This window comes from Flavobacterium solisilvae (genome assembly GCF_012911605.1).
GTDB classification, from domain to species: domain Bacteria; phylum Bacteroidota; class Bacteroidia; order Flavobacteriales; family Flavobacteriaceae; genus Flavobacterium; species Flavobacterium solisilvae.
This window is the reverse complement of sequence record NZ_JAAMPT010000207.1, coordinates 57,672-115,342: the sequence shown is the minus strand read 5'-3', so window position 1 is coordinate 115,342 and position 57,671 is coordinate 57,672. Positions and strand designations below refer to the sequence as shown.

Annotated in this window: 56 protein-coding genes and 1 tRNA gene (2 of these 57 cut by a window edge); 20 read left to right on the top strand and 37 right to left on the bottom strand. The window is 33.4% G+C overall.

What is annotated here, in order from left to right; all coding sequences use genetic code 11:
- The 3 genes from dnaE to G6042_RS09310 all read right to left on the bottom strand — a co-directional run.
- Positions 1–629 carry the 5' portion of a DNA polymerase III subunit alpha gene (gene dnaE / locus G6042_RS09320; RefSeq protein WP_169524166.1) on the bottom strand. Its footprint begins 3,898 nt before the window's first position, so only the first 629 of its 4,527 coding nucleotides appear in the window; the start codon lies at positions 627–629; its stop codon lies beyond the left edge, outside the window.
- 291 nt (positions 630–920) lie between these two features.
- Complete coding sequence (locus G6042_RS09315; RefSeq protein ID WP_169524165.1) at positions 921–1,286, bottom strand: RNA recognition motif domain-containing protein; 366 nt, start codon at positions 1,284–1,286, stop codon at positions 921–923.
- A gap of 128 nt (positions 1,287–1,414) precedes the next feature.
- Positions 1,415–2,128 (bottom strand): DUF6252 family protein, encoded by a 714-nt coding sequence (locus G6042_RS09310; RefSeq protein WP_169524164.1) that lies wholly within the window; start codon positions 2,126–2,128, stop codon positions 1,415–1,417.
- Between the two features lie 199 nt (positions 2,129–2,327).
- Here G6042_RS09310 and G6042_RS09305 point away from each other — a divergent pair, with 199 nt between their 5' ends.
- The 7 genes from G6042_RS09305 to G6042_RS09275 all read left to right on the top strand — a co-directional run bounded on the left by G6042_RS09305 (position 2,328) and on the right by G6042_RS09275 (position 8,245).
- The gene (locus tag G6042_RS09305) at positions 2,328–2,909 is read left to right on the top strand and encodes a 30S ribosomal protein S16 (protein WP_169524163.1); all 582 of its coding nucleotides are present in this window, start codon (positions 2,328–2,330) and stop codon (positions 2,907–2,909) included.
- A gap of 14 nt (positions 2,910–2,923) precedes the next feature.
- Positions 2,924–3,448 carry a ribosome maturation factor RimM gene (gene rimM, locus G6042_RS09300; RefSeq protein ID WP_169524162.1) on the top strand — a complete coding sequence of 175 codons (525 nt, stop codon included), beginning with the start codon at positions 2,924–2,926 and terminating at the stop codon, positions 3,446–3,448.
- Positions 3,449–3,545: 97 nt separating this feature from the next.
- Positions 3,546–4,259, top strand: a complete 714-nt coding sequence (locus tag G6042_RS09295; RefSeq protein WP_169524161.1) for a tRNA1(Val) (adenine(37)-N6)-methyltransferase — start codon at positions 3,546–3,548, stop codon at positions 4,257–4,259.
- Between the two features lie 97 nt (positions 4,260–4,356).
- Positions 4,357–5,085 carry a hypothetical protein gene (locus tag G6042_RS09290; protein ID WP_169524160.1) on the top strand — a complete coding sequence of 243 codons (729 nt, stop codon included), beginning with the start codon at positions 4,357–4,359 and terminating at the stop codon, positions 5,083–5,085.
- Between the two features lie 219 nt (positions 5,086–5,304).
- Complete coding sequence (locus G6042_RS09285; protein WP_169524159.1) at positions 5,305–6,483, top strand: acyl-CoA dehydrogenase family protein; 1,179 nt, start codon at positions 5,305–5,307, stop codon at positions 6,481–6,483.
- A 259-nt stretch (positions 6,484–6,742) separates the two neighbouring features.
- Positions 6,743–7,525, top strand: a complete 783-nt coding sequence (locus tag G6042_RS09280) for a DUF3050 domain-containing protein (protein WP_169524158.1) — start codon at positions 6,743–6,745, stop codon at positions 7,523–7,525.
- Positions 7,526–7,528: 3 nt separating this feature from the next.
- Positions 7,529–8,245 (top strand): SGNH/GDSL hydrolase family protein, encoded by a 717-nt coding sequence (locus tag G6042_RS09275; RefSeq protein WP_169524157.1) that lies wholly within the window; start codon positions 7,529–7,531, stop codon positions 8,243–8,245.
- 3 nt (positions 8,246–8,248) lie between these two features.
- Here the strand turns inward: G6042_RS09275 and G6042_RS09270 are convergent, their stop codons facing one another.
- From G6042_RS09270 to G6042_RS09175, 20 genes are all read right to left on the bottom strand, one after another.
- Positions 8,249–9,262 carry a hypothetical protein gene (locus G6042_RS09270; protein ID WP_211161668.1) on the bottom strand — a complete coding sequence of 338 codons (1,014 nt, stop codon included), beginning with the start codon at positions 9,260–9,262 and terminating at the stop codon, positions 8,249–8,251.
- Positions 9,263–9,265: 3 nt separating this feature from the next.
- Positions 9,266–10,873, bottom strand: a complete 1,608-nt coding sequence (locus G6042_RS09265) for an NAD(P)/FAD-dependent oxidoreductase (RefSeq protein WP_211161667.1) — start codon at positions 10,871–10,873, stop codon at positions 9,266–9,268.
- Entirely contained in the window at positions 10,851–12,368 is a 1,518-nt protein-coding gene (locus G6042_RS09260) for a polyamine aminopropyltransferase (RefSeq protein WP_169524156.1), read from the bottom strand. Before G6042_RS09260 ends, G6042_RS09265 begins: the two co-directional genes overlap by 23 nt.
- Entirely contained in the window at positions 12,361–12,570 is a 210-nt protein-coding gene (locus G6042_RS09255; protein ID WP_211161666.1) for a DUF350 domain-containing protein, read from the bottom strand. Before G6042_RS09255 ends, G6042_RS09260 begins: the two co-directional genes overlap by 8 nt.
- A 15-nt stretch (positions 12,571–12,585) precedes the next feature.
- On the bottom strand, positions 12,586–12,768 hold the full coding sequence (locus G6042_RS09250; protein ID WP_169523976.1) for a hypothetical protein: 183 nt from the start codon (positions 12,766–12,768) through the stop codon (positions 12,586–12,588).
- Positions 12,769–12,777: 9 nt separating this feature from the next.
- Positions 12,778–13,983 carry a DUF4178 domain-containing protein gene (locus tag G6042_RS09245; protein WP_169524155.1) on the bottom strand — a complete coding sequence of 402 codons (1,206 nt, stop codon included), beginning with the start codon at positions 13,981–13,983 and terminating at the stop codon, positions 12,778–12,780.
- 8 nt (positions 13,984–13,991) lie between these two features.
- Positions 13,992–14,354 (bottom strand): S-adenosylmethionine decarboxylase family protein, encoded by a 363-nt coding sequence (locus G6042_RS09240; protein WP_169524153.1) that lies wholly within the window; start codon positions 14,352–14,354, stop codon positions 13,992–13,994.
- Positions 14,355–14,451: 97 nt separating this feature from the next.
- A complete protein-coding gene (locus G6042_RS09235; RefSeq protein WP_169524151.1) occupies positions 14,452–14,784 on the bottom strand; it encodes a 2Fe-2S iron-sulfur cluster-binding family protein in 333 nt (110 codons plus the stop codon).
- A gap of 27 nt (positions 14,785–14,811) precedes the next feature.
- The gene (locus tag G6042_RS09230) at positions 14,812–15,270 is read right to left on the bottom strand and encodes a hypothetical protein (RefSeq protein WP_169524150.1); all 459 of its coding nucleotides are present in this window, start codon (positions 15,268–15,270) and stop codon (positions 14,812–14,814) included.
- A complete protein-coding gene (locus G6042_RS09225) occupies positions 15,251–15,460 on the bottom strand; it encodes a hypothetical protein (RefSeq protein WP_169524149.1) in 210 nt (69 codons plus the stop codon). Before G6042_RS09225 ends, G6042_RS09230 begins: the two co-directional genes overlap by 20 nt.
- 17 nt (positions 15,461–15,477) lie before the next feature.
- On the bottom strand, positions 15,478–16,536 hold the full coding sequence (locus G6042_RS09220) for an NAD(P)/FAD-dependent oxidoreductase (RefSeq protein WP_169524148.1): 1,059 nt from the start codon (positions 16,534–16,536) through the stop codon (positions 15,478–15,480).
- 253 nt (positions 16,537–16,789) lie between these two features.
- Positions 16,790–17,029, bottom strand: a complete 240-nt coding sequence (locus tag G6042_RS09215) for a NifU family protein (RefSeq protein WP_169524147.1) — start codon at positions 17,027–17,029, stop codon at positions 16,790–16,792.
- 68 nt (positions 17,030–17,097) lie between these two features.
- Positions 17,098–18,228: an Mrp/NBP35 family ATP-binding protein gene (locus tag G6042_RS09210; RefSeq protein ID WP_169524146.1), complete on the bottom strand. Its 1,131-nt coding sequence runs from the start codon at positions 18,226–18,228 to the stop codon at positions 17,098–17,100.
- Between the two features lie 148 nt (positions 18,229–18,376).
- Complete coding sequence (locus G6042_RS09205) at positions 18,377–19,675, bottom strand: TolC family protein (RefSeq protein WP_169524145.1); 1,299 nt, start codon at positions 19,673–19,675, stop codon at positions 18,377–18,379.
- Positions 19,676–19,756: 81 nt separating this feature from the next.
- Positions 19,757–22,189 carry an ABC transporter permease gene (locus tag G6042_RS09200; protein ID WP_169524143.1) on the bottom strand — a complete coding sequence of 811 codons (2,433 nt, stop codon included), beginning with the start codon at positions 22,187–22,189 and terminating at the stop codon, positions 19,757–19,759.
- A 33-nt stretch (positions 22,190–22,222) separates the two neighbouring features.
- Positions 22,223–23,008 carry a head GIN domain-containing protein gene (locus G6042_RS09195; protein ID WP_169524141.1) on the bottom strand — a complete coding sequence of 262 codons (786 nt, stop codon included), beginning with the start codon at positions 23,006–23,008 and terminating at the stop codon, positions 22,223–22,225.
- 26 nt (positions 23,009–23,034) lie between these two features.
- Positions 23,035–23,736 (bottom strand): ABC transporter ATP-binding protein, encoded by a 702-nt coding sequence (locus G6042_RS09190; protein ID WP_169524139.1) that lies wholly within the window; start codon positions 23,734–23,736, stop codon positions 23,035–23,037.
- A gap of 23 nt (positions 23,737–23,759) precedes the next feature.
- Positions 23,760–25,205 (bottom strand): S41 family peptidase, encoded by a 1,446-nt coding sequence (locus G6042_RS09185; RefSeq protein WP_169524137.1) that lies wholly within the window; start codon positions 25,203–25,205, stop codon positions 23,760–23,762.
- A 2-nt stretch (positions 25,206–25,207) separates the two neighbouring features.
- Positions 25,208–25,624 (bottom strand): hypothetical protein, encoded by a 417-nt coding sequence (locus tag G6042_RS09180; RefSeq protein WP_169524135.1) that lies wholly within the window; start codon positions 25,622–25,624, stop codon positions 25,208–25,210.
- 1 nt (position 25,625) lies between these two features.
- Positions 25,626–26,864, bottom strand: a complete 1,239-nt coding sequence (locus tag G6042_RS09175) for an efflux RND transporter periplasmic adaptor subunit (RefSeq protein ID WP_169524133.1) — start codon at positions 26,862–26,864, stop codon at positions 25,626–25,628.
- Positions 26,865–27,005: 141 nt separating this feature from the next.
- Here G6042_RS09175 and G6042_RS09170 point away from each other — a divergent pair, with 141 nt between their 5' ends.
- Together G6042_RS09170 and G6042_RS09165 are read left to right on the top strand one after the other, a co-directional pair.
- Positions 27,006–28,352, top strand: a complete 1,347-nt coding sequence (locus tag G6042_RS09170; RefSeq protein ID WP_169524131.1) for a sigma-54-dependent transcriptional regulator — start codon at positions 27,006–27,008, stop codon at positions 28,350–28,352.
- A gap of 181 nt (positions 28,353–28,533) precedes the next feature.
- Positions 28,534–29,685 (top strand): sensor histidine kinase, encoded by a 1,152-nt coding sequence (locus G6042_RS09165; protein ID WP_317168074.1) that lies wholly within the window; start codon positions 28,534–28,536, stop codon positions 29,683–29,685.
- Between the two features lie 46 nt (positions 29,686–29,731).
- Here the strand turns inward: G6042_RS09165 and dnaG are convergent, their stop codons facing one another.
- The 6 genes from dnaG to rlmN form a co-directional block, all read right to left on the bottom strand.
- Complete coding sequence (gene dnaG, locus G6042_RS09160) at positions 29,732–31,723, bottom strand: DNA primase (RefSeq protein ID WP_169524127.1); 1,992 nt, start codon at positions 31,721–31,723, stop codon at positions 29,732–29,734.
- 213 nt (positions 31,724–31,936) lie between these two features.
- Positions 31,937–33,073 carry an ATP synthase subunit B family protein gene (locus G6042_RS09155; RefSeq protein WP_169524125.1) on the bottom strand — a complete coding sequence of 379 codons (1,137 nt, stop codon included), beginning with the start codon at positions 33,071–33,073 and terminating at the stop codon, positions 31,937–31,939.
- A 120-nt stretch (positions 33,074–33,193) separates the two neighbouring features.
- Complete coding sequence (locus G6042_RS09150; protein WP_169524123.1) at positions 33,194–33,898, bottom strand: hypothetical protein; 705 nt, start codon at positions 33,896–33,898, stop codon at positions 33,194–33,196.
- On the bottom strand, positions 33,885–34,445 hold the full coding sequence (locus G6042_RS09145) for an RNA polymerase sigma factor (protein ID WP_169524121.1): 561 nt from the start codon (positions 34,443–34,445) through the stop codon (positions 33,885–33,887). The genes G6042_RS09150 and G6042_RS09145 overlap by 14 nt, the downstream gene beginning before the upstream one ends.
- Positions 34,446–34,893: 448 nt before the next feature.
- Positions 34,894–35,874: a polyprenyl synthetase family protein gene (locus tag G6042_RS09140; RefSeq protein ID WP_169524119.1), complete on the bottom strand. Its 981-nt coding sequence runs from the start codon at positions 35,872–35,874 to the stop codon at positions 34,894–34,896.
- Between the two features lie 194 nt (positions 35,875–36,068).
- A complete protein-coding gene (gene rlmN / locus G6042_RS09135; protein WP_169524117.1) occupies positions 36,069–37,109 on the bottom strand; it encodes a 23S rRNA (adenine(2503)-C(2))-methyltransferase RlmN in 1,041 nt (346 codons plus the stop codon).
- A 78-nt stretch (positions 37,110–37,187) separates the two neighbouring features.
- Here rlmN and G6042_RS09130 point away from each other — a divergent pair, with 78 nt between their 5' ends.
- Positions 37,188–37,829 (top strand): O-methyltransferase, encoded by a 642-nt coding sequence (locus G6042_RS09130; RefSeq protein ID WP_169524115.1) that lies wholly within the window; start codon positions 37,188–37,190, stop codon positions 37,827–37,829.
- Positions 37,830–37,956: 127 nt separating this feature from the next.
- Here G6042_RS09130 and G6042_RS09125 read toward each other — a convergent pair whose 3' ends face one another.
- From G6042_RS09125 to G6042_RS09105, 5 genes are all read right to left on the bottom strand, one after another.
- A complete protein-coding gene (locus G6042_RS09125) occupies positions 37,957–38,523 on the bottom strand; it encodes a phosphatase PAP2 family protein (RefSeq protein WP_169524113.1) in 567 nt (188 codons plus the stop codon).
- Entirely contained in the window at positions 38,523–38,846 is a 324-nt protein-coding gene (locus tag G6042_RS09120; protein ID WP_169524111.1) for a Sec-independent protein translocase subunit TatA/TatB, read from the bottom strand. The genes G6042_RS09125 and G6042_RS09120 overlap by 1 nt, the downstream gene beginning before the upstream one ends.
- Positions 38,847–38,889: 43 nt before the next feature.
- Entirely contained in the window at positions 38,890–41,136 is a 2,247-nt protein-coding gene (locus tag G6042_RS09115; protein ID WP_169524110.1) for a M1 family metallopeptidase, read from the bottom strand.
- A 63-nt stretch (positions 41,137–41,199) separates the two neighbouring features.
- Entirely contained in the window at positions 41,200–41,697 is a 498-nt protein-coding gene (locus G6042_RS09110; protein WP_235933254.1) for a DUF6702 family protein, read from the bottom strand.
- Positions 41,678–42,454 (bottom strand): hypothetical protein, encoded by a 777-nt coding sequence (locus G6042_RS09105; protein WP_169524106.1) that lies wholly within the window; start codon positions 42,452–42,454, stop codon positions 41,678–41,680. Before G6042_RS09105 ends, G6042_RS09110 begins: the two co-directional genes overlap by 20 nt.
- A gap of 95 nt (positions 42,455–42,549) precedes the next feature.
- Between G6042_RS09105 and pepE the strand changes: the two genes are divergently transcribed.
- Together pepE and G6042_RS09095 are read left to right on the top strand one after the other, a co-directional pair.
- Complete coding sequence (gene pepE / locus G6042_RS09100) at positions 42,550–43,248, top strand: dipeptidase PepE (RefSeq protein WP_169524104.1); 699 nt, start codon at positions 42,550–42,552, stop codon at positions 43,246–43,248.
- A gap of 47 nt (positions 43,249–43,295) precedes the next feature.
- Positions 43,296–43,883 (top strand): TlpA family protein disulfide reductase, encoded by a 588-nt coding sequence (locus tag G6042_RS09095; protein ID WP_169524102.1) that lies wholly within the window; start codon positions 43,296–43,298, stop codon positions 43,881–43,883.
- A 100-nt stretch (positions 43,884–43,983) separates the two neighbouring features.
- Here G6042_RS09095 and G6042_RS09090 read toward each other — a convergent pair.
- Positions 43,984–44,059, bottom strand: a tRNA-Gly gene (locus G6042_RS09090).
- Positions 44,060–44,228: 169 nt separating this feature from the next.
- Between G6042_RS09090 and G6042_RS09085 the strand changes: the two genes are divergently transcribed.
- On the top strand, positions 44,229–44,666 hold the full coding sequence (locus G6042_RS09085; protein WP_169524100.1) for a GNAT family N-acetyltransferase: 438 nt from the start codon (positions 44,229–44,231) through the stop codon (positions 44,664–44,666).
- Position 44,667: 1 nt separating this feature from the next.
- Positions 44,668–46,251, top strand: a complete 1,584-nt coding sequence (locus G6042_RS09080; protein ID WP_169524098.1) for a L,D-transpeptidase family protein — start codon at positions 44,668–44,670, stop codon at positions 46,249–46,251.
- A gap of 44 nt (positions 46,252–46,295) precedes the next feature.
- Here G6042_RS09080 and G6042_RS09075 read toward each other — a convergent pair whose 3' ends face one another.
- Positions 46,296–46,988, bottom strand: a complete 693-nt coding sequence (locus tag G6042_RS09075; RefSeq protein ID WP_169524097.1) for a murein L,D-transpeptidase catalytic domain family protein — start codon at positions 46,986–46,988, stop codon at positions 46,296–46,298.
- Between the two features lie 192 nt (positions 46,989–47,180).
- Here G6042_RS09075 and G6042_RS09070 point away from each other — a divergent pair, with 192 nt between their 5' ends.
- Positions 47,181–49,610 (top strand): DUF5916 domain-containing protein, encoded by a 2,430-nt coding sequence (locus G6042_RS09070; RefSeq protein WP_169524095.1) that lies wholly within the window; start codon positions 47,181–47,183, stop codon positions 49,608–49,610.
- Between the two features lie 91 nt (positions 49,611–49,701).
- The gene (gene gpmI, locus G6042_RS09065; protein WP_169524093.1) at positions 49,702–51,219 is read left to right on the top strand and encodes a 2,3-bisphosphoglycerate-independent phosphoglycerate mutase; all 1,518 of its coding nucleotides are present in this window, start codon (positions 49,702–49,704) and stop codon (positions 51,217–51,219) included.
- A gap of 138 nt (positions 51,220–51,357) precedes the next feature.
- Here the strand turns inward: gpmI and G6042_RS09060 are convergent, their stop codons facing one another.
- Positions 51,358–52,629 (bottom strand): acetyl-CoA hydrolase/transferase family protein, encoded by a 1,272-nt coding sequence (locus G6042_RS09060; RefSeq protein ID WP_169524092.1) that lies wholly within the window; start codon positions 52,627–52,629, stop codon positions 51,358–51,360.
- A 144-nt stretch (positions 52,630–52,773) separates the two neighbouring features.
- On the opposite strand from G6042_RS09060, the gene G6042_RS09055 reads away from it, so the two are divergent.
- The 4 genes from G6042_RS09055 to G6042_RS09040 form a co-directional block, all read left to right on the top strand.
- Positions 52,774–53,448 carry a TetR/AcrR family transcriptional regulator gene (locus tag G6042_RS09055; protein WP_169524090.1) on the top strand — a complete coding sequence of 225 codons (675 nt, stop codon included), beginning with the start codon at positions 52,774–52,776 and terminating at the stop codon, positions 53,446–53,448.
- Positions 53,445–55,115, top strand: a complete 1,671-nt coding sequence (locus G6042_RS09050; RefSeq protein ID WP_169524088.1) for a peptidase domain-containing ABC transporter — start codon at positions 53,445–53,447, stop codon at positions 55,113–55,115. Before G6042_RS09055 ends, G6042_RS09050 begins: the two co-directional genes overlap by 4 nt.
- 5 nt (positions 55,116–55,120) lie before the next feature.
- A complete protein-coding gene (locus G6042_RS09045) occupies positions 55,121–56,467 on the top strand; it encodes an HlyD family secretion protein (protein ID WP_169524086.1) in 1,347 nt (448 codons plus the stop codon).
- 140 nt (positions 56,468–56,607) lie between these two features.
- Positions 56,608–57,671: the 5' portion of a TolC family protein gene (locus G6042_RS09040; protein ID WP_169524084.1), read on the top strand. 322 nt of this gene lie beyond the right edge of the window; 1,064 of the gene's 1,386 nt are visible here — the first part of the coding sequence; the start codon lies at positions 56,608–56,610; the stop codon falls past the right edge of the window.

Here is a 57,671-nt window from a genome sequence, read left to right as displayed (position 1 = left end):
TTTAATTGAAAATCTTCAAAATATTCGGGTTCAACATCAAGTTCTTCTTTGGAAAAAACTTCGGTACGAATTAATTCTAAGAAACAACGTGTTGTAGCTTCAACGTCGGCAGTTGCATTGTGAGCTTCTGCAAAAGGTTCGTTGAAAAGATATTGATGTAACTCGGTTAGTGTTGGTAATTTATATTTTCCGCCACGTCCACCAGGCAATTTTAAAAGCGATGCTGTAACTTCTGTACACGTGTCGAGAATTGGTATTTTGGACATTTGCGAATCGATTCCCATTCGGTAGAATTCGCAACCCATGATGTTAACGTCGAAACCTACGTTTTGTCCAACAATGTATTTGGCTTTTGATAAAGCTATGTTGAATTTCTCCAACATTTCTTTGAGTTGGATTCCGTTTTGTTGTGCTAATTCGGTTGAAATTCCGTGAATTCTTTCGGCATCGTAAGGAATATTAAACCCTTCAGGATTGATGAGATAATCTTGGTGTTCGACAAGGTTTCCCATTTCGTCGTGCAATTGCCAAGCTATTTGGATACATCTTGGCCAATTGTCTGTGTCAGATATTGGCGCTGCCCAACTTTTTGGTAATCCTGTGGTTTCGGTGTCGAATATTAAATACATAGCTTTCAAAAATCAATGTCAATTACAAAAGTCAATATCAAAAAAGTGGTTTTTGACTTTGTTCAAAATTACATTTTAAGGAAGAGATTGTCAATTTTAGTTATCAACAAATTGTGGTTTTTCTCTCTTAGTTTTCTTTTAGCCCTGATAGAGCCGATATCCTCGTAATGCAATGGAGAGATAAAGGCGAAAGCAGGAATAGGGTTTGAATTTTGCGCTAGCGTGTTGCTCTTAAAAACAAAAAATCACCTCGAAGTGAGATGATTTTTATTTATTTTGATTTTGTAAAGACTAGTATCTTCCTCTGTTGTTGCTGTTTCCACCGCCGTAGTTTCCACCACCGCGAGAGTTTCCACCACCATTATAACCACTTCCGCCTGAACGATTGTTGTTAAAAGATCTTCTTTCACCTTCTGGTTTTGGCTCAGATTTGTTTACTACAATTGTACGACCTTCAACAGTTGCACCATTTAATTCTTCAATTGCTTTTAATGCCTCGTCATCATTTGGCATTTCAACAAAACCGAAACCTTTACTTCTTCCAGTAAATTTATCAGTTACCACTTTAACAGAGTCTACTGCTCCATAAGCCTCAAAAGACTCTCTTAAATCTGCTTCCTCAATACTCCAAGGAAGACTTCCAACAAAAATGTTCATGTTTAATTTTTAAAATTTGGTCAAAGGTAGTTTAAATAAACTTATAATCAGCTTATTATTTGGATTTTGTTGAAAAAATAAAACCATCCGAAGATGGTTTTATACTATTTATTTATGTTGTTCTTTTCTTATTGTTGAGGAAAGATTGGAACTTTATAGAATTCTCCGTACTGAAAGTTTACTACTTGTCCGCTTATTGGATTAGTAATGTCGCTTGCGTTGAACTTAAATTTTCCTGAAATAGTCATTTTTGTAGCGTCGTATTCTGTGATTTCAATTTCGCCATTGCTGTTTCTAACATTTAAAACTCTAAATCTACAGTTTAAATTTCCACCTGTAACGGTAATTAAATCGCCTGCCATATAACCATTTCCTGGAGCAACAATAGTTATTTTTGTTACAACTCCAGCATCGTTAGCTGTTGTTGCTACATATAAACCGCTTCCTGTTCCTCCTGTAGTTTCAACATTTCCAGAGGTAGAATATCCTGTTCCGCCTGAAACTAATGTTGTTCCTGAAACTTGTCCTGGAACTGGAATTGTTGCATATTCTTGAGTAAATCCATCAAGTGTTAATGAATAAGATGCAAAATTATCTTGATTACTTGTTCCTAATGAATATTTACCAACATTAGTGCTAGAAGTTCCTAAAATCACTTCTTCAAATTGGTTTAAACCTTCAATAGTTACACTTCCTGAAGAAGAAAGATATGCTCTTGCATCGTTTGCTCTCCAAAAAGCATCATCTTTTTGACCTTGAAAACCAGGTGAATTGAATTTAACATCTTCTTCACACGAAACAAGTGAAGCTAACAATATAAATAGAGGCAATATTCTTTTCATTTTCTTAATTATTATTTGACAAAAATAACTTTTTAAAGCAAAAATACTAACATATTTTCAAAAAAATGCAACTGAAATTATAGTTAAAATTGTCACTATCAATAAAAAGTGAACTACTGGGTTGTATTTTAAATTAAAAAAACTATCTTTGCGCCCTTAAATAACCGAGGTCGAGAACCTCAAATTAATCAAAAAGATTATGTCAGTAAAAATTAGATTACAAAGACACGGAAAAAAAGGGAAACCTTTTTACTGGATCGTAGCAGCTGATGCTCGTTCAAAAAGAGATGGTAAATACTTAGAAAAAATTGGTACTTACAATCCAAACACTAATCCAGCAACTATTGATTTAAACCTTGACCAAGCGGTACAATGGTTACACAATGGTGCTCAACCAACAGATACAGCTAGAGCAATCCTTTCTTACAAAGGTGCTTTATTGAAACACCACCTTGATGGCGGAGTTCGTAAAGGTGCTTTAACTCAAGAACAAGCTGATGCAAAATTAGCTGCTTGGTTAGACGAAAAAGCTGGAAAAGTAACCGCTAAAAAAGACGGATTATCTAAAGCTAAAGATGAAGCTAAAGCTAAAGCTTTAAAAGCTGAAAAAGAAGCTAATGACAAACGTGCCGCTGCCGCTGCTGAAGCTGCAAAAGCAGAAGAAGCTGTTGAAGAAGTAGCAGAAGAAACTGCTGAAGTTGCTACAGAAGAAACAGTTGCAGAGGTTGCTACAGAAGAAACTCCAGCTGCTGAAGAAACTAGCGAAGAAACTGAAGCATAATTTAGTAAGCAATTATGCGTAAAGAAGATTGTTTCTATTTAGGTAAAATTGCTAAAAAATTTAGTTTCAAAGGAGAAGTTCTTATCTATTTAGATACAGACGAACCCGAATTATATGAAAATATGGAATCAGTATTTGTTGAATTCAACAAAAATCTGGTTCCATTTTTTATTGAAAATAGTTCTCTACACAAAAATGATTTTCTACGTGTTCGATTTGAAGATGTCGACTCCGAAGAAGAAGCCGACAAATTAATTGGATTAGAAGTATACTTACCTTTATCAATGTTGCCAAAACTAGAAGGCAATAAATTTTATTTTCACGAAGTTATAGGCTTTGAAATTGAAGACAAGCGATTAGGTGTTTTTGGAAAAATTATATCCATCAACGATTCTTCTGCGCAGCCATTGTTTGAGGTTGTTAATGGTTCTGTTGAAATTCTTGTTCCAATGATTGATCAATTTTTAGTGAAAATTGACAGAGTTAACAAGAAAGTCATCATGGATTTACCAGAAGGACTTGTAGAAATGTACTTGTAAATACATAAAAATAATTTTGAACCATTAAGAAATTAAGTTTCATTAAGCATCTCCTTAATTCACTTAATTTCTTAATGGTTTTAATTTTCTAAAATAAATGTCAACATTCAATTTTAAACAATTTTCTGTTCAACAAGACAAATGCGCCATGAAAATTGGAACCGATAGCGTGTTACTTGGCGCTTGGTGTCCAATTGACAACAATCCTTTTTCGATTTTGGATATTGGCGCTGGAACTGGCGTTTTATCATTGATGCTAGCACAAAGAAGTCATGCCGAACAAATAGACGCACTTGAAATTGATGAAGATGCATATGAACAATGTGTAGAAAACTTTGAAGCTTCGCCTTGGAGCGATCGATTATTTTGTTTTCATGCTGGTTTGGACGAATTTATTGAAGAACCCGAAGATGAATATGACATCATCATTTCCAATCCGCCGTTTTATTCAGAAGATTACAAAACCGATAATTCTCAAAGAGATTTGGCTCGTTTTCAAGATGCAATGCCTTTTGAAGAATTGGTAGAAGCTGCGGATTTACTTTTGTCGGAAAATGGAATTTTTGCCATAATCATTCCTTATAAAGAAGAAGAACGTTTTATTGATTTGTGTACCGAAGTAGAATTATTTCCAGTGAAAGTTACTCGCGTTAAAGGTTCACACACAACTCCGATTGTTAGAAGTTTGTTGGCTTTTAAACGATTTGAATTAAGCACATTAACAGCAGACGAATTGGTAATTGAAATCAACCGACATGAGTATACTGATGATTACATCAATTTGACGAAGGATTTTTACCTTAAAATGTAATTATCAAATCATTAAAGGAATCACAATTAACAATCCTTTATCATTTAGCATCACTTAAATCAGATACTTTTAGAACTGAAAACTAAAACTGATTCACTTGAAGCAAAAATTACTTTTACTCCTTTTCTTTTTTACTTTTTTGAACTGCTTTTCTCAAGACAGAAAAACAATTCATGGAAAAGTTGTTTTTAACGAAATGGCAATAGAAAAAATAGATGTTGTCAATCTAACCATCAAAAAAAGTAGCACTACTGATGCAGAAGGAAATTTTAGCATAGAAGCCAAAGCTGGCGATGAACTTTTTGTATTATCCAATGATTATTATGACATAAAAATTACACTTGAAAAAAAGGATTTTACGTCGGAAAAATTTATCATCAGTTTAAGCAAAAAACCCATTGAGCTTAAAGAAGTTGCCATAACTAAAGTAGAAAAAGTTGGTGTTATTGTTTCGCCCGAAGAAATACGGATGGCTAAACTTGCTAAGTATGAAAATAGTCCAAAAGTCTTAGGTGTTTACACTGGAGAAATGCCTTATGGTGTTGATTTTGTTGGGCTTTTTAAAAAAATATTCAAGTCAAATAAAAAGAAAGATAAAGAAGGAACATCAAAATTTGCTTCTTTTAAAGAATATGCAGTTTCTAAATTTGATGTCAACGAATTTTTTTATAAAAAATTAGACATAAATCTTGAAGAACTTGATTTATTCATGGCTTTTTGTGAAAATGACGATAACTACAAAGCCATTATGCAACGTGAAGACACGCTGGAAACTTTGGAATTTCTAACTACTAAAAACGAAGCATTCAAAAAACTGGAGCGATAATTCAACACCAAGTTCTAGCCCAGATAGAAGTGAAAATCCTTTTTATCTCGTTCTCAAAACGAGATAAAAAGATTGTAACGGATAGCTGGAATCAGCTCCAAAAAATAACAATTGTTAAAGTGAAACTCAAATATGTTTTATTACCTTTGCAAACGTTTTCGTAAAACATTTTTTTATAAATATCAATGAGATTGCTTCGTGCCTCGCAATGACAAAACTATGAAACCAGATTTATTTCAAGCTCCAGATTATTACTTGTTAGACGATTTGCTAACAGACGAACATAAATTAGTGCGCGATTCTGCTCGTGCATGGGTAAAACGTGAAGTTTCGCCAATTATTGAAGACTATGCACAACGTGCTGAATTCCCAAAACAAATCATTAAAGGTTTGGGAGAAATTGGTGGATTTGGACCATATATTCCAGAAGAATATGGCGGCGCAGGTTTAGACCAAATTTCGTATGGATTGATTATGCAAGAAATTGAAAGAGGCGATTCTGGTGTTCGTTCAACATCATCGGTTCAATCGTCTTTGGTGATGTATCCTATTTGGAAATTTGGAACGGAAGAGCAAAAAATGAAATATTTACCAAAATTAGCCACTGGAGAATTCATGGGTTGTTTTGGATTGACTGAACCAGATTATGGCTCAAATCCAAGTGATTTGGTTACAAACTATAAAGATATGGGCGATCATTATTTATTGAATGGTGCCAAAATGTGGATATCAAATGCACCGTTTGCAGACATTGCTGTAGTTTGGGCAAAAAATGAAGAAGGAAGAATTCACGGATTAATTGTAGAACGCGGCATGGAAGGTTTTACAACTCCAGAAACACACAACAAATGGTCGCTTCGTGCTAGTGCAACAGGCGAATTAATTTTTGATAACGTAAAAGTTCCAAAAGAAAATTTATTACCAGGAAAATCTGGACTTGGCGCACCAATGATGTGTTTAGATTCGGCTCGTTACGGAATTGCTTGGGGTGCAATTGGCGCTGCAATGGATTGTTATGACACGGCTTTGAGATATTCTAAAGAAAGAATTCAGTTTGGAAAACCAATTGGTGGATTTCAATTGCAACAAAAAAAATTAGCCGAAATGATTACCGAAATCACTAAAGCTCAATTGTTAACTTGGAGATTAGGTGTTTTGCGTAACGAAGGAAAAGCGACTACAGCTCAAATCTCGATGGCAAAAAGAAACAATGTAGATATGGCAATAAACATTGCTCGTGAAGCACGTCAAATGCTTGGCGGAATGGGAATTACAGGCGAATATTCGATTATGCGTCACAGCATGAACTTAGAGTCTGTAATTACTTATGAAGGTACGCACGACATTCACTTGTTGATTACCGGTGCTGATATTACTGGAATTCCAGCGTTTAAATAAAATTCCAATTATTTTTTGGAGCGAACAGCTTGGGCAATTCAGCAATCCGTTTTCCCGCTTTTCTCTCCAATCTTTTTCTTTAAAAAAGAAAAAGGATTTCCGTTTCAATCGGGGCTAAAAAAGGTTTCCATTTTAACTCTTAGATTAAACAATAAATAAAATTGATATAAAATGCTTCTCCATTTCGAGAAGCATTTTTACATTTGTAGTGAAGTATAATCCAAAAAGAATGTTACTTCGTATTTAATTAAAAAAAGCTATGACAATTCTTGAAATAAACACTAAAATTCAGCCACAAAAACAACAGTTATTACAACATCCGTTATACGAAAAAGTAAAAACCATAGACGATTTACATCAGTTTTTAGAAAGTCATGTCTATGCCGTTTGGGATTTTATGTCGCTGTTGAAAGCGTTACAAAGTAAACTAACGTGTACTACAACACCATGGTTTGCTTCGGAAAATCCTGAAACAAGATATTTAATTAACGAGATTGTTCTAGCAGAAGAAAGCGATTTGACATTGGACGGAAAACGTTTAAGTCATTTTGAAATGTATGTTGAAGCTATGCAAGATTGTGGTGCAAATACAATTGAGTTGAATACTTTTTTGCAAAATGTAATTGACACAAAAAATGTTTTTATTGCTATAAAACAAAGTAATCTTCACCAAAACATAAAAGACTTTCTTGATTTCACTTTTCGTGTCATCGAAGAAGGAAAAGCACACAAAATTGCGGCTGCTTTTACTTTTGGAAGAGAAGATTTAATTCCGAATATGTTTACTGAAATCTTAAAAAGTTTCCAACAAAATTTCCCTGAAACCGATTTGTCAAAACTAATTTATTACTTTGAAAGACATATCGAACTTGACGCTGACGAACATGGTCCGATGGCAATGCAAATGATTACAGAACTTTGTGGTAATGATGCTCAAAAATGGCGCGAAGTGAAAGAAGTTTCCATCGTAGCTTTAGAAAAAAGAATTGGTCTTTGGAATGCAATTGAAGAACAAATCGAGAAAACTGTTGAAATAGTTTAGCCAATGAAACATTTTCGCTCAATAGTATCAATTTTTTTGATTTGCACACTTTTTTTCGGTTGCAGTGCGGAAAGTGATACAATTATTGAGGATGAAACTCCAGTTGTTATTTCTAAAACTTACCGTTATTTAGCACTTGGCGATAGTTACACTATTGGACAAAGCGTTTGTGAAACCTGCCGATTTCCTATTCAGTTAAAAACAAAACTGAAGCAAAGTATGCCTAGCCCAGACAATATTTTGACTGATATTATAGCTCAAACAGGCTGGACAACGACCAATTTAAAAAATGCCATTGCATCACAAAATCCAACAAATAACTATGATTTAGTAACTTTGTTAATTGGCGTAAACAATCAATATCAAAACAAACCTTTTAGTTTGTATGAACAAGAATTTCCTGAATTGGTAAACATCGCAATTCAAAAAGCCAAAGGCAACAAGAATAATGTTATTGTTGTTTCCATTCCAGATTATGCTTACACACCATTTGGAAACGGAAATGCAACTATTTCAAGTCAAATCGATACTTACAATTCTTTTGCAGAAAATTATTGCATTCAAAACAATATCACTTTTGTGAATATTACTGACATTACACGGGAAGGTTTAGCGCAACCTACTTTAGTTGCTAATGATGGTTTACATCCATCAGACTTGGCTTATGCCAGATTTGTAGAACGAATTTTTCCAAAAGCGAAAGTGATTTTGGGATTGTAAAATTTATTGTTTTTTTGACTTCCAAATAAATCCATCCAATAAATAATGAGTAAACTGAGGCACGGTTAATAAAGGAACAAGTATAAACTGCCAATTTGAAAAATCAAAAGTTGTCATTGAAAATTGCTCATTCCAAACAAAAATCTCCCATAAAAACTCTTCTGAAAAAGCTATAATCAAAAGGATTACTACAAAAATAAATACACCTTTATATTGTTTTAACATACTTAAAAAGCCCAAATCTGCTTTAGTTTTTTTCTCAATTTCGTTCAAATAAATCAAAGCCATGTAGGGAATTCCGTGAGAAACAACGTTTAGTAAAGTAAAAACCAAATCGTTATTAAAGTAAACTATTCCAAAATACCAAGAAAGCATAGTTCCAATAATAATAGCATTTTTTGGGATATTAAAATAATTTGATTTTATTGAATTGTAGACAGTTCTAACGATATAAAATATTACTATCGCAAAATAAATCCATGTAAGAACTTCAAGTAATTTTTCGTTTTCGTACTTCAAAAATTCGTTTTCTACAAACCAATTGAACTTTCGTTTTGGCGATAAAAACCAATACAACATAGGATAAACAGTGGCCGAATAAATTATCAAATTATCAATCCAAGCAAAGGTCTTATCTTCATTTCTAGCATACAATCTCATAAAACCATATTGCTGGCGAATGAAATGAAAAACAGCTACATAAGCCAAAACCGACCAAAATACCTGACTACCAAATAGAAATAAAATAAAACCTAATAAAAAACAAAAAATGGGTAATCCAATATACAATTGTTTTCTTCTTTGAAATTCTGAGGCGACAAAATAGGTTTTAAATAATGTAGAATAAACATGAGCAACATCAATAAAAACAATTAAAAACAACCAAGTGTAAAACGAATAACTTTCTTCGATTTCGGTTAACCAATTTTGGAACAAGAAAACAATCGTCAAGACGATAAATGATGGCGCAAGTATAAAAATACCGTCGGTTTTGGCTTTATGTATCCAAGGTTGCATTATTTAGATTATTTTATTTACAACATTAATTCCTTGATGAAAAGCTTCTTCAAAAATAGATATTCCCGATAAATCCGAATGTGCAAAATAGATCTTATCATCAATAGATTGAGCTGCTTTTTGTTTGCTTTCGCCAAATAAAAATCCGTTTTTAGGGCTAATCATTCCGTGACCTAACAAATGAATATCTATACTTTCTGCTACTTCTTCAATATTAGGATGCGCAATTTTTAAATCTTCAAATACCAAATTCTTCCAATATTCTTTTGGCTTTTTATAGATTTCTCTTCTGCTTTTTCCACAATCAGATGAGGAGAAACTGTAGTAATACGTAATCACTTTTTTATCCTGAATTTGTTGCAACGACTGATGTTGATCGTAAATATATCCCAATCCTTTTGAACCATGAGCCACATTATCCCAACACAACGGAAAACTAAAATTATCGGTCAAATCGGAAACTACTAATGTTGCTAAAAGCCAAGGTGCGTAATGAAAATCTTTGGTGAATTCTTTTCTGTCGTCAAATAAATATTGATTTACAAATTGTGGCGTTGCCATAATAATTTTATCGGCTATAATTTCAATGGAAGTTTTTGTTTTATCATTAAAAACCAAGGCTATTGCTTTACCGTTTTCAATTTTAACTTCATAAGCCAAGTGATTTTGCAATGTTTTTCCTTTGGAATATTTTTTTAAATGATACGTAAGTCTCGCATTTCCTTCGGGCCAAGTTAAAACGTTATCATTTTTATCTTGCGTACTGTTTTGTTTTCTCGCAGCAAAATAATGAATTCCGGCGTAAGCAGAAACGAATTCAATTCCTAAACCAAAATCATCTCTGCAACAATAATCTACATAAACCAAAAGCGGATTTGATTTAAAATTTTGTTGTTCCAACCATTCTTTCATGGTTAGTTTATCCAATCTTTTTACCTCATCATTTTGAGAAGATAAAGCCATTGGAATATTAAACCAATATAATCCAAAATCATCTTTTTTGGTTCTAAAATCATCCATCATCGAAAAAAACCGAAGTAATTCTGCGTCTTCTTCTGCTGAATTACCAACTTTTGGAACTATTCCTTCTTGCCAGTTATTTTTGTAGAATAATCGTTCATCTGGAGAAAACGTTAGTTGGGTTTCATCAAATTCTGGAAATCCTTTTTCATCATAACCCAAAATAATTTTTTCCTCTTCGAGAAATTGCAGCAACTCTTTATCTTCAATGTTTGGCAAAGGCAAATAATGTGCGCCAAGAGGAAATTTAGAATACTGATTTTCACCATTGGAAGAATTTCCACCCAAATGATTTTCTAATTCGACCAACAAAAATTCGGAAATTCCTTTTTTAGAAAGCTGTCTTGCAGCAGACAATCCTGTAATTCCTCCACCAACAATTAAATATGGAATAGAAATTTGCTTAGAAGGTTTTGGAAAATTCTTAACGCGAAGTTTATGTCCTAGAATATGATTGGTTCCCGACAATCGAATTAAAAGCGTAATTACTTTTTCTTTACAAGCATTAAGAAGCGGAACAATCAGTAAAGTTGCACCTAAAAATTTGAAGAAATTCCTTCTCGAACTGCTATAATTTTCCCCATTCTTCATCGAAATAGCGTACTAAAACTTGGTTATCTAATCGATTAATTTCAATGTCTTTTGAAATCATATCTTTGGAAAAATAATTGAATTTTTCAAACTGATAATTGTAAAATCGCAATCCGTCAACGGTTCTATTGACTTTATTGAAATTAGTCCCAAAACCATTTATGGCAATAGTAAAACCCCATTCTCCAAACGATGGAACATAAGCATGATAGGCATCAATCTGAGGAAAAACTTGCATAACAGTTTTGTTGATACACCAAAATGATTTTGGAGCAAAATAAGGTGAAGTCGTTTGAATTACAACAACTGCATCCATTGAAAGCAGCTGTTGCATCGTGCTATAAAAATTCAATGAATACAATTTACCCAAACTGTAATTAGATGGATCAGGAAAATCAATAATTACAACATCAAATTTTTCTTTAGTTTCTTTTGCCCAAATGTAAGCGTCTTTATTGTACACTGTAACTTTGGAATTATTCAAAGCATTTTTATTGAAATCAACCAATACCTGATTGGTTTTGAACAACTTGGTCATTCCTTCATCCAAATCGACCAAAGTTACTTTTTTTACCTCTTTATATTTTAAAACTTCTCGAACAGCCAAACCATCGCCACCGCCAAGAACTAGTACATTATCCACTTTTTTAGCCATTGACATTGCTGGATGAACCAAAGCTTCGTGATAACGGTATTCATCGGCAGAACTAAATTGGAGATTGTTGTTTAAATACAATCGGTAATCGCTTTTATTGTGGGTTAAAACGATGCGTTGGTATTGCGTGGAATTAGTGTAAATGATGTTTTCTCCATATAATTTACCTTCAGAATACGAAAGAATATTTTCGGAGAAAAAGAACGTTACCAACAAAACTATAAAAGAAAAAATAGCTTTAGCTCTTAGCAGTTTTACCTTTTTTAATTCCGATTTTAATAAATAACAAAGGACAATGGCAATGGAAATATTAATCATTCCGAAGAATAATGACGTTCCCATAATTCCAAGTTTTGGAACTAAAATCAACGGAAAAAGTATGGATGCTAATAAAGCTCCGATGTAATCAAAAGTAAAAACATTGGAAACCAATTCTTTGAACTCTACTTTATCTTTAAGAATGTTCATTAGCAATGGAATTTCCAATCCGACTAGACATCCAGTAACGAAAACCAAAAAATAAAGAATGAATTGAAAAGCAAAAGCCGTTTCAAACAACAGAAAAAGAACCACCGAACTCAATCCGCCAATTAATCCAACTAAAATTTCGATTTCAACAAAAGTATTGAGTAGGTTTTTGGTAATGAATTTTGAAAAATACGAACCAATTCCCATCGAAAAGAGATATACTCCAATGATGAAAGAAAATTGTTTTACTGAATCGCCGAGTAAATAACTTGCCAAAGTTCCGGCAACTAATTCATAAACTAGTCCGCAAGTAGCAATGGTAAAAACAGCAAAAAGTAATAAATATTCAAATTTTAGGAATTTATTACCCATGAATTGCCGCACTAATAATCATTGAAATTCCAATAATTAAGGCTGCGAAAACGATAGCAACAGCAACATTATTTTCTTGAGTAATTTTTTTCCAAGTATTTTCGGGAGTTATTTTTTCAATTATGAAATAAGCAATAAAAAGTATTACAATTCCAACAGCAGAAAACACTAATGAGTTGATAACAAGATGTGATATATTCATGATATTTATTTTTAGTTATTTATGATAAAAACGATTAACCGTACTTCGTCCTGAATTGGTTGGTTTATATTTTTCGGTTGATTCACAATCGCAAAGTCTATTACCTTGTGTTGTGTAATAAACAAATATTCCATAGAAACACAAACCAATTAAAAAGGCTAAATAATTTTCTTTGATAAAATTTGACACTTTTTCCATTTTCAATTTTTAATATTCACCCCATCTTTTATTTTCAAAATATTTGGACCAATAGTACATTCCGACGGAAACAATTGCCATGAAAATAAATACCATATAAATATTTCTATTGGACGGTGCATTCCAATTGGCTTTAACCGAAATTAAACTATTTACAACATCTTCTGGCGCTTTTGATGGTGTTATCGTTAAATGATATTTTCCCGCACCAACACCACAAATATTAAAATTTTCAGAAGTACTTCCTTCAGTCCAATTTTCGCCATCGGTGTAGCCGTGATAATATTCAACATCTTTTGAGGCATAAATTTCTTCGTTAGTGTTTTCGTTTACCAAAGCAATTTGAACATTTGCCCAAGAATTATTTACATTAGACGAAACCGAAATTTGCAATGGCGCCGAACTTCCTTTTAACTCAAAAGATGGACTAACAAAGTCTTTTGAAGTATAGTTTTCAAATGGAATTGAAGTATTTAAAACCTGTTGTTCTACTCTATCTTGATTTAAATACCAATGCGTAAAAATGATTAAAAAACCAACTGCACAAAATGTCAAGACCAAATTTCTAACATTAATAAAGAAAGGTTCTACCATTCCAATCTCTGATTTTGATGGTATTGCCGATGTGTTGAATGCTTTTTTTACAGCACTTCTCGAAATATGTTTGCCGTAAAATGCGGTTTGCTCTTTGCCAAATTTTTCAAATGACAGAATAAATGGAGGATTTATGTATTCTATTAATTCTATTTTGTTCAAAACATTAAAATCAAAAAAACCAGCCGTATAATCAAGTTTTGGATAGTAATAATCAAATCTATCATAGGTTTTATCCAAATAGTCAACCGTTAATGGATGATTACCTACTTTTTTTTCAAACTCAATTTGTTCTAAGAGTATAAAGTTTCCAGATGATTCTGAAAGATATAAAAATTCTTCTTTATCATTTTGCAATACATATTCAATCCATCGAATATTATAGTCACCGCTTTTAACCAAAAAACCAATGATTGTATATACACTTCCATGAAATTCTGCTTTTTGACCAATAGAAAAGGCGTTGTTGTAATCAACTTTTTTGTGTCTTTCTTTAAAAACAAAATCGTTAGAATCATTTCTACTATAAATAGTTGCACAATTTGGGCAGGAAAAATAAGAAACCTCAATTTTTACATCGAGTTTGGTAACCGTATTACAATGATAGCAAGAGAAATCCATACTCAATTTTATCTATTAATTTCAAAATCTTTTAAAACAATTGCCTTAAAAAAGGTTACAAACTCATTGGTAATACTTTTTACTTTTTGAGTATTATCTTGTAAATAATTACACAAGTAAACATCTAATGTAAGCTGCTTAAATTCAGGCCAAGTATGAATACAAATATGAGATTCTTTTAAACAAATAGCAATGGTAAAACTATTATTTTCAAAATTGTGGGTAATTATTCCAACTTTTTCAAGCTCAAAATCTTGAATAATTTTTTCAGAAAAATCAACAAAAGCATTACTGTTGGTTAGCAAATCTACCTCATCTACTTGAAGTGTAACTAATTTATGCAATCCTGGAGAATAGGTATTTTGATCCATTAAAAGTAAAATCCCAATTAATTTAGTGAGATATTCTTTTATACGTAAGTGTTAAAATTTTGTTACAAAAAAAGCAAGAATTTCATCTCGCTTTCTATTATTGTTCAGGTGCAATTTCCAGTTCCAAACCATCAATTTCTTCGGTAATACGTATTTGACAACCTAGTCGTGAATTGTCTTTAACATGATATGCTTCCCAAAGCATTGCTTCTTCATCTGGATTTCGTTCTAGTGAAATGACATCGTTTAAAACGTAACATTGACACGAAGCACACATTGCCATTCCTCCACAAACTCCAACGGTTCCTTCTTCGGCTAATTCATACATTCGAATAACTTCCATGACGTTTAAATTCATGTCGGTTGGCGCTTGAATTTCGTGAGTTTGCCCGTTTCGGTCGGTGATTTTTAGGGTAATATCTTGCGGCATTTTATTTAACTGTCTGAATTACAATTTCTAAATATTTCTTTTTTTGTTTAACTGTTGATAATCTAACAAATCTTTCAATCTTCCTGAAGCAAGTTTATTCTTCATTAAATCTTCAAAATCAATATAAGGAACTTTGAAATCTTTTTCATTTATCCAATCACAATGACTTTTACTTTCGATAAAATTTAATCCGGAAACTTTGGTTAAGACTTCGATTTTTCTGGGTTCAACACCCATACTCCAAACATCAAATTTATCACTAAAAAATTCCTCAAGTGAAAAAATTGGCGCACCAAACTCTTCGTAAACTTTTTTTAATTTAGAATAATTTTCTTCATTTTGATTTACCCATAAGTCCATATCTCCTGTACTTCTTGCATAACCATGGAGTATCACAGCGTAACCACCGACAAGTAAAAAATCTACATTGTTCTTATCTAAAAGTTGTAAAAAGTCTAAAAAATCTTTATTGAATAGATTCGGCATGTTTTCTAGCAGAAATTATAGTTCTATCTACTTTTTGCTCAGGAGTTGAATTAAAAATGGAATTAATAATATCACATGCAAAATTCAAGCGTTCTAAAGGAGATTTATCATTGTAAAAAGTTACATGATCATCAGCTTCTTCAAAAGTTAATTTAGCGGCAACGCTTCTATCCATTTTTATAGTGTCCATACTACAAATGTAAAAATTTATTCAATCGATTTTACAACTGCTTTTTCCGCTTCTTTTCGGGTTCCATCAAAACCATCAACTCCAGAAACTGTTGTATATTTTAATACGTATTTTTTTCCAGGATTTAATCTATTGTAAACACTTTGACACATTAATGTTGCTTCGTGAAAACCACAAAGAATTAACTTTAATTTTCCTGGATACGTATTCACATCACCAATGGCGTAAATTCCGTCGATATTCGTTTGATAATCTAAAGCATTGTTTACTTTGATGGCGTTTTTTTCTATTTCCAATCCCCAATTGGCGATTGCTCCCAATTTTGGTGTTAATCCAAATAACGGAATAAAATAATCCGTTTCCACGTTCATTCTCGCTCCGTTGATTTCAATATCTACTGATTCAATTCTTTCTGAACCTTTGAAACCAATAACTTCTGCTGGTGTAATTAGTTTTATTTTTCCTTCTTGCTTCAACTCTTGTACTTTATCTACTGAATCTAAAGCGCCACGGAATTCGTTTCTTCTATGCACTAAAGTTACCGATGAAGCTACATTGGACAAAAAGATTGACCAATCTAATGCTGAATCGCCACCACCAGAAATCACTACTTTTTTTCCTCTATATTTTTCTGGATCTTTTACAAAATAATCAACGCCACGATCTTCTTTTTCGTAAAATTCTAAATCTTTTAGAATTGGTTTTCTTGGCTCAAAAGTTCCTAAACCACCAGCAATTGCAATCGCTTTTGCATGATGTTTTGTTCCTTCATTTGTAGTAACAATAAAGCTTCCATCTTCTAATTTTTCTATAGTTTCGGCGGTTTCTCCAAGGGTAAATCCTGGTTGAAATTGTTTGATTTGTTCCATTAAATTGGTTACTAAATCTCCAGCTAAAACTTCTGGGTAACCTGGAATATCAAATATTGGTTTTTTTGGATATAATTCTGCCAATTGTCCGCCAGGTTGTGGCAAAGCGTCAATAATATGACATTTTAATTTTAATAATCCGGCTTCAAAAACGGCAAAAAGACCTGTTGGTCCAGCACCAATGATGAGTATATCTGTTGTAATCATTATAAAAGTTTATGGGTTTATGTGTTTAGAAGTTTATGCATACAAAAGTCTAAAACATAATTTTTTTATTATATGACATTTGTCAGTTCATGGGTTTGCGTTAGGGATTTCTTCACTTTACATTTATTTAATTTGGAGTTCAGAGAACTTAGTTTGCAGTGAAAATCCTTTTATTTTTTTCTTTAAAAAATAAAAGATTGTAACGGAAAGCCCGACCTCGTTTTTTTTTGAACGAGGTAACGCCATAATAAAATTAAGCTACGTTTTCTACCGTTTCAATTTGTGGCGCATACTTTTTTATGGTAGTTTCAACGCCAGCTTTCATGGTGCTGATGCTTAAACTACACGATGTGCATGCGCCTTGAAGACGAACTTTTACGTGTTTGTCGTCGTCTATAGAAACCAAGCTAATATCGCCGCCATCAGAGTTTAAAAACGGTCTGATTTCGTCTAATGCTTTTTCAACGTTTAAGGTTAATTCTTCGTTTGTCATATTTTTGGATATTTGGATTTTCAGATGGCTAGATTTCTGAAAATCTAACAATCCGACTATCTATAAATCTATTTTTTTACAGCAGAACATCCTGCCATTGTTGTTATTTTGATTGCTTCGGTTGGAGCAAGATTTTCGTTTCTGTACACTACTTCTTGCACCACGTTTCTGGCTATTTCTTCGTACACTTTTTCTAATGGTGAAGCAGTTTGCAATGCTGCTGGACGACCATAATCTCCAGCTTCGCGAATGCTTTGCACCAATGGAACTTCGCCTAAAAATGGCACTTGTAAATCTTCTGCAAGATTTTTGGCGCCTTCTTTTCCGAAGATGTAATATTTGTTATTTGGCAATTCTTCTGGTGTGAAATACGCCATGTTTTCAATAATTCCCAGAACTGGAACGTTGATAGCTTCTGATAAAAACATGGAAACTCCTTTTTTGGCATCGGCTAAGGCTACGGCTTGTGGCGTACTTACAACCACTGCACCAGTAATTGGCAACGATTGCATTATTGACAAGTGAATATCGCCTGTTCCTGGTGGTAAATCGATTAGCATAAAATCTAATTCGCCCCAATCGGCATCAAAAATCATTTGGTTTAACGCTTTGGAAGCCATTGGTCCACGCCAAATAACGGCTTGACTTGGTGAAGTAAAAAACCCGATGGAAAGTAACTTTATTTCATAGCTTTCGATTGGTTTCATTTTTGACTTTCCGTCAACTTCTACAGAAATTGGTTTTTCGTTTTCTACATCAAACATGATTGGCATACTTGGACCGTAAATATCGGCATCAAGAACACCAACTTTGAAACCCATTTTAGCCAAAGTAACAGCTAAATTAGCTGTAGTTGTAGATTTTCCAACACCACCTTTTCCAGAAGCTACGGCAATAATATTTGAAATTCCCGGAATAGCTTTTCCTTTGATTTCGTTTGGATTTTCTTTGGCTTCAACTTTGATATTTACTTTCACGATTGCATCTGGAGAGAATTTTTCGTGAATTAGTTTTTTAATATCGTCTTCGGCACGTTTTTTTATATGCATTGCTGGTGTTGCAATCAGCAAATCTATTGTTACCTCATCGCCAAAAATAAGTACGTTTTTAACTGCGCCACTTTCGACCATATTTTTTCCTTCGCCAGCAATCGTAATAGTTTCTAGTGCTTTTAGGATTTCTTTTCTATCTAGCTTCATCTTCTTGTTTAAAAGTTTATGAGTTTAAAAATTTAAAAGTTGATAGACTTTTTATTTAAACTGAATATGAATTGCAAAGATACTACGAAATGTTTGGAAACAATAGTTAAAGAATTGAAAATATTTATAGTTTGATTGGGAAAATTCGCTACAACACTTTTCCTTGAATTAAATTGATTTTGATGTCAGTAAACTGGATTTGTAATTGATTTTTGAGTAAATCATATTCAGCAGAAAGCAATTGATTTTTAACTGCCGAAAAAACAATGGCATCAATAACTCCCGAAGTATATTTTGATTGTGATGTTCGAAAAGAAGCATCGGCAAAGGTTTTCATTTCTTCTAATTTCTTTTCCAATTGTTCAAAATTGACTTTATTTTGGGTTTCGATATCGATTTGGTTTTTGACTTTTAGCTTTTCTTGCTCAATGACAAGTTTCGATTTTTCAGCTTCAATCTTGGTTGCCGAAACTCGACGATTGTTTCTAAAACCATTGAAAATTGGCACATTTAATTGAAGTCCGAGTTGATGATTTTTATTATCGCTAATTTGCTTGTTGAAATTATCTACTATAATATCAGGTTGGTTTAATGGCTTATAGTAAAAGGTTGAAAATCCGTAAAAGGTTGTCAACGTTGGTAAATTATTAGCTCGTTCCAATTTTGTGTCTTTCAAACTACATTGATAACCGAGTTCGGCAGCACGAATTTTTGGATTATTTTCAACGGAATTTTCGGCAGCATTTTTATCCATAAAATGTTCCAAAACAACTTCAGCTATAGTAGGATTTTCTACATTCATCAATTGAAAAAGTTGTTTTTTTTGTACCAAAAACAATTGTTCTGTTTGTAAAATCCTCATTTCTTCTTGAGCAAAACTCAATTGCATATCATACAAATCGCTTTTGGGTTTGCTCCCAATTTCGACTTCTTTTTGCACACGATTTAAGTTAAATTGTGCATTCTTGAATTGTTCTTTTTGGATTTTGAGTAATTCTTGTGTAAAAAGTGCTTGATAATAACTTTCCACTATTTGGAGTTGGTATTCGTTTTCGATTACGGCTAAATCGGCTTTGGATTTTTCGATGTCGATTTTTGTTTTTTGTGCATTGGCGAAAGCTTTGAAGTTAATCAAATTCATTTGTGCATTCAAAAAGAAATTGTCGTTTTGAATATTCGAACTTATTCTTCCGTTGGTTGATGGATCGATGGTTGAACCAAAATTATAACTTTGATTTCCAGTAAAACCAATAGACGGAAGCATTTGGTTTGCCACTGAATTGTGTAATTTTTGAGATTTTTTAACTTGAAGTTGACTGATTTTTATGTCAATCGAGTTTTTCATGGCTTCGTCAATGCATTTCTGCAATGGCCAGGAATTGTCCTGACCAAATACAGAAAAACAAAATGTATAAATGAAAACTAGTAAAAAAGCTTTTTTATTCATGCTATTATTTTTTGCCACAGATTTCACGGATTAAACGGATTTGACTTTTGAGGTTGAAATTGATTTTTGAAATTGTACTTGTTACTCGTATTTCAGGTATTTCAAAACATCCAATCTCGTGGCTTGATACGCTCGCGAAAGCACAACTATCAAAGTTAAAATCAACAATACAATAAACCCAATTACAAATGGAACGAAACTAATTTCTATTCGGAAGGCAAAATTTTCAAGCCATTTTCCGAGTAAATAATACACTGGAAAAACAGCGATTAAAAATCCGATGATGCAGAAAATCACATATTGTTTTGACAATTCTTTTAGTAAAACATTGGTTTCAGCACCGAGTGTTTTTCTAATGGCGATTTCCTTCATTCTTCTTTGGATTGAGTATGAAGCCAAAGCAAATAATCCAAAAATGGCAATTAAAATCACGATGAAATTTAACAGTGAAAATAGGTTTCTTTGCTTCACATAAGTTTCATACGTTCTGGCGTAAGCTTTATCCACAAAATCGTATTCAAACGGATAATCAGTATCGACATTTTTTGTCCAAAATTTTCCAATATCGGCAATGGTTTGTTCCATGTTTTTTCCATCTACTTTTACGTGAATTCTACTAGCATTACCAAGCATCCAATCGATGGTTTTGAAGTGAAAAAACACCATTGGCGGTACTTCTGCCTGTGGGCTATACAAATTAAAATCTTTTACAATTCCGACAACTTTCAACTTTTTACCGTTCCATTCAACTTCTTTGCCAATAAGATTTTTTTCTTTCATTTGCTTCATGGCTGTTTCATTGACTAACATAGTATTAATGGTATCCGAAGCCAGTTTTTCAGAAAGATATCGTCCTTCTTTTAACCCAATTTTCATCATTTCTAGCATTCCAAAATCAATTCCCATATTTTGACCTTGAACTGTTACGCCATTGTAGTCATAACTTGAAGATGAACCCGAACCATTTCCAAAATCAAATGCTCCAGTTGCCACTTGCTCAACGCCTTTAATTTTTGAAATTTCATCTTTAATCATATAGTAACGACTGAACAGCTTTTGCTTATAATCTTTTTCTTTCCAATCATAAACGTTTCGATAGCGAATAGAAAGTACTTGTTCGCCTTTAAAACCTAAATCTTTGGTGTTTAAAAATTGCACTTGTTGGTAAACTATATACGAACCGATGATGAAAAACGTTGCAATGGCAAATTGCATAATCAACATTCCGTTTCGTAACCAAATACCGCTTTTGCTTCTGCCAAAATTACCTTTCAGCACTTTTAACGTTTCAAAATTTGAAACATAAATCGCTGGAAAAACTCCTGCAACAGCTATGGTAAAAAAGAAAATCAAGACCAATTGCAAATAAAATTGTTCGCCATGAATGATTAATTTTTTATTCAAAAATTCATTATAATAAGGCAACGAAAGCTCAACAATTACTAAGGAAAGTAAGATGGAAAACAAGGTTATCAATGTTGTTTCAAAAATAAATTGCTTGATAATATTCATTTTTGACGCACCAATAATTTTTCGAACACCAACTTCCTTGGCACGTTTTATGGCATTTGCCGTTGCTAAATTGATATAATTTACGATGGATAAAATCAAAATTAAGATTGACAAACCAAGCATAATCAGTAAGAATTGATAATTTCCTTTGCCTTCGGCAAAACCATCGGTTATGGAATGTAATCTTGATTTTGACAATGGTTCCAAGGTAAACATTGTGCTTTCGTTTCCGTTTTTTTTCAACCATTCTTCTGGAGTAATTCCTTGCTCTTTTGCCCATCGTGCCACTCGATTTTCGAACATGATTTTTTCCATTCGGGCAACAACTTTTGGAGCGTCATCTGGATTTTTAAGTTTTAACAATAATCCGTGATTAAAATTTCCCCAATGATCGATGTTTTCTTGTAATTTTGGCTCAATCAAATTTGTAACCGCTTCTGGCATCAATGAAGATTTCCCAGTAATTTCATAAACACCACGGATTACAAAAATTCTTCCAGAATAACGCACTTCTTTACCTATTGGATCTTCATTGCCAAAAAGTAAATCAGACGTTTTTTTGGAAATTGCCATACTGGCATTGTCTTTTAAAGCTGTTTTTGCAGAACCTTTGATAAAAGGAAAAGGAAAAAATTCAAAAAAATTATTTTGAGAGTCCGTTACTTTTACAATTTCTTTTTTGTTTTTATACTGAATTATTTCTGTATAATACCAATTTTCGAGGTAACAATAAGCTTCTAATTCGGGAAAATCTTTTTCGAAATAGGTTTTTAGTGGCGCAACATTGCTTGCCCAATACATATCGGGAGCAACTTGACTGATAGATTGAAAAACTTTGTCTTTATTAGGATTCCAAGCGTTGTAACTTTGTTCGTCGTTCCAATACAGAATAGCAAAAATTAATCCTGCGATTCCGATACTCAATCCTAAAACATTCAACGCTGTGAACAGTTTGTTGTTTTTGATTTGATATAAAAATAGGTGTAGCCAGTTTTTTAGCATGATTTGTTCGTTTTTTGATGATGATTTTGATGATTATCTTTTATTTACTGAACCCGATGAACTTTTGTCTGTGTTTACTTGTGACGGATTTCCATAATAATTAACATCAGCACTTGATGAAGCTGCAGCATCCAATGATTTTGTAACGGTAAGCGTAACATCGGCTGAACTACTCGCTTTTACTTTTGCATTTTCCACTGTTAAACCTTTCAAATTACAATCTCCAGAACTGCTAGCTTTTACTTCAAGCAAAGTAGCTTTTCCGTCTAAAGAAACATCGCCCGAACTACTTGCTTCTACATATATCGTTTTGGCATTGATATTTCCTTTCACATCGCCACTTGATGAAACATCGGCTTTAAAATCGGAACAATCAAAACTTCCTGAAATACTTCCAGATGAACTTGCCGCGATTTCCAATTTTTCAGTCGTATTCAAATTTTGAATTTTGATACTTGCCGAAGAACTGGCTTTGATTTCAGATAATGATTTTCCTGTTACATAAACTTTTATAATAGTAAAACTTACGCCGTTAATAGTTCTGTTTTTCCATTTTTTTGATTTTGGCTTTTTAGCATTATCCGTATCGACGAAAATTTTTAAAGTTTCGCCTTCTACTTCGGTTTTAATCATTTGCAATCTTTCGTTGTCATCCGTTTCAACTTTTATGCTATTAGAATTGGAAACCGTGTATAAAACTTCAATCCCTTGTGAAGCTTTCAATTTTGAAAAATCGCTTACGTTTCTGTTTTCAGAAACTTGTGCAAAAGCGATTAAACTAGCTAATAATGAGGTAATCGTTAGGATAAACTTTGTCATGATTTTATGTTTTTTAAATTATTGTTTTAAGATACAAAAACATCTACGTTTCTGCTATTTGTTTTTTCAGAAAGCACCATTCCGTCTTTCATTACAATTGTTCTTTGTGAAAATGACGCATCATAATCAGAATGTGTTACCATAAGAATAGTAGCTCCGCCAGCATGCAAATCAGTCAATAATTCCATGACTTCATTTCCGTTTTTACTATCCAAATTTCCCGTTGGTTCATCGGCTAGAATAATTTTTGGATCGTTAATCAACGCTCTTGCCACGGCAACTCTTTGTTGTTGTCCACCCGAAAGTTGTTGTGGATAATGCTTCAATCGATGAGAAATTCCAAGTCTTTCGGCAATTGCTTCTACTTTTTTCTTTCTTTCCGACGAAGGAACATCATTGTAAATCAATGGCAATTCGATATTATCAAATACCGAAAGTTCGTCAATCAGATTAAAATTTTGGAAGATGAAGCCAATATTTTGCTTTCTGATTTTTGATTTTTCCTGTTCCTTAAGACCAATCATTTCCTGATTTAATAATTGATAACTTCCGTTTGTTGCACCATCTAAAAGCCCAACGATATTTAGAAGTGTCGATTTCCCACTTCCTGATGCACCCATAATGGTTACAAATTCTCCTTGATTGATTGTGATTGAAACTTCGCTAAGTGCTTTTGTCTCTACTTCTTCGGTTCTGAAGACTTTTGAGATTTTTTCGATTTTTATCATGACTGTTCGTTTTTTGATTGATTTTATTTTTTCTTTTGAAATGTTTCTTCGGCAAATTCTACCCATTCATAGTCAGAAATTGTATCGTCCATATAATAATCTGGTTGAATACCTTTGCCGTCAATTGCCATTTCGGGAATTCGATAGCTTTTTGACAAACAATACCCTAATTCAATTTTTCCGCAAGGCGATTTGACAAAATGCATATTGGAAATATCCAAAACTCCCATCGTTGTTGTTCCAAAAAGTTTTGTTTTACTGCTTTGTTTTGCTGCTAACAGAAATTGTTCCGCTGTACTTCCATTGTTACCATTTATCAAAATGGCGACATTTTCTGGATAATTATGTATCGTATCTTCAGTTTGAATAAATACTTTTTGCCCAAGAAGATTGACAAATTTTCCCAAATTGTTATTCATTTTCTTTAAATCTTCTCTTATTTCTTTCTTCTCTTCATCGCTAACATCCGACATTTTCAAAAATCCTTCCATTCGTTGATTATTCAAAGGTGTTGAAAGCATTTCTAATCCTACAGTTCGAATTGGATTAGTATATAAATATGGAATTATCTTGTTGTAACTTCTGTCTGCTCCGCCACCATTTCCTCGAATGTCGATAACCAAATTAGGTGTAGAAATTATTTTTTCGTGATAAACTGTTAGCAAACTATCGATAGCACCTTTTTCTTCCCATGCGAATGAAGGAATACGCAACACCAAAGTGTTTTTTGAATATTCCTGCATTATTGGTTCTCTGGTTTTCATTAACTCCAAATAACTTTTGACAGCATCCGAATCGGCAATGACAGGATTTACACGGTGAAATGCAAATTGACCTAATTTTATATAATTATTTCCTATCAAACTTACTTTATCCAAAGGATATTCAGAATAGTTTCTCAGATATAATTTCCCTGCATATCCTGTTTTATTTTCATTAGGATGCAAGCGAATTTTAACCTGATTTTTTTGCCAACCAGTTCCTGGAGCATCTATTATAAAACCAACATAACCATCTTCTTTTTTAATAACGCCAATCGTATATGAATCCATTTTCCAAATACCTTCAAAGGAATTTTGTTTAATTCCTGACATGTATTTTTGAATTTGTTTCTCTGTCATTGAAACGGTTTCCCAGTTTTTAGTATCAGTATTTGTTGTAGCAATTAGTGTATTGTTTGCATTTTCTTGATGAATATCAATAGAAATATGACCGTTTCTAAAAAACGTTAACCAATCATATAAAGTTCTACCACATTCATTTATATCTTCAATCTTTCTTACCTTTTCCAGATAAATTTGATTGTGTTTTTCATATTCGGCTTTTCCTTTTCGGTCTAAAGCTACCTGAAATCCAGCATCATTTTCTTCAAAAGTTTTCTTTACCCATAGGAAATTCTCTTCACAAGAACAATCTTGTGCAAAAGCATTAAAAGTTAAAAAAAACGCTATTAATACAAACTTTTTCATTACTATTTATTTTTACTTATTTTCCAAGTAACTTCATAATTTCCATTGGCATTTGTTCCTGTAAAAAGCAGTTTGTATTTTTTTCCTTTTTCAAGAATAACGTCTTTCAACAATTCACATTCTTTTGTTGCGCTACAATAAAAATACTGATTTTCTTTTTCATCAATCAATTTGAATTCAAGTCTTCCTGCTTTTATTTTAGAAAAAGCGTGAAAACTAACTTCAACCGTTTCATCAACTTCCAACAAAGCATAACACGAACCTGAATAGGATTTGAATTTTGCGTTGGTAAAATTTTCTCCATTAGCATTAGACCAACTTCTGTCTTTTATATTATCAACAAAGTGAGTTCCACTTGACTTAATGGTTTGTGCATTTAAATTAATTGCACATAATAGTAAGAATACGATACTTTTCATTTTATTCAAAATTTAATATTTCTGCTTCCTGATAATCTTTATAACTGGATGTTACCACTTGTTCTCCGGGTTTTAATCCACTGATGATTTCAAAATACAACGGATTTTCTCTACCAATTTCAATATTTCTTCTTTCTGCTTTGTTTCCGTTTACCACAAAAATCCATTTGCCAGAAGTATCTTGATTAAAACTTCCTTTAGAAAGCACTACCGATTTTGTTTTTTCAGATAAAGTCAAACGAACGGCAAAACTCAATCCTTGTTGTAAATCTAAATTTTCATTGGACACAAAATTCAATTCCACTTGAAATCGTCCACTTTTAATCTCAGGAATGACTTTAGCAATCACTACTTCTACTTGTTTTCCGTTGAAGTCAACTGCTCCTTTTTGACCTTGTTTTACTTTTGACAAATAAAATTCATCCACATCTGCCAATAATTTGTAACCTTTCATCACGTCAATTTTTCCTAACGTTTGTCCTTGTTGATAGCTTTGTCCTAAAACTGGTTCAAACGACGACAATCTTCCCGAAAGTGGCGCAACAATTAAGAAATTCTTTTTGTTGGTTCTTAAAATTCCCAAACTTTTTTCCATAATTCCGATGGATTGATTGAGTTGCCCAATTTGGATTTGATTGGCTTGTTTTTCTTTCGTTACACTTTGCTTGATAATATTCATTCGTTCTTTTTGAAAACGAAAATTCTCTTGTGTTTTTTCCCATTCGTTTTTGGCTAAAATTTCTTGATCAAAAAGTTTTTTGTTCAAATCATATAAATTTTTAGCATCTAAAAAATCATGTTCGATTGAAACCAAATCTTTTGCCAAATTCAATTCTTGATTTCTCAAATCTAATTTTGCTTTATTCAGATTGTTAATTTGCTCAATAATTGCGGTTTCTTGTTGCATATAATTCAATTCCGTATTTGGATTGTACAAGCGTGCCAACGGTTGACCTTGCACAACCCTATCGCCATTGCTAACAAAAATTTCCTGAACCGATCCGCCTTCAACAATGTTCACCAACATTGAATTCATTGGTTCAACTCGTGCTTGAAATACCATAAAATCTTCAAAAAAATCTTCTTCAACTGTTTTAATCGTGATTTCAGATTTTTTTACATTAAAAGTTCTCTTTTTGGTAATCATTGAAAAAGCACCATATCCTAAAACCACAATTGCCAAAACTGCTATTGTCAGATATTTTTTTTTGTTACTTTTACGATTGATGACTGTGTCCATTTTAAATTCTTTGACATGTATAAATACAATTTTGTGCCAAAATTTTAAAAAACACAATTTATTGATTTTAAATAAATTACAAGCCGATTAATTTTCAATAGTGTTCATTATCGAACACCATTTGTACGAAACCGAACAGTGATGAAAAAAACCAATGCCAACATTTTAGTTATAGACGATCAAGAAGATATTCTTTTTGCGGCAAAAATGCTTTTGAAGAAACATTTCGAAACCATTTTCACGTTGAATAATCCAAAAAATGTAATTCAGTTACTCGCCGAAAATGATATTGACGTTGTGCTTTTGGACATGAATTATCGCATTGGTTTTGAAGATGGACGCGAAGGTTTGTATTTTTTGAAAGAAATAAAAACGCTTTCGCCAAAAACGATTGTGATTCTGATGACGGCTTTTGGCAAAGTAGAAACTGCTGTTGAAGGTCTAAAAAATGGCGCATTTGATTATGTTTTAAAACCTTGGGAAAACGAAAAACTACTTGAAACCGTAAAACAAGCTGTTGACGAAAGTAGAAAAACCAGAAAGAAAGCCGAGAAAGAAACTCCAACAGAAAATTATTTTATTGGCGAATCAAAAACGATACAAAAAGCCTATTCTTTGGGAGAAAAAGTAGCCAAAACCGATGCTAATGTTTTGATTTTGGGCGAAAATGGAACCGGAAAGTTCGTAATGGCAAATTACATTCATCAGAATTCCGACCGAAAAAATAATGCTTTTGTTCACGTTGATTTGGGTTCGTTGAACGACAATATTTTTGAAAGCGAACTTTTTGGTTATGCCAAAGGTGCGTTTACCGATGCCAAAACAGATACCGCTGGACGATTTGAAAATGCACAAAACGGCACTATTTTTTTAGATGAAATTGGCAATGTTCCGTTGCATTTACAATCCAAATTATTACAAGTTATTCAAACCAAAACTGTCACTCGTTTGGGCGAATCAAAACCACGACCATTAAACGTTAGAATTATCACGGCGACCAATTTGAATTTGAAAGAAGAAGTCAACCAAAAGAATTTCAGAGAAGATTTGTATTATCGTATCAACACGATGGAAATCACGTTGCCTTCGTTGAAAGAACGCAAAGAAGACAAAATTCCGTTAGCAAAATTTTTATTAGAAAAAATGATTTCAAAATATGACCGAAACGAAATTATTTTCAGTGAAAAAGCATTGGAACAAATAGAAAAACACGCTTGGAACGGCAACATCCGTGAAATGGAAAACCGTATTGAACGGGCTGTAATTTTATGCGAAAACAACATCATTTCGGCTTCCGATTTGGATTTAGAATTTGTTACAACTTTTGAAAATCGTGATGATATTCCGCTTTCGGATATGGAAAAAATAACGATAGAAAAAGTATTAGTAAAACACGATTACAACATCAGTAAATCGGCAGAAGAACTCGGTTTATCTCGTGCTGCTTTGTATCGAAGAATGGAAAAATACAACATAAGCAATTCGTAAAATGTTCAAAAATCAACAACTATATCATCAACTTTTTTTTCGGTTAATACTGGTTTTAATCAGTATTGGTGTGAGTATGTTTTTGTTTTCAAAAGACTTACTTTACACTGGATTTTTTTTGCTATTTGTTTCTTTTTTACTGCTAACAGAAATCTATTTTTTTATCAAAAATGCTTTTTTGATGTATGACCGAACGATTGCGTCTATATTACAAAATGATTTTTCTGCCGATTTTTCCAAACATAAATCCTATGAAAATTATTCCAGTTTATTCCAATTGTATGGTAGGCTAAAAAACAAACAACACGAAGAACTTTCCAAAGACATTATTTATCGTTCGATTTTAAACAATATTGAAACCGGAATTATCATTTTACAAAAGGAAAATAGCGATTGGAATATCTTTTTGATGAATGATTATTTTTCCAAGCATTTTACCGTTCCAAAAGTATCCAAATGGCATTATCTGAAAAAACAATTACCATCGCTTTGCACCATTATTGAAGAACAAAATTTTCAGGAAATGAAAACTTCGTTGCAAATTCGAGTGAACAAACAAGACACACAAACCTTTGTTATTCAAACCTCTGCAACTAGAACATTCAATCAGGAATATTATATTATTTTGCTTGATAGTATTCAAAAAGTGGTTGAGAAAAAAGAAAAAGAAGCTTGGATTAACTTGATGAAAGTGATTTCGCATGAGCTTTTAAATTCGCTTACACCAATTCGTTCGCTATCGCAAAATTTAAGCGAATTGGTTCAACAAGAAACGCTTTCTGCCGAAGATTTAGACGACATCAAGCAAAGTGTTGCTACCATGCACAACCGAAGTAATCATTTGCAGGAATTTGTAGAAAGTTACCGAAAACTAGCTATGCTTCCTTCACCAAGAAAAGAAAAAACAGAACTTTCGGGACTGCTGGAAAATTGCCTGCAAATTATGCAGCCATTGTTTAAAAAAGAACAAATAACCGTTGTAAATTCGGTTGATTTTAGCCGTTGGATTTTAATCGATAAAAATCAAATGGAACAAGTCATTATCAATTTGCTAACGAATAGCATGTATGCTTTGGAAGACAAAGAAATCAAAGAAATTACGATTTCTGCCGAAGTGAAAGAAAAACGAATTTACCTCATCATCACAGATACCGGAACAGGAATTGACGCTGAAATTGAAGATAAAATTTTTCTTCCGTTTTTTACCACTCGAAAAGATGGCGCCGGAATTGGACTGACGTTATCGAAAAATATTATTGAAGCTCACGGCGGTTATTTGGCATTTGAAAATGGAGAAAATCAAACGAAATTTACGGTTTGTTTGTTGGAGTAATTATTCTTGTAGCACAAAGTTTTTCACGAAGTTTCACAACGTAATTTTAGTAATAAGTCGAGCGAATTCTGCCGATATTATTGGTCAAAACTACTTTCAGTTTATTGTAATCGTTTATCGAAGTTTTTATTTCTTCCAAAACTTCTTCAGGAATATCTGGTGTGAAATTTTGCATCAAATCTATTATCAATTTATTGATTAAATACTCGCGAAGCGAAATAATCGTTTCGGTAACATATTGACCAATCGTTTGCTCTTTTTGCTTTACATAAATGTGTTTAGTTTCCCAATTGTGCAAAACTTCTTTTTCTTCTTGCATCAAAATATCGGTAACCGTTTGCGCAAATTCTGGTGAAAGTTGCTGAAAATAATGTTCGCGATTGAATTCTTCTTGATTGTATTTTTCGATTAAATCGTTGTAAATCTCTCTGAATAATGGGTTTGCCAATTCCACTTCGTCTTCTTGCAAACTAAGATAAATTCGCTGAAAAACCTTATATTTTACTTTTTCAATCACTTCAGTTACTTCGCCTTCGTCATTAGCTTTTAAAATAACATCTTCAAATTCTTCTTCGTGATTTCCATACAAAAGTAAAATCTCGATAATTTTTCTTTCGAGTTCAAAAACAATGTTTACTTTTTCCTGAGCAAATTGAGGTTCATTTTTAACAACTTCAAACGCTTTTTGTTCCGAAGTATCAGAATTTTTCAGTTTTTTGTTGGCTTCGGAAATATCTTTTTGAATTAATTGTGCCAAAGTATTCAGCAAAACTTGCTCCGAAATATCCATAATTCGGGAACATTCCTGAATGTAAACTTCGCGCTTAATTCTATCGGGAATTTTAGAAATACTAACAACCATATCTCTAATCAAATCGGCTTTTTTGATTGGATCATTTTTTGCTTCATCCATCAGCATTGAGGCTTTGAACTGAATGAAATCTTTGGCGTTATTTTCTAAATAGTGAACAACATCTTCATAGGAATTTTTGCGTGCAAAACTATCTGGATCATCGCCATCAGGAAAGGTGCAAACTTTTACGTTCATTCCTTCTTCGAGAATTAAATCAATTCCACGAATGGAAGCGCGCAATCCAGCTGCATCGCCATCAAAAAGTACGGTAATATTTTTGGTCAAACGATTGATTAATCGGATTTGATCTGGCGTTAAAGCTGTTCCTGACGAAGCCACAACATTTTCAATTCCGGCTTGATGCATTTGAATAACATCCGTATAACCTTCGACTAAATAACAATTGTTTTGTTTGGCAATGGCTTGTTTGGCATGAAAAATTCCATACAAAACTTTACTTTTATGATAAATATCGCTTTCGGGAGAATTGAGGTATTTTGCCGCTTTCTTGTCATTAGTCAAAATTCTTCCACCAAAACCTAAATTTCGTCCCGATAAACTTTGAATTGGAAACATAACTCTTCCTTTGAAACGATCAAAATGTTTTCCGTCTTCACGAACGATAGTCAAACCTACTTTTTCAAGATAATCGAGCTGATAACCTTTGGACAAAGCTTCTTTAGTAAATGCATCCCAAGTTTCGGGCGAATATCCTAAACCGAATTTGGCAATAGTTTCCGTCGTAAAACCTCTTTCCTTGAAATAAGTTAGTCCGATTGCTTTTCCTTCTTCCGATTTTAAAAGTGTTTCCTGAAAATAATTTTTGGCAAATTCTGAAACCAAATACATGCTTTCGCGTTCGTTAGCTTCGATTTTTTCGTCTTGTGAAACCTCAGTTTCTTCAATTTCGATGTTGTATTTTTTTGCCAAATAACGAATTGCTTCTGGATACGTAAAATGCTCGTGTTCCATCAAGAAAGTCACAGCACTTCCGCCTTTTCCAGTACTGAAATCTTTCCAAATTTGCTTCACCGGAGAAACCATAAAAGACGGTGTTCTTTCTTCGGAAAAAGGACTCAATCCTTTAAAATTACTTCCGGCACGCTTGAGCTGAACGAAATCGCCAATGACTTCTTCTACTCGAGCTGCATCAAAAACTTTATCTATGGTTTCGCGGGTTATCAATTCTATTTTGATTTAAGGGTTTAAAGTTACAAAGTTTAAATAAAAAAAACCTACAAGGTTATGAAAACCTTGCAGGTTAAAGTATAAACTAACCTAATTTAATTCGTTGGGTAAACCGCAAATTGTCATTTCGACGAAGGAGAAATCTCATCACGCATAACCAATATTATGTGATTTCTCCCGCTGGTCGAAATGACAAACTGTATGCTTTTCTTAATTCCAATCAAATCGAACTCCAAGCGAAATGTTGTTTTGCTTGATTGCATTATCAGCAAACATTGGATTTAAATCGTATTTAATATACAAACTAGTTTCTTCAAAACCGAGATAAGCACTAACTCCATAAATAAAATCGTTTACATTGAAATTGCCTTTTTCTTTAGTAGAAAAATCATTTCCGTCGATTTCATAACATAATTTTTGTTTTGATTTCACACGGAAACCAGCATATCCACCAACTCCAAGACGAACACTTTTATGCGTTTTGAAGATTTCTTTTCCGGCATCGTTAGTTCTTTTTTTGGTGAAATCAAATTCCAAATGCAACGGAACTGTCACAAAAACATTTCGCAAACGAGAATCTTTTAATTTAACTCCAAATTCTTCCAAATTAGTTTGATTACCGTTGGTTACAAAAACTCGATTATCCGTTGGACGAAGATTGTTATACATTACTGAAAAACCATATTTGGCGTGCAACAGATTGTTATTTTTGAAAATTCGGGTGTTTCCAGTAATTCCCCATTCGTAAAAATGTGAACCCCAATATCTAAAATCAGAATTGGCAACACTTCCATCGGTAACTAAATTGTTCACACCAGCTGCAAAAACAAACTGTGATGTGGTTCGCAATTCCGACCTGTTTCTAACGATAGAATCTCTTTTCTTTCTATCCGTTTCCCAATTCCTCCATTGAACCGTAAATTTTCCTCTTTTAACACTTATTTCAGTATCATCGATAACTTCAAATGTTGCTGGATATTTTTTCCCGTTGACAACTAAAGTATCCACTTTATATTTTTTATCCGCCAATTTCCCATTGGCTTTTAATTGAATTAAGTCTTTCAATTCTTGTTCGTATAGTGCAACTTTCTGCTCAATATTATCGGCTCTTTTCAAGGCGAAAACTTTCTTTTTTTCTTCTGCTTCTTTAGCCGAAATTTTCCCTTCTTCAAGTTCTACGTTAACACTTTCCACTTCTCGTTTAAGCGCTTCTTTCTCTTGCTTGGTAACGTTATCGATTTTTGCCGAAATGACTTTTACTCTTTCGTTAAATGTATTTTCTTGCGCTGTCATTTTGCTCACAAAAAGACATAACGCTGCTGCTAAGTAAATTGTAAAATTTCTCATGATTATTTATTTTAAGATTAATGATTTTTAAATTTCAATACCAAAAATCAACTTCAATTTCAAAAATCAATATTTAATTTGCTATTGAATTTTCTTTTTGAATTTTGAAGTTGTAATTGTTTAGTGGTTTCTGTTGGCTACTGCTTCTTTAACCGATTTGTAATTTTTGTTTACCGTATTCAAAACTCTTTGTCTGAAACTCATATCTAACTCGGTATCCACTTCAGAAAGGAGACTTTTGGCATCAATATTTATATTGGATTTACTGACTTTAGTTTCCTTTTTTCTATCTTTTTCAACCGATGCTAAAAGTTCGTCAACATCAACCATTGAGGTTTTTTTGATTGTTTTTACTTCTTGTTTTGGCGAAACAATTTCCTGATTAACAATTGCTTCTTCTTGATTTTGAGTGATGATTGAAACTTCGTTAGATGTTGGTTGCGAGTTTCGGGTTTCGAGTTTCGGGTTATGAGTTGTCATTTTTTCATTTGAAACTGCAACTTCATTATTTTGTTTATTCTCTATGTTTGGAATTTGGAATTTGGAATCTGGAGTTTCTTTACTTCCATTTTCAGTTTCAACAACGGTATTTTGGGTTTCAATTGTTATATTTTTTTGATTGAAATAAAACAAACCAAGTGTTACGAATACCAAAACGCTGGCAGCAATTCCAATAAACTTGAAGGAGAAAAAAGAACGCTTTGTTTTTTTTTCTTCGGCAACGGTTAGCATGGCATCCAATCTATCCCAAGCTTGAGCAGAAGGCTGAATTTCTCTTGAATTCAACTTTTCTCTGATTTGGTTTTCTATATTATTCGGTTCCATTTTGATAATTTTTTAATTTTAAAACATTGTCTTGAAGCATTTTTCGAGCGTGAGACAATTGTGATTTTGATGTTCCTTCACTAATTCCAAGCATTTGGGCAATTTCCTGATGTTTATAACCTTCAATACAATAGAGATTAAAAACCATTTTGTATCCATCGGGTAAATTGTCTATCAAAAACTGAATGTCTTCTACTGAAAACTGACTTTCGATATTGTTTGCTTTTTCCTCAACAAAGTTTTCGTCTTCTAGAAACTTTACTTTCTTTTGAACTCTAATAAATGAAATACTTTCGTTAATCATTATTCGTCTAATCCAACCTTCAAAACTTCCTTCGTGTTTAAAATTTTTCAAATTGGTAAACACTTTCATAAAAGCTGTTATCATAATATCTTCCGCCAGATGAACATCTTTTATATACTGACGGCAAACGCTTAGCATTTTCGGAGCATATTTTGAATAAATCTGATGTTGTGCATGCCGATTATTCTCGACAGCCAATTCGATTAATTCTTTTTCTTCTTTATGTAAGCTTATTACTTTCATTATTCAATGGCAAAAATCAACTTCAAAAATCAATCTCAATTTCAAAAGTCAACTTCAAAATTTGTTATTGAAGTTGTTTTTTATTTTTTGATATCGACTTCTATTAGCATAGACGAGAATGGTTGCAAAATGGTTGCACCATTAAATTAAAACTTTTTAATTAAAAATTAAACCTCTTGTTATCAGTGTTTTAAAATATTATTATTTTTTGATTATGAGATTTCTCCTTCGTCGAAATGACAAAGTTTGTGAAAAAATTTTGAAATTGAAATTGAATTTTGAAGTTGAATTATGAGATTCCTACGGAATGACAAAGTTTAGGTTAAATTATTGAAATTGAGATTGACTTTTGAAGTTGAATTATGAGATTCCTACGGAATGACAAAGTTTGCGTTAAATTATTGAAATTGAGATTGGCTTTTGAAGTTGATTTTTGAAGTTGAAATTTCTATTTTTTTCTATCGATAACATAGTTTACCATAATGGTTAAACTGTCTTTGTATGGAGAATTTGGAAAATCGTGAAGTAATGCAAGTGCTTCTTGCTGGAATTGCACCATTTTTTGTTCGGCGTAAGCTAGTCCGTTTTTGTCTTTGACGAATTGGATAACTTCTCTAACTCTTTTTTTGTCTTTGTTGTGATTTTTAATCGAATTGATACACCAACTTTTTTCTTTGGGCGAACAATTATTTAATGCATAAATCAACGGCAAGGTCATTTTTTGCTCTTTAATATCAATTCCGGTGGGTTTTCCAATAGCGTCATCGGTGTAATCGAATAAATCATCTTTGATTTGAAACGCCATTCCGATGAGTTCACCAAAAAGTCGCATTTTTTCTACCAAAACAACATCTTCTGAAACTGATTTTGCTCCAAGTGCGCAACACGAAGCAATTAATGTTGCTGTTTTTTTGCGAATAATTTCATAATAAACGTCTTCAACTATGTCTAATCTTCGGGCTTTTTCTATTTGAAGTAATTCGCCTTCACTCATTTCGCGAACGGCAACTGAAATGATTTGGAGTAAATCGAAATCACCGTTGTCAATGGAAAGCAATAATCCTTTTGACAGTAAATAATCACCAACCAAAACGGCAATTTTATTTTTCCACAACGCATTGATGGAAAAAAATCCGCGACGACGATTACTATCATCAACCACATCATCGTGAACTAAAGTTGCTGTGTGAATTAGTTCAATTACACTTGCGCCACGATAGGTTCGCTCGTTTACTTCGTTGTTTTCGGAAAGCATTTTTGCTACCAAAAAAACAAACATTGGTCGCATTTGTTTTCCTTTTCGATTAACGATATAATAAGTGATTCTATTAAGTAAAGCAACCTTGGAAGACATCGATTCGTAGAACTTTTTTTCGAAAAGTTCCATTTCTTGCTGTATCGGTTGTTTTATTTGAGAAGTGACATTCATTTGTGAATGCAAAAATAAGTATTTTGCGTGAAGTAGCGTTAGTGTTATAATAAACTTAACGGTATTGAAATACAAATCCTTTTTTAGCCCTGATTGAAGTGGAAATCCTTGCCTTTTTTAGGCAAGATTGAAACGGAAAGCAGGAAAATGGATGACAAAAATGCCTAAACCTTTCGCTCCTTCTAATTAAAAAACTATGATTTATTGGCTAATTGTCCGCAAGCGGCATCGATGTCTTTTCCGCGACTACGACGTACTTTGGCTACGATGTCATTTTGCTCCAAGGCTTTGATGCAGTTATCAATGGCTTGGTCTGACGCTTGTTGAAATTCGCCATCATCGATTGGATTGTATTCGATTAAATTGACTTTGCACGGCACATATTTGCAGAATTTTACCAAGGCGTCAATCGAAGCTTTGTCGTCGTTAATTCCTTTCCAAACCACATATTCATAAGTAACTTTGCTTTTGGTTTTTTTGTACCAATATTGCAATGCTTCACGTAATTCGGGCAACGGAAAGTTTTTGGTAAACGGCATAATGTGGTTTCGAGTTTCCTCGATGGCGGAATGCAACGAAACGGCGAGTTTAAATTTTACCTCATCGTCAGCCATTTTTTTAATCATTTTGGAAACTCCAGATGTGGAAACGGTAATGCGTTTTGGTGACATTCCTAAACCTTCATCGGAAGTAATCATGTCGATGGCTTTCATCACGTTGTTATAGTTCATCAGCGGTTCGCCCATTCCCATAAAAACGATGTTGGACAACGGATGATTGTAATACAAACGGCTTTCGCGGTCGATGGCAACCACTTGGTCGTAAATTTCGCCTGGTTCGAGGTTTCGCATTCGTTTTAATCGTGCTGTTGCACAAAAATTACAATCCAAACTGCAACCAACTTGGCTGGAAACACAAGCTGTTGTTCTGGTTTCGGTTGGAATTAAAACGCTTTCGACAATCAAACCATCGTGCAGACGAACGGCATTTTTCACGGTTCCGTCTTCGCTGCGTTGCATTTGATCCACCTTGATATGATTGATAACGAAATTGTTTTCGAGCATGGCGCGAGTTTCTTTGGAAACATTGGTCATGTCTTCAAAACTGTGCGATGCCTTGCTCCAAAGCCATTCATAAACCTGATTTCCGCGAAAAGCTTTGTCGCCATTGGCTACAAAAAAATCACGGAGTTGTTCTTTGGTTAAACTGCGAATGTCTTTTTTCTCGATTTCCATGGCGCAAAGGTAAAAACAATTTGTGGATTTGGTTATTTGTGAATTTGGTTATTTGTAATTTTGTAAAAAAATAAAAAGATGCATTTCCTTTCCGACGAATTAGATCATTATGTTACGCTTCATTCTGAAAACGAACCCGAATTATTAGCGCAACTGAATAAAGAAACTCATCAAAAAATTTTGCAACCACGAATGTTGAGCGGACATTTTCAAGGCAGAGTTTTGAGCATGCTTTCTAAAATTATTCATCCGAATAACATTTTGGAAATTGGAACTTATACTGGTTATGCGACGTTATGTTTAGCCGAAGGTTTAGCCGAAAACGGAACGATTGACACGATTGATGTCAACGAAGAATTGGTTGATTTTCAGCGAAAGTATTTTGACAAAAGCGAATGGGCAACCCAAATTTTCCAACATCTGGGAAATGCTTTAGACATTATTCCAACGTTGAATAAAAAATATGATTTGGTTTTTATTGATGCAGATAAAGATAACTATATCAATTATTTTAACGCCATTGTTCCAATGATGAATAAAGACGGAATTATTCTTTCTGATAACGTTTTATGGAGCGGAAAAGTTTTGGAAGAAGTAAAATCTAATGACTTAACTACTAAAATTCTGTTGGAATATAATCAGCTTTTGAAAGATGACGAACGTGTTGAAACAGTTTTGTTGCCAATTCGTGATGGATTGACGGTAAGTAGAGTGAAATAGTTGGAATTTAGAATTTAGAAGTCAGAAATTAGAAGTTTTGATGTTGGTGTTGAAGTTTGAAATTGAATTTTGAAAAAGTTTTAACCACAAAGCACACAAAGGTTTAACGCAAAGTTCACAAAGGTATTTACTTATTTAAAATCTTGTTAAGCACATATTTATTGTACAATTTATAACAAACAAATCCCATGGTTGCGCCAAAAACATATCCGGTTAAAATATCGGTTGGGAAATGCAATCCAAGGTAAATGCGACTATAAGCAAAGATTAAAGGAAATAAAAACAACAAGTAAGCATGTTTATAGTATTTTCTTAAAATCATAAACATAAAAACTGTTGAAGCCATTGAATTAGTGGCATGACCAGAGAAAAAGCTGAATGATTTACTGGTTTTTACAATTCGGAGTAAACCTTTTATTTCTTCATCATTTATTGGACGAAGTCGTTCAAAACCATACTTAAAAAGATTTACGGTTTGGTCGCAAATCAAGATTAAAACTGCTGTGAATAAAATATATAAACCGAATTTTTTCCACCCGATTTTCTTTTGAAGCAAATAAAAAATAAACAGGAAAAACGGCGTCCAATACACTTGTTTGGTAATAATCAACCATAATCCATCATAGGTTTCTGAACCTAAATTATTCAGAAAAACAATGGCTTGTTTATCAAAGTCGATTATTTTTTCGAGCATTATCGTTGGCGTTTTATTGGACCTGTTAAATCCTCAAAACTTTCGGTGATTTCGTTAACAGGATTGATGTCTGGAGCAGAAATTCCCGATTTTATTTCGTCAACTTCTTTGGTAAAACTTGACGTTAACTCTTTCATACTATCGGTTACGCCATTAGCATCGGCACTTTTTTGAATTTCCGATTTGATTTCGTTAGTTGCATTTTTTAGTTGTGCCATTCCTTTACCTAGCGTTCTTGCAATTCCAGGTATTTTATCGGAACCAAAAAGCATTAACGCTATAAAAATGATGAAAACTAATTCTCCGCCGCCAATTCCAAACATACTATTAATCTTTTATTTCGAGTTGCAAAGTTACAAAGTCTTTTTAATCAAACTTTGATTTTAACTGTTCTTTTGGCCAAGTATTATTTGAAACATCAATATCGGCAGTTTCTTGTTTTGGATCGACCACAATTTTTGTCACCGCTTTTTGTGTAGCAAAAGTTCTAATCGCTTCTTTGTCATTCATTCGCCAAATTTGCGCTGGGAAATGATGATTTTCAGTCGTTCCGTCTTCAAAAGTCATTTGTACAATAATTGGCATTGGCAAACCTCCAGGTTTATCAAAAGTCACTTGGTAGAAATATTTCGGCGATTTCAATTTAGCTTGTTCTTCTTTGGTAAATGTCGCGTTTACATATTCTTCCAAAGGTTTGCTGTCTTTAATTTCAAACGGTTTGTTCAAACTAGGTTTGTAACTTTCGCTTCCATCGGCAATCATGTAAACTGCCGGACCTTCGATTTGATTTCTACGACGACGGGTTTTTAAAAACGCTTCCACTTCTTTCGAAGGTTCGTTGCTCACAAAATATTTTTTTACTTCTTTAATACCAATATCTACATAATCAGTCGTGTAAAACCAACCGCGCCAAAACCAATCTAAATCAAATGCAGACGCATCTTCCATCGTTCTAAAAAAATCTTCAGGTGTTGGATGTTTGAATTTCCATCTATTCGCATAGGTTTTAAACGCATAATCGAATAATTCTCTTCCCATAACGGTTTCGCGGAGAATATTTAAAGCTGTAGCTGGTTTTCCATAAGCGTTATTTCCAAATTGACGAATGCTTTCGGAATTGGTCATAATCGGTTCCAATCCTTTTTGATCGCCACTCATGTATGGAATGATATTCTTTGCTGGTCCGCGTTGCGCAGGAAATTTTTCATCCCATTCCATTAACGCAACATATTCTAAAAACGAATTCAAACCTTCATCCATCCAAGTCCATTGACGTTCATCCGAATTGACAATCATTGGAAAATAATTGTGTCCAACTTCGTGAACAATTACGCTCATCATTCCGTTTTTTGTGCGTTCAGAAGTCACACCATTTGCATCTGGTCGACCATAATTCCAGCAAATCATTGGATATTCCATTCCTTGATCTTCGGCATTGATGGAAATGGCTTTTGGATATGGATAATCAAAAGTATGAGCAGAATAACTTTTCAACGTATGAGCAACCATTCGAGTAGAATATTCTTCCCAAAGCGGATTTCCTTCTTTTGGATACAACGAAATTGCCATCGCGTTTCTCGTTTCCAATTTTACAGCCATCGCATCATAAATGAATTTTCTTGACGTAGAAATTCCAAAATCACGCACATTTGTTGCTTTGAACTTCCATGTTTTTTTCTTGTCGGAAAACCCTTTTTCGGCAGCTTCGGCTTCGGCTTGTGTAACTACAATTACTGGTTTGTCGAATGTTTTTTCAGCTAATTGATATCTTTTTAACTGTTCTGCTGTAAAAACTTCGTTTCTATTCAATAAATCGCCTGTTGCTTCCAAGATATGATCGGCTGGAACAGTGATATTTACATCAAAATTCCCAAAAGGCAACGTGAATTCTCCCGAACCCCAAAATTGTTGATTTTGCCAACCTTCAACATCGTTATAAACTGCCATTCTTGGATAAAATTGTGCCAAAACATACAATCTATTTCCGTCGGGAAATTGCTCATAACCTGAACGTCCGCCGTCTAAACGATAATTATTGATGTTGTACCACCATTTGATGGAAAATGAAATTTTTTCGCCATGCTTTAATGGTTTTGGCAACTCGATACGCATCATCGTTTGGTTGATAGTATATTGCATTGGTTTTCCTGCAACATCTTTTACATATTCGATATTGAAACCGCCGTCAAATTTTTCTTCCAAATAAGTTCTGGAAAAACCTTTTGGCGACATTGCTGGATCGGTTACGCTATTTTGAACCAATGGCGAAAGCGACTTTCGAGATTGTTGATTTTGATCCAATTGCATCCAAAGATAATCCAAGCTTTCCTTGGCATTATTGGTATAAGTAACAGTTTCTTGACCAAACAATTTTGCATTTTTATCGTCAAGTTCTAAGTCAATTTTATAATCGGCTTGTTGCTGATAATATTCTGGTCCAGGTGCGCCAGATGCTGTACGATACATATTTGGCGTTGCCAATAAATCATACATTTGTTTGAATTTATCAGGATTTCTTTCCGTAGATTTTGTTTCTTTTTGGACTTCTTGTGCCGTTAACAAACTGGCTGTCAAGAGTAATATGGTTACTAAAATCGGGTTAGTTTTAGTCATATCTTTTTAGCTTTTAGGCAACTAAAATAGAACAAATGTTTGAAAAAAGAAACGTGTCAAGTTTTATTTTAACATTCCTTTAAAATTATCTTCCGTCAACAACAAGCTGTTTTTATCTCCGTTGTTGTCCAATTGGATGATATTTTGCTGTTCAGGATAGATTTCCATTAGAATAGAATTTTCTACTTCGAGCGAAGTTATTTGGGTTAACTCTTTGATTTTGAAATAGCAAATCACAACATTATTTTCGATTTCTTTAGATAGGAAAATGTAATTTTTAGCTTGACCTTTTATTTTTAATTTGAATTTTTCGGCAATATATTTTTGCATTAAAACTTCGTCTTCTTTGCTTTCTTTTGGTTCGCCGATGAATGTTTTTTTATGGAATTTTTTTTCTAAAGCCAAGTTCAAATCATCTACAAAAATTCGGGTTGTGATGTGCAATTCCTTTTTTTGTGGCACAAATTTCATTTGAAACATCCCAACATAAAATTTATGGATAGCAAAAGACGACAAGACAATTATCGCTACTAAAAAAAGGCTACTTTGTTTCCACTTCATTTTCTTTTTCATTTAAAAGCGTTGTATAATCTGTTGCTAATTTCACAAAAACAAATTCTATTTGTATCTTATTTTCTGTTTCCAAAGCTTCTCTTAATTCTTTATTATCCGAAACATAAAAAAGAAATCCTCTTACATATTCCTCAGGAATTTTAAGTTTTTCAACAAAAAAAGCGGTTTCAAACTGATCTTCAATTTTCTTGATGGTCAATTCATTTCGTTCAACTTCGAGTTCTTTTTTCAACATTGCTGTTCGACCACTAATCGCGTTCATCAATCCATCTAATGGCATTCCTCCAAGCGGAATTAACAATGGATAATACCAACGAAAATCGCCTGCAGTTCTCAATCTTCGTTCGGCTGGCGTGTATTTTTTTGCAGGTTTATCCAAAATACCTAAGTCAACCGCATTGATATGAGGATAGGTTTTAATTTCAACCATTTCCAGCGGAATAACTTTGGCATGAACAACAACCGTCACGAGTTTTTTCAAAATATCGTCTTTAGAAACCTCAATAGCTTTTACATCAATTGCCATGCCTTCAAAAGTTAACTTGTCGCCCACTTTTACAAACATCGAAAAATCTCCATTTTTTTCAGGGTTTACTGCATTTTCCGAACGCCTATTGGTCACCACAATTGATGTTAAATCAACATCTTGGCAAATGATTTTTCCTTTCAAAAAATGAAGCTCATCATTTTGAGAAAAACCTATTGCATTGACGATTAAAAAAATAAAAACAAAAAAACGCTTCATTGACAACTGTTTTACGTTGTAAAAATATCTTTTTGGAAAATAATTACACTATAATCTTTTGTTAAAACTTATATTTGACTTTTAAAATTCAGAAAATGAAAAAGCTAATTATTGCCAGTACTTCAACACTTCACGGCGGTTCTTATTTGGACTATATTTTGCCAGTTTTAGAAAATCATTTCAAAGATTGCGAAACCATTTTGTTCATTCCTTATGCTCGACCAGGCGGAATTTCGCATGATGAATACACTCAAAAAGTAGCCGAAACTTTTGCTAAAATCAACAAAAAAGTAGTTGGACTTCATGAATTTGACAATGCCGCAAAAGCCGTTGAACAAGCCGAAGGTATTTTTACTGGTGGCGGAAATACGTTTTTATTGGTTACACAACTTTACGAAAATAATGTAATGGATGTTTTGAGAAATGCCATTGAAAACGGAACGCCTTATCTTGGTTCAAGTGCTGGAAGTAACATTACCGGAATTTCGATGCAAACGACAAATGATATGCCGATCATTTATCCGCCGAGTTTTAAAACGCTTGGTGTCATTCCGTTTAATTTGAACCCACATTATCTTGATCCCGATTTGCAAAGCAAACACATGGGTGAAACGCGCGAAACCAGAATTAAAGAGTTTCATGCTTTTAACGACATACCTGTTTTGGGCTTGCGCGAAGGAAGTTGGCTGGAAGTAAATGGCGAAACGATTACTTTAAGAGGAAATTTAACCGCACGTTGGTTTACTACTAATAATACGCCTGTGGAATTGGAAACGGGAACTGTGATTGGGTAAATTTTGTACATTTGAAATTTAGCAACCATTTTAAAAACTAGCTTTTGATGAAATTAATCTTTTCAAATACAATCTTTCTTCTAATAGCATTTTTTATTCAAAATTGTCATTCTCAAAATGGCTTTACTATAAATAGTGGAGAAACCGCTAATGGCAGAGTAAGGTTAAATTCAAAAGCTAATTTTAAATTTACTGATTGGATTGCAAATATTCCAGAAGATAAAAACCTAGAAGGAAAGTTTATTGTACTTGAATTTTGGGCATCATGGTGTAAGCCATGCCTCGAACAGGTAAGCCATTTAAACGAGTTACAATCAAAATTTAATGATAAAAATTTGTATTTCATCTCAATGACTGATGAAAAACCTGATGTTGTAAAAAGCATTTTAAAACGAGTTCATTTCGAATCTATCGTAGTTTCTGACCAAAGAAAAATCAATACTTTTTGGAATGGCGGAATCAAAAAATTAATACTTCCATTTACTATATTAATTGATGATGAAGGTTACATAAAATGGATTGGAACACCTTCACTACTGAGAGAAAAAGATATTCAAGATTTAATGACAAAAAAGATAATTCCTTTTAATCTTTATGAAAGAGAAAAAAGTGAAACCACACAAATCAATATCTGAGACAACCTAACTTAATATTGAACATAGTCTTTTTTCAAAAACATTATTCCATAACTATTAAAAAACAAAAAACCTCAAACTTTCGTTTGAGGTTTTCTTTTGGAGCGGAAGACGAGGCTCGAACTCGCGACAACCAGCTTGGAAGGCTGGAGCTCTACCAACTGAGCTACTTCCGCATTACAAATTGATATTTCTATCGTTTTGCGAGTGCAAATATAAAAAATAAGTTTCTTTGAATGCAAATTTTTTTTTAATTTTTTTTATCAAAAAATCACTTCACTTTTATAAGTAATTTACATTTAAAAAGTTATATCTTTATTTTCCCTTAGAAAACTTTAAAATAAAATGATGAAAATTGAAGAAATCACTTTTCAGGAAACTTTTTCCGTGCGACATCCAGTTTTAAGAGCTGGGAAACCTATTGAAAGTTGCCATTTTGATGGCGATGATTTGGCTTCAACAAAACACTTTGGCATTTTTATTGATAACACTTTGGTTGGCGTAACTTCGTTATTTATGCAACATCATTCTTTTTTTAATCACAAAATTCAAATACAAATGCGCGGCATGGCAGTTTTAAATTCACATCAAAAACAAGGTTTTGGAGAAAAACTGTTAGCAGCTTGTGAAAATTATTTGAGAAATGAAAAAATTAGCCTACTTTGGTTCAATGCACGAGCAAAAGCTGTTCCCTTTTATGAAAAATTGGGCTATCAAATTATGGGTAACTCTTTTGAAATTGGCGACATCGGAACGCATTTTGTGATGTACAAACAACTTTAATATGAAACAACTTTTACTCTTGATTTTAATTGTTTTTATGGTTTCGTGTAAAGATGAAACGGTAAAAAAAACACCTCCAAAAAAAGTTGACGTTATCAAACGTGACAAACCTTATGAAGGCAAAATCATCAAAATAGATACTAGTTTGTATGCCAAATTTGAAAGTAAGGTTTTGGTGGATTTTTATGCAAAGTACAATCACGAAACCGTTTGGCAATCGACTGAATTTAGAAAAATTGTTTTATCCGAATTCAAAAACGCCGAAAACGAAGGTCTTTTTCCCGATGATTATCGATTTGAAAAACTGAATAAACTGGAGACAAAAATCAACAAACTAAGCGATAAAGAATTGGTTGATTATGATTTGTTATTAACGTATAATCTGCAAAAATACATTTGGCACATCAGTCAAGGAAAATTAAATCCTAAAGGAATTTATGGCGATTGGGATTTAAAAACTAAAAACACTGATGTCAATGCTATCCTTTTGAAAGCATTCAAAGAAAACAAATTACAAACCGTTTTGGACAGTTGTAAACCGCAACATATTGTTTACAAAAGACTGAAAAAAGCAATGGAAATTTTGAATGGTTTTCCAAAAGACACGCTAAAAACCATTGTAGCTTCTGAAAAAATAAATCCAAACGATACTACAAAAGCAATGCTTTCTATCAAACGAAGATTGATGTATTGGAAGGATTTAAAACCACAAGATTCATTGACCAAAATTTATGATGCTAAAACCGTTGAAGCTGTAAAACGTTTTCAAACAAGACATGGATTAGCTGCCGATGGCGTTATTGGAAAAGGAACTTTAAACGCTTTGAATTTTTCTAAAACCCGAAGAAAAAACCAGATTATGGCAAATCTTGAACGCTGGAAATGGTTTGCTACCGAAATGGGCAACGAATACGTAATTGTAAACATTCCCGAATACAAATTACATTTGGTTGAAAACAACGACACTATTAGAACGCACAGAATAATTGTTGGAACAAGCAAAAGAAAAACACCAATATTGAGTTCGAAACTGAGTTATGCGGTTTTTAACCCAACATGGACAGTTCCGCCAACCATTTTAAAAGAAGACATTATTCCGGCAACGATAAAAAACAGAGGTTATTTAGCGAGCAAAAACATCACGGTTTATGACAACGCTGGCAATGTAGTTTCGGCTAGCGATTGGAATCCATCAAAAGCGAGAAGTTATCGCTACGTTCAAAGTCCAGGAAGTTTTAATTCACTTGGAATGGTGAAAATCATTTTCCCAAATAAATATTCGGTTTATCTACACGATACGAATCACAGAGATTATTTTGAAAAATGGAATCGTTCGTTGAGTTCGGGTTGTGTTCGTGTGGAAAATCCGTTGGAATTGACCTCTTATTTATTGAAAGACAGTTTGAATTATAATTTGGAAAAAATCACTGAAATTTTAAAAACAGGCGAAACCAAAAACGCTTCTATCAAAACGCCAGTTTATGTTCATCAATGGTATTGGACAGCTTGGAGCGAAGGAAACAAACTAATTTTCCGCGATGATATTTACAATCTCGACGATGATTTATTCAAAAAAATGAAATAGAAATTAGATAAATTTCATCTCGACTGCGCTCGATGTGACAAAGACTAAATAAACAAGCTACTTTTTGACGGATGATAAATAAACAAACATGATTTTCCTTTAATCACATTGATAATTTTTTCATTCATTTCAACTGGTAATGCAGGACAACCTTGACTTCTACCCAAACGTTTGTGGTTTTTGATAAAACTTTCTGAAACATAATCAGCACCATGAACAACAACTGCGCGTTCTCTTGCTTTGTCGTTCAAGCCTTTTTGTAAACCATCTAAACGAAGCGACAAACCGTGTTTTCCTGTGTAAACTTCAGCAGTGGCATAAAATCCTAAGCTGCTTTGGTATGATTCTGCTTTATTCGAAAAATAATTCGCAAACTCTTCACCCGTATTTCTTCCGTGAGCAACTAAAGTATTGAATAAAACTTCGTTTGTAGTAAGATTAATTACCCAAAGACGCTTTGTATTTGACGATTTAGAAAAATCGATTAACGTCAAAATATCTTTGGTCACCAATCCTTTTTCTTTTAATTTATAAAATCCTTCTAAAGCAATAGAAAAGCTCTCAAAACTTGGTGTTTTATCAGAATTTACACTTAATTCATTGTAAGTAGTAATAGCTCTTGAAACAGGCAATTTGGCTGTAGCAGTGCTTTTGATGTTGTCGATAGGTTTATTAGGAATATTACTAAACGAGGTTAGCAACACAAATACAAAAAGAAAAAAAATCTTATAATTCATTGATAGTTATAGGTTTAAACATTTGACTTGGGACGGCAAATCTATAAAAAAAATAATAACTCACAAGTTTTTCAGCAAAAAGTGTACTTTTTTTAACGATTTAACAAGAGAACGAATAATCATATAAAATATTGTATTGATTATTGTGAAAATCAATTAAATACTTATTTTTGCTCGACAAACAACACTTACATGCCAAAAACTTCATACATTTTTCTGCCGTTACTACTATTTTCATGCTTTATTTTTGGACAAAAAAAAACACTCCAAACTAAGTTTATTACTGAAAAAATAAGTATTGACGCAAAACTTGACGAAGCTGCTTGGACTAATGCTGAGCTGGCAAATAATTTTATAGAAATATTTCCCACAAACGGCAAACCCGAAACTCCCGATAGGAAAAGTGAAGTAAGAATTCTTTATGACAACGAAGCTGTTTATGTTGCTGCAAAACTTTTTGACGATCCAACCAAAATAATGAAAGAGTTAACCCAACGAGACAACTTTGTTTCTGCGGATCATTTTGGCGTTTGGTTCAATGGCTATAACGATGGCCAACAAGAATTTCGTTTTTTTGTAAGTGCTTCAGGTGTTCAAATTGATGGTGTTTATACCGAAACCATTGGCGAAGATTTTACTTGGGATGCTATTTGGGAGAGCAAAACTCAAATCACCGATTTTGGTTGGGTTGTAGAAATGAAAATTCCCTATGCTGCGTTGCGATTTTCAACAGAAAAAGTTCAAACTTGGGGTTTAAATTTTTACCGAGAAATTCGTCGTGACAGACAGCAACTTTCTTGGAGTTTACTCGACAATAAAATTGTAAACGAAAGTACTCAAGCTGGATTATTGACTGGAATTGAAAACATAGAAACACCTACTCGACTGTTTTTAATTCCTTATTCTTCCTTTTATTTGAATGCCAATAAAACCCAAAAAACCATTGGCGAATTCAAAGGCGGATTGGATATTAAATATGGAATCAACGATGCTTTTACACTTGATGCTATTCTTATTCCTGATTTTGGTCAAACAAAATTTGATAACGTAGAACTAAATCTTAGTGCATTCGAACAACAATTTGTAGAAAACAGACCATTTTTTACCGAAGGAACCGATTTGTTTAACAAAGGAAATTTACTTTACACTCGAAGAATTGGCGGCGAACCATCAACGTATCCTACAACTGGCGATGATGAAGAAGTAACTGATTATCCTTTGACGGTAAATTTACTAAATGCATTAAAGATTTCTGGACGAACCAAAAGCGGTTTGGGAATTGGAGTTCTAAACGCTGTTACCGAAAAAACCGAAGCAACCGTTAAAAAAACAATCACAAATCCAGATAATTCAATTACTACAGAAAACCGAAATGTTGTTGTGGAACCTTTGGCTAATTTTAACGTATTGGTTTTAGACCAACGTTTTAATCAAAATTCGTCGGTTTCGTTAGTAAATACTAATGTTACCCGAAACGGAGAATTTCGCGATGCTAATGTTTCGGCTTTAGTTTGGGATTTAAACACCACTCAAAACACGTACAACCTTTCAGGAAATTACAAATACAGTTATATTAACGAATTTGGAAATCAAGACAATAGAAAAGGCTACGACAGCTATTTAAACTTTAGAAAAACCAGCGGAAAATATCGCTTTAGCTTGGCTGGACAATATGTTTCTGACGATTATGACAACAATGATTTAGGGATTAACTTTCAAACCCATTATCATTCCGTTTATGGAAATGTAAACTATCGAATATTAAAACCTAATGAATTATTTAATTCATTTACTGCTGGATTAACGCAGTATTACGAATTTGACAATAGAACTGGAATGTTGCAAGCCAACCGATTAAATCTAGTATTCAATACCGAAAACAAGAAGAATGATTTCCTTGGTTTTGCTATCAACACTAGACCTTTCGTTACTTACGATTTCTATGAACCGCGTTCAGAAAACGAAAAAAGATTTGTTCAAATTCCTGAGCAAATTCAGTTTTACTTTTTTCTATCACATAATTACAACCGAAAACTTGCCATTGATTTCAATCCTTATTTTACTTTCTTAAACGAAAGAGAACGCGTTATTTATAACATTCTTTTTAGTCCGAGATATAGAATAAACGACAAAATCACAATTATTTATGGCTTGACTTACAACCGACAAAACAACAATACAGGTTGGGTTGCTTTTGACGAAGACGACAACACTATTTTTGCAAGAAGAAATAGAATTAGCGTTACCAATACCATTCAAGGAAAATATACTTTGAACAACAAAATGAACTTCAATTTATTGGTAAGACACTATTGGTCGTATGTTACCAATAAGCGATACCTAACTTTATTGGATGACGGAACTTTTGCAGACAATTTTGCTTTTACTGAAAATTTAAACCAAAATTTCAACACTTGGAACTTGGATTTATCTTATTCTTGGTGGTTTGCACCAGGAAGTCAAGTTTCGGTGATGTATCGAAACAGTTCGTCTTTATTTTCAAGAGAATTTGACCGAAGTTTCAATACTAATTTTAAAGATGCAATTGACAACAACAATCTAAATCACATCTTTTCCATAAGTCTTCGTTATTTTATTGATTACAATTCTTTGAAAAAATAACGTTTTCGTTAGTATCTTTTTCAAAAAAACAACCACTTTTTAACGGACAAAAAACCGTAAATGATTTACCTTTGTTCAAAACATTTTTTAAATGAACAAGAAAGTAATCCTTATGATTTTGGACGGTTGGGGAAAATCACCCGATCCAAAAGTTTCCGCAATAGACAATGCCAATGTTCCGTTTATAAACTCACTTTATACTAAATATCCAAATGCACAACTTAGAACCGATGGTTTAAACGTAGGTTTACCCGATGGTCAAATGGGAAATTCCGAAGTTGGTCACATGAATCTTGGTGCGGGAAGAATTGTATATCAAGATTTGGCAAAAATCAATTTGGCTGTTGCCAATAAAACAATGTCTCAGGAAAAACCGCTGATTGATGCGTTTCAATATGCAAAAGACAATAACAAAGCCGTTCATTTTTTAGGATTAGTTTCCGATGGTGGCGTTCATTCGCATACGTCTCATTTAAAAGGCTTGATTGATGCTTCACAAACTTTTGGACTTGACAAAGTTTACATTCACGCTTTTACTGATGGTCGTGATGTCGATCCAAAATCAGGAAAAGGTTATCTTCAAGATTTAGAAAATTACATTCAAAATACAACGGCAAAAATCGCTTCGGTTATTGGAAGATATTATGCAATGGACAGAGACAAACGCTGGGAAAGAGTAAAACTAGCGTATGATTTAGTCGTAAACGGAAAAGGAACTTTGGCGATTGATGCTGTTCAAGCGATTGAAGCTAGTTATCAAAACAATGTTACCGACGAATTCATCGAACCAATTGTTATTGTGGATGAAAATCAAAAACCATTGACTACTATTCAAAATGATGATGTGGTGATTTTCTTCAACTTTAGAACCGATCGCGGACGTGAATTAACCGAAGCGTTATCGCAAAAAGATTTCCACGAACAAAATATGCACAAATTGAATTTGTACTATGTTACGATGACCAATTATGACGATACGTTTCAAAATGTTCATGTGATTTATGACAAAGACAACATTACTGAAACATTGGGCGAAGTTTTGGAAAAAGCGGGCAAAAAACAAATTAGAATTGCGGAAACCGAAAAATATCCACACGTGACGTTTTTCTTTTCTGGTGGAAGAGAAGTTCCATTTGAAGGCGAAACACGCATTTTGAGAAATTCTCCAAAAGTGGCAACGTATGATTTACAGCCTGAAATGAGTGCATTTGAATTAAAAGACGCTTTGGTTCCTGAATTGCAAAAAGGCGAAGTTGATTTCGTTTGTTTGAATTTTGCCAATGGCGATATGGTTGGTCATACCGGAATTATGGAAGCTGCCATCAAAGCCTGTGAAGCCGTTGATGTTTGCGTTAAAGAAGTAGTTGAAGCAGCATTGGCAAATAATTATACAACGATTATCATTGCTGATCACGGAAACTGCGAAACGATGATAAATCCTGATGGAAGTCCGAATACAGCACACACAACAAATCCGGTGCCGATAATTATGGTGGACAACGACCAAATTCCAGTAAAAAATGGTGTTCTTGGCGATATTGCTCCAACTATTTTAGAATTGATGGGAATTGAAAAACCAGCAGTTATGACTGGAAAATCATTGATATGACAGCTAATTTCACAAAAGACAAATACTGACTAGCCCTGATTGTAGTGAAAATAGAAAATGCTTCCATTGTTTGGAAGCATTTTTTATTGTAACGGAAAGCAGGAATAAGGAATCCAAAATGTCCCAAGCGGTTCGCTCCTATTTATTAATCAAGTCAAAATAACTTTTTTCAATACTTTCTTGATGATTTGGATGGGCAATTTTGACTAATTCTGCCATTCGTTGTTTCAAGGTTTTGCCATATAAATCGGCAATTCCGTTTTCGGTAATGATGTATTGCGCATGAGAACGAGTCGTTACAACTCCTGCGCCTTGCTTCAAGAATGGAACGATGCGACTTTCGCCTTTTTTAGTGATTGACGGCAAAGCGATGATGGCTTTTCCGCCTGGACTTAAAGACGCACCGCGAATAAAATCCATTTGTCCGCCAACGCCAGAATACATTTTGGCACCAATGGAATCGGCACAAACTTGACCAGTTAAATCGACTTCGATTGCTGAATTTATAGCGACCATTTTTGGGTTTTTACGAATTCGAGCCGTGTCGTTAACCATGGATGATTCTTTCATTTCGATGAACGGATTGTCGTTTACAAAATCATACAATCGCTTGGAACCAATTAAAAATGTTGCCAAAGCTCGACCGCGAAGTGTTCCTTTATAATTACAATTGATAACGTCGCTTTCTATCAAATCAATCACGCCATCGGAAAACATTTCGGTATGTAATCCTAAATCTTTATGGTTTTTCAACTTGCTCAATGCTGCGTTTGGAATAGAACCAATTCCCATTTGAAGTGTGCTTTTGTCTTCAATTAACGAAGCAACATATTCACCTATTTTTTCCTCTTCTTTAGAAAAAGCAGCAACCGGATGTTCATGTATTGGCAGATTGACTTCAACTAAATAATTGATTTCGGAAACGTGTAGAATTCCGTCACCAAAGGTTCGTGGCATTTGTGGATTGACTTGTGCGATAACGATTTTGGCATTTTCAATGGCAGCAACAGTTGCTTCAACAGAAACACCAAGCGAACAATATCCGTGACTATCTGGTGGCGAAACATGAATGAACGCAACGTCAATTGGTAAAACATTCTTACGAAAAAGATTAGGCAATTCACTCAAAAAAACTGGTGTATAAGAACCATTTCCAGCGGTTAACGTGTGTCGAACATTAGCGCCGATAAAAAAAGAATTCACGTGAAAACTTTCGGCTAATTCAGGATTTGCATACGGTGCTTCACCTTCTGTATGAAGATGACAAACCTCAACATTGCGCAACTCGGTTGCTCTATTAGCAAGCGCTTTGGTTAAAACGGTAGGTGTTGCTGCAGCTGCTTGAACGTAAACTCTATCATTAGACTTTACCACTTTTACAGCTTCATCAGCGGTAACATATTTGCTCATATTTTTATTTTTTGTAAAATTATTGAGATTATCATTTTAAAAATATGACAATTCTCATAGAAATTGAACAAAACAAATTATAAATAAAAGTTAAAATCTCAAAGTTAATAGTATTACTATTATTTTTACATAAAATTATAGTAAATGAATAGTATTTTGTCAAATATCGCAATAACTGTTAACCCAAAGTTATTTGTCAAAAACCCTGAAACATCAGATTTGGGAAAAAAAATTATAAGTCAAAGTATCATTTTGATTAATGAAATTGGCTTTGAAGATTTTACTTTTAAAAAACTGGGCGAAAAAATCGGCTCTAACGAAAGTTCTATTTATCGTTATTTTGAAAGTAAACACAAATTATTACTATATTTATGTTCTTGGTATTGGGCATGGATGGAATACCGAATGCTTTTTTCAATCACAAATATTACTGATCCTATGGAAAAGTTAAAAAGAGCAATCACAATCGTAACAGAAAAAGTTGATGATGATAGCCAAACACAGCATATTAACGAATCTATTTTGAACCAAATTATCATTGCAGAATTCACCAAAACACTTTTAACAAAAGAGGTTGATGAAGAAAACAAAGAAGGTTTCTTTTTAGTATATAAAAGTGTAATTAATAGATTAATCACCATTATTGAAGAAGTAAATCCTTCGTATAATTATGCTAAAAGTTTGGCTTCGTCTATTGTTGAAGGTTCGTTGCATCAACATTTTTTAAAAGACCATTTAAAAACGATAACCAATTGCAATGAAAATAATTCTCCAACTGATTTTTACATTGATCTTGCCTACAAAACATTAAAAAAATGAAGACGAAATTAACTGCCTTACAAAGAACAATTAATCTATTAAAATTGGATAAAAAGGACATTATCCAAGTACTATTCTATGCCATTTTTGCTGGATTAGTTAGTTTATCATTGCCATTAGGAATTCAAGCTATTATTAATTTAATCCAATCAGGACGCGTTAGTATTTCGTGGATTGTATTAGTTTTCATAGTAATTATTGGTGTTGCTTTAGCCGGAATATTGTCGTTAATGCAGCTTCGAATAACTGAAAATCTACAACAAAAGATATTTATTCGTTCCTCGTTTGAATTTGGCGTTAGACTACCTAAAATAAAACCCGAAGAATTGCACAATGAATATCCACCAGAATTAGCCAATCGTTTTTTTGACACGTTAACCATTCAAAAAGGAGTTTCAAAACTATTGATTGATTTCTCTACGGCTATACTTCAAATTCTTTTTGGAATTATATTGCTATCATTTTATCATTCCTTCTTTATATTATTTGGAGTTTTCTTGATTGTTTTGCTTTATATCATTTTCAAATTCTCTTTCAACTCAGGATTATCAAGTAGTTTAAAAGAATCTAAATACAAATACAAAGTTGTAAGTTGGCTACAAGAAATAGCACGAAACAACTTCAGTTTTAAAAAAGCAACCAACTTTGACTTTGCTTTAAGCAAAAACGATCATTTGGTTTCAGAATACATAAATTACAGGGAAAAACACTTTAATGTAATTAAAAGACAATTCACACAGCTTATCATTTTCAAAATCATAATTACTGCAGGATTACTTTTTATAGGTGGTTATTTGGTTTTAAATCAAAAAATGAATATTGGTCAATTCGTAGCAGCCGAAATCATTATTTTATTAGTCATCAACTCCGTAGAAAAAATAATTATTGGTTTAGAAACATTATATGATGTGTTGACTGCGGTGGAAAAAATTGGACAAATTACCGATTTAGAAATTGAGGAATCATCAACATCGAATGCCGATTTTTGCTACACCAACATTCAATTGGTAACCGAAAACATGAGTTATAAATTCCCTGATTCTACTGATTTTGTTTTAGAAAAAATAAATTTAACGATTGAACAATCCGAAAAAATATACCTTGACGGAATAAATGGTTCTGGAAAAACAACTCTTATTCGAGTACTTTCTGGATTATTACAACCATCGAGCGGTTCGTTTTATATAAACGACGATACCTATAGAAAAATTGACCTTAATCATTTCCGTTCCCAAATTAGCACAATCATGAATGGCGAAACACCATTTGAAGGAACAATTCGAGAAAACATCACTTTCAACAATCCGTTACTAACTCAAGAAGACATAAAATGGGCAATAGATAGTGTAAAACTAGGCGATTTTATAAAATCATTACCCAAAGGACTTGACACTAAAATTTCTCCTGAAGGAAAACAACTTTCTTCATCAAATGCGCAAAAAATATTAGTAGCCAGAAGCATCATTAGCAAACCAAAAATACTTTTCTATGAAGATGTTCTGGACAAAATGGATACTGAAGCTGCCAATGAAATCATCGATTTTATCACTTCCGATAAAAACAAATGGACATTATTGGTAACTTCTAAAAATGACAATTGGAAGGCAAAATGCAATCGAGTTCTCAACATGAGTGAAGGAAAAATCATCAACGATACTAAAAATTAATCACTATGCTTAACATTTCAAATAACAACAAAATCACTGAAAATATTGAAAAGTATAGCACTTATAAAAACCTAAGTGAACGACCTCATTATAAAATTTTAAACAAAATTATTATTAGAGTTTCGCTACTTTCACTAGTAATTTTGTTTTTGCCATGGACACAAAATATCTCTGGAACTGGCGCTGTTACTACCTTAAAGCCCGATCAACGTCCGCAAACCATTCATTCTGCTATTGCTGGAAGAATTGAAAAATGGTATGTAAAAGAAGGCGATTTTGTTCAAAAAGGCGATACTATTCTTTTCATTTCTGAAACCAAAGAAGATTATCTTGATCCAAATTTAGTTGAAAACACTGAAAGCCAACTCAAAGCAAAAGAAATGGCGCAACAATCCTATGGCGGAAAAGTAAACTCATTATCAGCCCAAATTCAAGCCATAGAAAACGAACGTGTTTTAAAAATACAACAAGCCAAAAACAAAGTCAGACAATCCATCCTAAAAGTAAAAAGCGACAGCATGGATTTGGTTGCCGTAAAAACACAAATTAAAATTGCTACAACGCAGTTCAATCGATCGGTTTCGTTGAATAAAGAAGGTTTAAAACCAATGACAGATGTCGAAGAGAAACGATTAAAACTTCAAGAAACTGAAGCCAAATTAATTACACAAGAAAATAAATTAATCACCAGCGAAAACGAATTAATCAACGCCAAAGTTGAAATCAACAGAATCATTGCCGAATACAATGATAAATTATCCAAAACCAAAAGCGATCAATTCACCGCTTTAAGCAGTCAGTATGACACCGAAGCTCAAGTAAATAAACTCAAAAATCAGTACAACAATTACAAAATCCGAAACGGAATGTATTACATAAAAGCACCACAAAGCGGTTATGTAAACCGTGCATTACAATCGGGAATTGGAGAAACCATCAAAGAAGGCACACAAATCGTAAGTATCATGCCTGCAAAATACGACATTGCGGTAGAAACCTACGTTAGCCCAACCGATTTACCATTAATTCACAAAGGCGAAAAAGTTAGAATTTGGTTTGACGGATGGCCAACAATTGTCTTTTCGGGCTGGCCAAATATGTCCTATGGAACTTTTGGTGGAAAAATTGTAGCCGTAGAAAACTTCATCAGTCCAAACGGAAAATTCAGAGTACTCATTGCACCCGACGAAAAAGAAGAAGCTTGGCCAAAACAAATCAGCATCGGTTCTGGAGCGCAAACGCTAGCATTATTAGACAACGTTCCTATTTGGTTTGAAATTTGGCGAACCTTAAACGGATTTCCGCCAAATTATTATCAACCCAAAGGCGAAACCACAGCAGAGAAAAAATAATTTATAGAAACGAATCGGATGCGCATTTTTCTAATCCATTTTCCTGCTCTCGTCAGTCGCTTTAACTTATTTAATCAATAAGTTAAGAGCTCCAACAATGACGAGATCAGGGTTAAAATACAATCAAAAGGCAACAAAATATGAATTTAAAATCACTCATACTCTTACTATTCACTACTTGGGTTGTTGCACAAGAAAACAACCTTCAAGAACTTACCTTCAATGAATATTTGGGTTATGTAAAAAAATACCATCCGTTAGTGAAAAGTGCTGGTTTAGAAATCAGTCAAGCACAAGCTAATTTGATGATGGCACGCGGTGGATTTGATCCAAAAATTGAAGTTGATTTCGAACAAAAAAAATTCAAAGACAGCGAATATTATTCCATTTTAAACAGTAGTTTTAAAATCCCAACTTGGTATGGAATCGAAGTAAAAGCAGGATTTGACAACAATGAAGGAATTTATCTAAATCCAGAAAATACCGTTCCAAACCAAGGTTTAACGTCTTTTGGAATTTCGGTTCCAATTGGTCAAGGTTTGTTTATCAATCAACGAATGGCCGATTTAAGAAAAGCCAAAATACAACTAAATCTTAGTCAAGCCGAAAGAAATTTAATGGCAGTTGCGGTACTTTATGATGCTTCGGTTGCTTATTTTAATTGGAAAAGAAGCTTTAACGAAGTTACTCTGTATCAAAACTATTTAAAAAATGCCGAAATCCGTTTCAAAGGTGTAACCCAACTTATTGAACAAGGCGACAAACCTGCCATTGACAGTGTTGAAGCTGGAATTATCGTTAGAAATCGCGAATTAAGTTTAGAAGAAGCCAAGCTAAAACTAACCAAAGCCAAATTAGAATTGGCCAATTTCCTTTGGCTGGAAAACAATGTTCCGCTAGAATTGCAAGACAACATCATTCCCGAAGAAAAATTAGAATTAACCATCAAAGAAACGCTTCGAACCAATGAGTTAATGCTAAATCCATCGTTGGAAAATCACCCAAAAATCAATGCTTTAGAAAACAAGATTCAGATGCTCGATGTAGAAAGAAAATTAAAAGCCAATATGCTTTTGCCCAAAATTGACTTGGGTTATTCCTATCTTTCCGAACCAAGCTATATTGATAATTACCGTTTTCAAGATTACAAAGTTGGTGTCAATTTTGCATTCCCAATTTTTCTTCGAAAAGAACGTGGAAGTTT

Coding starts and splice junctions, on each gene's coding strand:
- G6042_RS09195 (WP_169524141.1), bottom strand. CDS start 23,008: ATGACAAAGTTTATCCTAACGATTACCTCATTATTAGCTAGTTTAATC.
- G6042_RS09265 (WP_211161667.1), bottom strand. CDS start 10,873: ATGAAGAATGGGGAAAATTATAGCAGTTCGAGAAGGAATTTCTTCAAA.
- G6042_RS09260 (WP_169524156.1), bottom strand. CDS start 12,368: ATGGGTAATAAATTCCTAAAATTTGAATATTTATTACTTTTTGCTGTT.
- G6042_RS09270 (WP_211161668.1), bottom strand. CDS start 9,262: ATGCAACCTTGGATACATAAAGCCAAAACCGACGGTATTTTTATACTT.
- G6042_RS09180 (WP_169524135.1), bottom strand. CDS start 25,624: ATGAAAAGTATCGTATTCTTACTATTATGTGCAATTAATTTAAATGCA.
- G6042_RS09220 (WP_169524148.1), bottom strand. CDS start 16,536: ATGATTACAACAGATATACTCATCATTGGTGCTGGACCAACAGGTCTT.
- G6042_RS09170 (WP_169524131.1), top strand. CDS start 27,006: ATGAAAAAAACCAATGCCAACATTTTAGTTATAGACGATCAAGAAGAT.
- G6042_RS09125 (WP_169524113.1), bottom strand. CDS start 38,523: ATGCTCGAAAAAATAATCGACTTTGATAAACAAGCCATTGTTTTTCTG.
- G6042_RS09060 (WP_169524092.1), bottom strand. CDS start 52,629: ATGAGCAAATATGTTACCGCTGATGAAGCTGTAAAAGTGGTAAAGTCT.
- G6042_RS09295 (WP_169524161.1), top strand. CDS start 3,546: ATGTCAACATTCAATTTTAAACAATTTTCTGTTCAACAAGACAAATGC.
- G6042_RS09185 (WP_169524137.1), bottom strand. CDS start 25,205: ATGAAAAAGTTTGTATTAATAGCGTTTTTTTTAACTTTTAATGCTTTT.
- G6042_RS09200 (WP_169524143.1), bottom strand. CDS start 22,189: ATGCTAAAAAACTGGCTACACCTATTTTTATATCAAATCAAAAACAAC.
- G6042_RS09315 (WP_169524165.1), bottom strand. CDS start 1,286: ATGAACATTTTTGTTGGAAGTCTTCCTTGGAGTATTGAGGAAGCAGAT.
- G6042_RS09130 (WP_169524115.1), top strand. CDS start 37,188: ATGCATTTCCTTTCCGACGAATTAGATCATTATGTTACGCTTCATTCT.
- G6042_RS09235 (WP_169524151.1), bottom strand. CDS start 14,784: ATGCCGCAAGATATTACCCTAAAAATCACCGACCGAAACGGGCAAACT.
- G6042_RS09240 (WP_169524153.1), bottom strand. CDS start 14,354: ATGGATCAAAATACCTATTCTCCAGGATTGCATAAATTAGTTACACTT.
- G6042_RS09205 (WP_169524145.1), bottom strand. CDS start 19,675: ATGAATAAAAAAGCTTTTTTACTAGTTTTCATTTATACATTTTGTTTT.
- G6042_RS09070 (WP_169524095.1), top strand. CDS start 47,181: ATGCCAAAAACTTCATACATTTTTCTGCCGTTACTACTATTTTCATGC.
- G6042_RS09215 (WP_169524147.1), bottom strand. CDS start 17,029: ATGACAAACGAAGAATTAACCTTAAACGTTGAAAAAGCATTAGACGAA.
- G6042_RS09285 (WP_169524159.1), top strand. CDS start 5,305: ATGAAACCAGATTTATTTCAAGCTCCAGATTATTACTTGTTAGACGAT.
- G6042_RS09150 (WP_169524123.1), bottom strand. CDS start 33,898: ATGGAACCGAATAATATAGAAAACCAAATCAGAGAAAAGTTGAATTCA.
- G6042_RS09055 (WP_169524090.1), top strand. CDS start 52,774: ATGAATAGTATTTTGTCAAATATCGCAATAACTGTTAACCCAAAGTTA.
- gpmI (WP_169524093.1), top strand. CDS start 49,702: ATGAACAAGAAAGTAATCCTTATGATTTTGGACGGTTGGGGAAAATCA.
- G6042_RS09245 (WP_169524155.1), bottom strand. CDS start 13,983: ATGGATTTCTCTTGCTATCATTGTAATACGGTTACCAAACTCGATGTA.
- rimM (WP_169524162.1), top strand. CDS start 2,924: ATGCGTAAAGAAGATTGTTTCTATTTAGGTAAAATTGCTAAAAAATTT.
- G6042_RS09140 (WP_169524119.1), bottom strand. CDS start 35,874: ATGAATGTCACTTCTCAAATAAAACAACCGATACAGCAAGAAATGGAA.
- G6042_RS09045 (WP_169524086.1), top strand. CDS start 55,121: ATGCTTAACATTTCAAATAACAACAAAATCACTGAAAATATTGAAAAG.
- G6042_RS09085 (WP_169524100.1), top strand. CDS start 44,229: ATGATGAAAATTGAAGAAATCACTTTTCAGGAAACTTTTTCCGTGCGA.
- G6042_RS09155 (WP_169524125.1), bottom strand. CDS start 33,073: ATGAGAAATTTTACAATTTACTTAGCAGCAGCGTTATGTCTTTTTGTG.
- G6042_RS09255 (WP_211161666.1), bottom strand. CDS start 12,570: ATGAATATATCACATCTTGTTATCAACTCATTAGTGTTTTCTGCTGTT.
- G6042_RS09095 (WP_169524102.1), top strand. CDS start 43,296: ATGAAATTAATCTTTTCAAATACAATCTTTCTTCTAATAGCATTTTTT.
- G6042_RS09075 (WP_169524097.1), bottom strand. CDS start 46,988: ATGAATTATAAGATTTTTTTTCTTTTTGTATTTGTGTTGCTAACCTCG.
- G6042_RS09120 (WP_169524111.1), bottom strand. CDS start 38,846: ATGTTTGGAATTGGCGGCGGAGAATTAGTTTTCATCATTTTTATAGCG.
- G6042_RS09275 (WP_169524157.1), top strand. CDS start 7,529: ATGAAACATTTTCGCTCAATAGTATCAATTTTTTTGATTTGCACACTT.
- G6042_RS09280 (WP_169524158.1), top strand. CDS start 6,743: ATGACAATTCTTGAAATAAACACTAAAATTCAGCCACAAAAACAACAG.
- G6042_RS09165 (WP_317168074.1), top strand. CDS start 28,534: ATGTATGACCGAACGATTGCGTCTATATTACAAAATGATTTTTCTGCC.
- G6042_RS09115 (WP_169524110.1), bottom strand. CDS start 41,136: ATGACTAAAACTAACCCGATTTTAGTAACCATATTACTCTTGACAGCC.
- pepE (WP_169524104.1), top strand. CDS start 42,550: ATGAAAAAGCTAATTATTGCCAGTACTTCAACACTTCACGGCGGTTCT.
- G6042_RS09230 (WP_169524150.1), bottom strand. CDS start 15,270: ATGCCGAATCTATTCAATAAAGATTTTTTAGACTTTTTACAACTTTTA.
- G6042_RS09050 (WP_169524088.1), top strand. CDS start 53,445: ATGAAGACGAAATTAACTGCCTTACAAAGAACAATTAATCTATTAAAA.
- G6042_RS09105 (WP_169524106.1), bottom strand. CDS start 42,454: ATGAAGCGTTTTTTTGTTTTTATTTTTTTAATCGTCAATGCAATAGGT.
- G6042_RS09210 (WP_169524146.1), bottom strand. CDS start 18,228: ATGAAGCTAGATAGAAAAGAAATCCTAAAAGCACTAGAAACTATTACG.
- G6042_RS09250 (WP_169523976.1), bottom strand. CDS start 12,768: ATGGAAAAAGTGTCAAATTTTATCAAAGAAAATTATTTAGCCTTTTTA.
- G6042_RS09145 (WP_169524121.1), bottom strand. CDS start 34,445: ATGAAAGTAATAAGCTTACATAAAGAAGAAAAAGAATTAATCGAATTG.
- G6042_RS09175 (WP_169524133.1), bottom strand. CDS start 26,864: ATGGACACAGTCATCAATCGTAAAAGTAACAAAAAAAAATATCTGACA.
- G6042_RS09305 (WP_169524163.1), top strand. CDS start 2,328: ATGTCAGTAAAAATTAGATTACAAAGACACGGAAAAAAAGGGAAACCT.
- G6042_RS09110 (WP_235933254.1), bottom strand. CDS start 41,697: ATGAAGTGGAAACAAAGTAGCCTTTTTTTAGTAGCGATAATTGTCTTG.
- G6042_RS09080 (WP_169524098.1), top strand. CDS start 44,668: ATGAAACAACTTTTACTCTTGATTTTAATTGTTTTTATGGTTTCGTGT.
- G6042_RS09190 (WP_169524139.1), bottom strand. CDS start 23,736: ATGATAAAAATCGAAAAAATCTCAAAAGTCTTCAGAACCGAAGAAGTA.
- rlmN (WP_169524117.1), bottom strand. CDS start 37,109: ATGGAAATCGAGAAAAAAGACATTCGCAGTTTAACCAAAGAACAACTC.
- G6042_RS09310 (WP_169524164.1), bottom strand. CDS start 2,128: ATGAAAAGAATATTGCCTCTATTTATATTGTTAGCTTCACTTGTTTCG.
- G6042_RS09225 (WP_169524149.1), bottom strand. CDS start 15,460: ATGGACACTATAAAAATGGATAGAAGCGTTGCCGCTAAATTAACTTTT.